Source organism: Arsenicicoccus bolidensis DSM 15745, assembly GCF_000426385.1.
In the GTDB taxonomy this organism is placed as follows: domain Bacteria; phylum Actinomycetota; class Actinomycetes; order Actinomycetales; family Dermatophilaceae; genus Arsenicicoccus; species Arsenicicoccus bolidensis.
In genome coordinates this window covers 54,874-96,164 of record NZ_AUFG01000013.1, presented here as the reverse complement: position 1 = coordinate 96,164, position 41,291 = coordinate 54,874, and the positions used below count along the sequence as shown (strand labels likewise).

Here is a 41,291-nt window from a genome sequence, read left to right as displayed (position 1 = left end):
ACCGCAACCAGGCCTCCGGGCGGCCCAACCTGAGCCCGGAGGTCACTTCCGGTTGCCTGAGCACCCCAAGGCGACCCCCAGGCGACCCAACCTGACCTGACAGGTCACTTCCGGTCGCCCAAGCCGCCCACAGGCGCCACGACCCGACCTGACAGGTCACTTCCGGTCACCCGAGCGAGCCGGGGTCAGCGCCGGCGGGTGGCCGCCACGAGTCGGCGGACCTGGCGGGTGCGGGCGTGGTCGGCATACGTGTCGTCGATCGGCTCGGGCTCGAAGGCCCGCCCGGTCGCCCTCTCCACCGCCCACCCGACCAGGGCGTCCGCAAGAGCCGGGTTGGCCGGCAGGATCGGGCCGTGCAGGTAGGTCCCGACGACGTGGCCGGTGATCGCGCCCTCGGTCCCGTCCTGCCCGTTGTTGCCCTGACCTGCGCGAACGCGCCCAAAGGGCCGCTGCTCCGGCCCGAGCACCGTGGAGCCCGAGTGGTTCTCGAAGCCCACGACCTCGCCGAACTCGGTGTCGAGGACGATGCCGCCGATCATGCGCTTGGCGTTGCCGGTCGTGGTGACGTCGAGGATGCCGAGGCCGGGCAGCCGCTGGCCCTCGACCGTGATGAAGGCGTTGCCGAAGAGCTGGTACATGCCGCAGATGGCGAGCATCGGGCAACCGTCGGCCGCCAGCTCCACGAGCCGGCCGCCGATCCGCTCCAGGTCGGACTCGACCCGCGCCTGGCCGGAGTCCTGGCCCCCGCCGCCCATGACGAGGTGGACATCGTCGCGCCAGGGGTCGCCGGGCGCGTGCCCGACCACCTCGACGTCGTAGCCGTGCCACCGCAGCCGGGAGGCGAGCGCCCGCGTGTTGCCGAGGTCGCCGTAGATGCTCATCTCGCGCGGGTAGAGGTGGACGAGGGTGACCGTGCCCTTGCTGGTGCCAGGCGTCCGGGCGCTCGCGAACTCGCTCATCAGGCCTTCGCCTCCTCGCCGAAGTCCGGCAGGTCGTAGCGCTGGGCGAGCACCCGCCGCAGCGCCATCATCGCGGTGTAGGTGCAGAAGATCCGCTTGGGCTCGTCGCGGTGCTCGGCGAGGAAAAGGTCGAGAGCGGTCTCGAGCTCGGGCTGGACCGCGGCCACGGGCACGTCGTCATACCTGAGCCGCAGCGCCATGTCGTAGGCGCGGACGCCGCTCGTGACGGCGACGCCGAGATCGCGGAGGGACTCGAAGCTCACGTCATACAGCCAGGAGACGTCCTGCCCGTCGGCGTAGTTGTCGTTGATCGCGATCATGGACGCGACCGGGGTCGTGCCGTAGGTGCCGAGCGCGACGGTGAACCCGGCGGGGTTCTTGACCAGCACCAGCTCGAGCGGCTGGCCGTCGACGTCGACGACCTCGCCCCTCCCGAACGGCGGGGTGACCGTGGCGAGGGCCTCGGACGCGGTCGTATGCCGGAACTCCGCCCCCAGCAGCAGCCGCACGAGCGAGGTCGCCGCGGTCGCGTTGATCATGGCCGCGAGGCCGCGCTGGCGCAGCGTCACCGGCCCGACGTCGTGCCCGTCGCCGAAGACCACGGTGAAGGAGTGGTCGTCGACCGGCTTGAGCAGGCCGTCGGACGGCCCGGCCGCCGGCACGTCGTCGGCCTCGCTGAACCGGACGTCGGCCTCCTGCAGCTCCGGCAGGCGGTCGGCGATGGACGGGTCGACGCCGAACCACCGCACCTCGGCACCCGGACGCACGTGCTCGTCGATGCGGGAGATGAACGAGTCGTCGCGGTTGAGCACGACACCCGTGGTCGTCTGCTCGGCCAGGCGCATGAGCAGCCGTGCGGTGTGGTCGATCTCGGCGAACCGGTCGAGCTGGTCGCGGGCGACGTTGAGCAGCAGCGCGTGGGTGGGGGTCACGACCTCGGCGAACTTCAGGGCGTGGGCCTCGTCGAGCTCCAGGACGGCGATGTCGGCGTCGACGCGGCCGGTCAGCGGCAGCTCGGCGAGCATCGAGGAGATCACACCGCGGGTGAAGTTGGACCCGGTGGGGTTGGTCAGCACCCGCAGGCCGTGGGCGCGCAGCAGGGCGACGACCATCTTGGTGGTGGTGGTCTTGCCGTTGGTGCCGCTCACCACGACGATCCCGCGCGGCAGCCCGCCGAGCGTCGACCGCAGGAACGCCGGGTCGATCCGCTCCGCCACCAGGCCCGGGAGCGCCGAGCCGCCGCTGCCACCACCCCGCAGCCGGGAAGCGGTCCGGGCGAGCTTGCCTGCCGCGATCGCGGCCGTCGTCCTCAACACCCGCGTCAGCCTACCCGCGCGGGTGCGCCGGTCAGGGCTGCGCCGGGCCCCGCGCGGCGGCGCAACCAGGTGGACACGGTGGGCGCTCGACGTCCCTGCCCCCTGGCGCTCAGCCCCCGGCCCGGCCAGGGTGGGTCCATGGACCAGACCTGGCACGACGACACGAAGTCCCGCCTGCACCGCCAGCTCGACCGGCAGCGTGACGCGCTGCTGATGAAGCTGCGCGGCCTCGGCGAGCGCGACCTGCGCCGTCCCATGACGCCGACCGGCACCAATCTGCTCGGGCTCGTGCGCCACGTGTCGGGGGTCGAGGCGGGCTACTTCGGCGAGACCTTCGGCCGGCCCCTGCCCGAGCCTCTCCCCTGGGACGAGACGTATGCCGACAACGACGACATGTGGGTCCCCCGCGACGTCCCGGCCACCGAGGTGCTGGCGTTCTACGACCGGGTGCGGGCCCACGCCGACGCCACGATCCGGGAGCTGCCGCTGGACGCGCCGGGCTCCGTGCCGTGGTGGGCCGAGGGCGGACGCGAGGTCACGCTGCTCGTGATCATGGGCCACGTCACGACCGACGTGAGCCGGCACGCGGGGCACGCCGACATCCTGCGGGAGACCATCGACGGCGAGGCCGGCTACCTCGTCGACAACGACAACCTGATGAGCACCGACCCGGCCTACTGGGCGGATCTGCACCGCCGCCTGCGGGAGATCTCCGACTCCTTCGGCGCGTGAGGCCCCTCGCACCGGCCCCCCCATCGCCGGGGAGGTTTGGTGCCGTCATAGCGACACCGAACCTCCCCGCTGCTGGGGCGTCGCGCGCGGTCGAGCGACGCCGACTGCTCACCGGCCGGTCACCGGGTGGACACGTGCCCATCCCCCACCGCGCCGTGACGCGGGGTTACCGTTCGAGCACTCCCCGGCGACGTCGTCGTCGCACCCCCATCAGCCCAGGAGCCCCCATCATGCGCATCCACCTGCGCGCCGTGAGCCGCCTCAGTGCCGTCGCCCTGCTGGCGACCACAGCTGCCGCCGTGCCCGTCGTCGCCAACGCCGTCGACACCGCCAGCCCCGTCGTGATCTCCGAGGTCTTCGGGGGCGGCGGCAACGCCGGTGCCCCCTACCGCACCGACTTCGTCGAGCTCTACAACTCCTCCGACCAGCCCGTCTCGCTCGACGGCTGGTCCGTGCAGTACGCCTCCGCCGCCGGCACCTCCTGGCAGCGGACGGCCCTGACCGGCACCATCGCCCCCAAGGCCACGTATGTCGTGGCGGAGGCCTCGGGCGCCAACACCGCCGCTCCCGCCCTGCCCCGCATCGACGCGCAGGGCACCATCGCGATGTCCGGCACCGCGGGTCGCATCGCGCTCGTCAGCTCGTCCACCGCGCTCGCCTGCGGCGCCGACTGCGACGCGGCCGCCGGCGTGGTGGACTACATCGGCTGGGGCACGGCCACGGACTTCGTCGTGGCGGCCGCACCGGCCACCACCAACGCCACCTCGATCAGCCGCGCCCTGCCCGCGCCGACGAGCGGGTGGGACAACAGCAAGGACTACACCGCGGGCGCGCCCACGCCGGCCGCGGTCACCGTCGGCACCGGCCCCAGCGACCCGACGCCCACGCCCACCCCCACCCCGACTCCCACGCCGACCCCGGGCAGCACGACCATCCAGGACATCCAGGGCCCCGGTTTCATCTCCCCGCTCAAGGGCCAGGCGGTCACCAACGTCCCCGGCATCGTCACGGGCGTGCGCGCCGCGGGCCGCGCCAAGGGCTTCTGGATCCAGCAGCCCACCAAGGACCCGGCCAAGGCCAACGCCTCCACCGGCGTCTTCGTCTACACCGCCTCGGCGCCCATCACCGTCAAGGAGGGCGACGCGGTCCTCGTCAGCGGGCAGGTCACCGACTACTACCCCCTGTCCAGCGGCGAGACGGTCGCCACCACCCCCAACCTGTCGATGACCGAGATCACCAAGCCGGTCGTCAACGTCCTCTCCAGCGGCAACGCCCTCCCCCAGGCCCTCACCCTGCCCGCGGACATGCCCGACACCTACGCCCCGAAGCCCCCGACCGGCAACGTCGAGGACCTCACCCTGGACCCCCGGCGCTCCGCCATCGAGTGGTACGAGTCCCACGAGGGGGAGCTCGTCACCGTCGGCGACGCCCGCGTCGTCGGCCCCGGTCAGCCGCAGTACGGCGAGATCTACGTCCAGACCAAGCCGGACGAGCTGCGCACCCCGCGCGGCGGCACCTACATCGCGGACTACGACCGCACCCCCACGGGCCGCATGCTCGTCATGCCGGTCGACGGCAAGGTCCCGGCGGCCAACGTGGGCGACACCCTGCAGGGCGCCACCACCGGCCCGGTCGACTGGTCCACGTATGGCGGCTACACCATCGCCGCGACCCGCCTCGGCACCCACACCGACAACGGCCTGCAGCGCACCGTCGTGGCCCCCGCCGCCGACGACCAGCTCACCGTCGCGACCTTCAACGTCGAGAACCTCAAGCCCACCGACCCCGACGCCAAGTACGCCGCGCTCGGCCAGGCCGTCGTCACCAACCTGCGGTCCCCCGACGTCATCACGGTCGAGGAGATCCAGGACGACAGCGGTGCCACCAACGACGGCACCACCTCCTCCGACACCACCGAGGCCAAGCTCATCGCGGCGATCCGGGCGGCGGGCGGTCCGGCATACAAGGCCGCGGTCATCGACCCCGAGGACGGTCGCGACGGCGGGCAGCCCGGCGGCAACATCCGCGTGGGCCTGCTCTACAACCCCGAGCGGGTGACATTCGTCGAGCGCGCGGGCGGCACCGCGACCAGCGCGACCACGGTCACCAAGGACACGACCCCCGGCCTGGAGGACACCCCCGCGCTGTCGGCGAGCCCCGGCCGAGTCGACCCCACCAACCCGGCGTGGAACGCCTCCCGCAAGCCGCTGGCCGGTGAGTTCGTCTACCGCGGCCGCAAGGTGATCGTCGTGGCCAACCACTTCAACTCCAAGGGTGGCGACGACTCGGCCGACGGGCGCTTCCAGCCGCCCAACCGCGCCTCGGAGGTGCAGCGCACGCAGCAGGCGCAGTCGTTGCGGGCCTTCGTCGAGCAGGTCAAGGCCGTGGACCCGCAGGCCAACGTCATCCTCGGCGGCGACTTCAACGACTACCAGTTCTCGGCCCCGATGAAGGTCCTGACCGCGGACGGCGCGCTGCTGCACGACACGATGTGGACGCTTCCCGAGAACGAGCGCTACTCCTACGTGTTCAACGGGATCAGCCAGACCCTGGACCACGTCCTCGTCTCGGCCAACCTCAAGGGCTCGACCTCGCTGCAGGTCGCGCACATCAACAGCGAGTTCGCGGTGCAGACCTCCGACCACGACCCCCAGGTCGTCCGGGTCCGCCCGGCGCTGCACCTCTACCAGCCCGGCACGGTCACGGTCGACGAGAGCGTCCGCAAGCCGGGCCAGAAGCTCACGCTCACCCTGGCCGGCTGGAAGCCCGGCGACGTCGTCACGGTCCGCCTGGACGGCGCCGTCGTCGGCACGGTCACGGTCGACGCCACCGGCGCCGGCACGCTGCGCTGGACCGTGCCCACCAGCACGGCGGTCGGCGCGCACACGCTGACGCTGACCGGTCGCCAGACCTACCCGGCGAGCGTGGCCCTCACGGTCCGGCCCAAGAACGGTCCGGCCCGCTGACCCGTCGACAGTGATGACGCCGTATGCCGCGCGCCCGGTCCCTCGCGAGAGGCCGGGCGCGCGGCATACGGGCGGAGTGGTCGTCCCGGCAGCAGGGCGAGCCTGCCGGCGGCGCGGGACCCTCAGCGCAGGTACTTCTCCACGGCCCGCGAGGTTGCCCCGACGAGGCCGCCCACGAGCCCGCCGATCAGCAGCAGCGAGCCGATGCCGAGGACGAGCCCGAGCGGGTTGGACAGGACGCCGACGCCCCACGACACGAGCAGCACCCCCATCACCACGACGGCCGACAGGCCGGACAGGACCAGCAGCGTCAGGCCGTAGGGAGCGTTGGAGACCCGGGGCTCACGGGTCCGCTGCCACCCGAGGCCACGGACCTGCGTGCGGAAGTCCCGCAGCATCCGTCGCTGCTGGGGACGACCGGCGACCAGCGCCGCGACCCCGACCCCGATGCCCGTCCAGAGGGCGACGAGGGCGATCGCGGCGATCACGTCGCCGGGCCGGTTCATGCGGACGACCACGACGCCGAGGGCGGCCCAGCTCGCCCACAGCGCGGCGAAGAAGGTCACCCACAGGCGGATCGTCATCGGCGTCACGAGGACGATCGCGATCGCGATCGAGCAGGACGCGACGGCGTGCCCGCTCGGCGCGGAGTTGACCGGTCCGAGGTGGTCGAGGCCGTAGTCCGGGCGGTGGATCAGGTAGGTGCGGGTGAGGTAGGCCGTGAGGTTGGCGCCCACCACCACCACGAGCGCCCCGAGCGCCAGGTCGAACCTGCGCCGCCACACCGCGAGCACCACGCAGATCGCGAACGCCGCGGCGAGGGTGCGCACCTCGACGGCGGCCAGGACGGTCCCGATGTGCTGGTAGCGGAAGGTGTCGGTGATCGCGATCGACCCGAACGCGCGGGTGTCGAGCCGCTGACCCCAGGGGGCGAAGACGTTCCAGGCGATGGTGATGACCAGCACGAGGAGTCCGGCGGCGGCCACGGCGAGCGCCCAGCGGCGCGCGTGCCCGTGGAGCTGGGTCACGGGCGGCGCGGTGGGCGCGGTCTCGGTCGACGACATACGTCCATCTTGCCCCGGGATGAAAAAACACGACGTATGTCGGGACAAACACCACCCCGCTGCATCGTCCCGGAGCGGCCCTCGTTAGGGTTGGGCTCATGCCCGACGCCAGCACCGCCCTCCCCACCGACGACGCCGAGGGCACCGCCCCCACGGGCAGCGTCCCCGCTCGTGCCCTGGTGGTGGGCGGTGGCGTCACCGGCCTCCTCGCGGCGCGGCGCCTCGCCCAGGCCGGCTCCCGGGTGACGGTGCTCGAGGCCGGCGACCGGCTCGGCGGGCAGGTCCGCTCCGTGGACTTCGCCGGCCGTCGCTGCGAGCTCGGCGCCGAGGCGGTCCACCTGGCGTCCCCCGCGGTGACCGCCCTCGTGCGCGAGCTGGGGCTCGAGGCCACGATGATCCGGTCCAACCCCGGCGCCACCTGGCTCGCCACCCGCAAGGGTCTGCGCCGCCTCCCCCAGGGTGTCGGCCCGACCGGCCCCACCCAGCTGATGCCCGTGGTCCGCTCCGGGATCGTCTCGGTGCAGGGTCTCGCGCGCGCCGCCCTCGAGCCGCTCGTGGCCCGCCGCCACCGCGTCGAGGGCGACGTCTCGGTCGGGCGCTTCGTCCGCGAGCGGTTCGGCGACGAGATCGCCGACTCCTTCGTCGACCCGATGCTCGGCGGGCTGCACTCCGGCGACATCGACCAGCTGTCGCTGCGGGCAGCCTCGCCGATGCTCGCGGCGGTCGCGCGCGACGGCCGCTCCCTCACCCTGTCGGTCCGCACGCGCAAGGCCGGGCCGAGCGTGGCGCCGTCGATGTTCGCGACCTGGCCGCAGGGCCTGTCCACCCTCACCGATCACCTCCTGGATGGCGTCGACGTCGACGTGCGCCTCTCCTCGCCCGTCGCCTCCCTGCGCCGGACCGAGCAGGGGTCGTATGCCGTGACCACCGTCTCCGGCGAGGACCACCACGCCGACGCCGTCGTGCTCGCGGTCAACGCCGCCGTCGCGTCCCGCCTCCTGGCCGGCGCCTCCCCCGACGCCGCGGCGCCCCTGGCGCAGGTCCGCTCCGCGTCGCTGGCGTCGGTCCTCGTGGCGCTGCCCGCCGCCGAGGCGCAGCGGTGCCGCCCCATCGCCGAGGGCACCGGCATCATGATCCCGAGCCGGCTCGGCCGCCGGCTCAAGGCCGCGACCTTCCTGTCCTCCAAGTGGCCCCAGCTGGCCGGGGGCGACACCACGCTCGTGCGCCTCTCCGCCGGCCGCGACGGCTCCACCATCGTCGACGACCACAGCGACGCCGAGCTGGTCGACCTGCTCCTGGCCGACCTGGGCGAGCTCACCGGGCTCGGCGCCCGGCCCGTCGAGACGCGGGTGCACCGCTGGCTCGACACCGCGCCCCAGCTCGTCGTCGGTCACCAGGAGCGGCTGACCGCGGCCCGCGCGGCCCTGCAGCGCGACCTGCCGGGCGTCGTCGTCGCCGGCGCCTCCCACGACGGGGCCGGCATCAGCGGCTGCGTCACCTCCGCCCTGCAGGCCGTCACCACCCTCACCGAAAGGCCCACGCGATGAGCCACGACCTGCGGCACCCCGGGGCGCCCGGCGCCGCGCCCGACCTCGCCAAGGCGGTCCGTCACCAGCGGCACGACGTCGCGGACAAGCCGTTCATCACCATCTGGGAGGTCACCCGGGCCTGCCAGCTCGCGTGCCTGCACTGCCGCGCCGACGCCATCACCCGGCGGGACCCCCTCGAGCTCAGCCTCGACGAGGGCAAGGCCCTGCTCGAGCAGATCGCGTCCTTCCCCAAGCCGCACCCCCTCGTCGTGCTCACCGGCGGCGACCCCTTCGAGCGCCCTGACCTGGCCGAGCTCACGGCATACGGCACCTCCCTCGGCCTGTCCATGGCCCTGTCACCCTCGGCCACCCCCAACCTGACGACCGAGCGGCTGGCCGAGCTGCGGGACGCCGGCGGCAAGGCCGTGTCCCTCTCGCTCGACGGTGCGCAGGCCCCGACGCACGACGCGTTCCGCGGCTTCGAGGGGACCTTCGAGCGCACCCTGGACTCGGCGCGGCTGGTCACCGAGGCGGGCTTCCGGCTGCAGATCAACTCGACCGTCACCCGCTCGACCGTGCTGGAGCTGCCGCGGCTGCTCACCACGGTCCTCGACCTCGGTGCCAAGCTGTGGAGCGTGTTCTTCCTCGTCCCCACGGGCCGCGGCCAGCAGCTGCAGACCCTCACGGCCGACGAGGTCGAGGACGTGCTGCACTGGCTCGTCGACGTGTCCCGCTTCATCGCGATCAAGACCACCGAGGCGCCGCACTACCGCCGGGTCGTGCTGCAGCGGCTCACGGCCGCGCACGACGGCTCGGCGGCCGAGGAGCGCGGCGAGCTCTACCGCCAGCTCACCGAGGCCACGGCCGTCCTGCTCGGCGACCGCGAGGTGCGCGAGCGGCCCGCCCGTCCGCCGATCGACGTCAACTCCGGCCGCGGCTTCGTGTTCATCGACCACCAGGGCTGGGTCTACCCCTCCGGCTTCCTCCCCCACCGGGCCGGCAACGTCCGCGAGACGCCGCTGCCCGAGATCTATCGCGAGTCGCCGATCATGCGGTCGCTGCGGACGCCGGAGCAGTTCGTCGGCAAGTGCGGGGTGTGCGAGTTCCGCGAGGTGTGCGGCGGGTCGCGCTCCCACGCGTATGCCGTCACCGGTGACCCGTTGGCCTCGGACCCCACCTGCGCCTACCTCCCGGCGTCGGTGACCGCGGAGGACGCGCTGCTCTCCGAGGCGCCCGCCGCCGCCCAGATGCGGGCGCACGCCCACTGACCCCGGACACCCCGACACGCGGGCGCAATGAGGGGACTGGTCCCGGATTCACCGACAATGAGCGGGTGCCGCACCGAATCTCCCCCCTCGTCCTGGCCCTCGGCCTCGCCGCCTCCGGGCTGAGCGGGTGCGGCGGGTCCGGCGCTGCCGCATCAGCGACCACGACCGTCACGGCCCCCGCCGTCACCCACACCGTCATCGCCCCGACCGACGACGAGCGCCCCGCGAGCGCGTCCACGACGGCCGGGTCGCCGACCACCGCCGTCTCGCCGTCGACCAGCGCGACGTCGACCACCCCGCCAGCGGCCGGCACGACGAGCTCGGCGGCCCCGACCTCGGCGCCGGCGTCCACCCCCGCACCGGCGGCCGGCGTCACCGAGGCCGGGTTCGACGCGGCCGCCGCGGCCTACCTCAAGGGCCGCAAAGGTCACGTCGGTGTGTTCGCCGTCGACCTGACCGACGGTCGGCAGGTGCAGCACAACGCCGGGCAGCGGTGCGAGACGGCCAGCATGGTCAAGCTCGACGTGCTGCTCACCCTGCTGCTGCAGCGGCAGGACGCGGGCAAGCCCCTCAGCAGCTCCGACCGGGCGCTGACGTCCTCCATGATCATCAACAGCGACAACAACGCCACCACCACGCTGTGGGGACGGATCGGGCAGCACGAGGGCGTGCGGGCGGCCAACCGCAGGTTCGGGATGACCGAGACCGAGCCGGGCACCTCCTACCGCTGGGGTCTGACCACCACCACCGCCGCCGACCAGGTGCGCCTGCTGCGCAACCTCGTCCGCGACGACGGCCCGCTGGACCAGGCGAGCCGGGACTACGCGCTGGGCCTGATGGGCCGGGTCGCCGACGGGCAGGACTGGGGTGTCTCGGCCGCCAACCCGCAGCACGAGGCCCAGGTCAAGAACGGCTGGCTCCCCCGGTCCGACGGCTGGGTGGTCACGTCGGCCGGACGCGCGCAGACCGCCGCTGGCCACGAGGTGCTCCTCGCGGCCGTGAGCTGCGAGGTCAGCAGCCAGCAGCACGGCATCGAGACCATCGAGCACCTCGCCGAGATGGCCGCGAGCGCCCTCGACCGCTGACCGGCCTCCCGCTGGGTCACTCCAGACCGGGTCACCCCAGACCGGGTCACCCCAGACCGGGTCACCCCAGACCGGGTCACCCCAGACCCGGCCAGCCCGGACCAGGCCAGCCCAGATCGGGTCACCCCAGGCGGGGCCGGGTCACTCCCACTCGATGGTGCCCGGCGGCTTGCTCGTGATGTCGAGCACCACCCGGTTGACCTCGCTCACCTCGTTGGTGATGCGGTTGCTGATGGTCGCCAGCACGTCATAGGGCACGCGCGACCAGTCGGCCGTCATCGCGTCCTCCGACGAGACCGGGCGCAGCACGATCGGGTGGCCGTAGGTGCGGCCGTCGCCCTGCACGCCCACCGAGCGCACGTCGGCGAGCAGCACGACAGGGCACTGCCAGATCTCGCGGTCGAGGCCCGCCTCGGACAGCTCCTCGCGGGCGATCGAGTCCGCGCGCCGCAGGATCTCGAGGCGCTCGGCGGTCACCTCGCCGATGATGCGGATGCCGAGGCCCGGGCCTGGGAAGGGCTGACGCCACACGATCGCCTCGGGGACGCCCAGCTCGAGGCCCACCTGGCGCACCTCGTCCTTGAAGAGGGTGCGCAGCGGCTCGACGAGCGCGAACTGCAGGTCGTCCGGCAGGCCACCGACGTTGTGGTGGGACTTGATGTTGGCCGCGCCCTCGCCGCCGCCGGACTCGACGACGTCGGGATAGAGCGTGCCCTGCACCAGCCACTTGACGGGGTGCTCCTCGTCGCCGCGGTCCTCGACCACGTCGCGGGCGGCCTGCTCGAAGGCGCGGATGAACTCACGGCCGATGATCTTGCGCTTGGTCTCGGGGTCGGTGACGCCGGCCAGCGCCGTGAGGAACTGCTCCCGCGCGTCGACGACGATCAGGTCGACCCCCGTCGCCTCGACGAACTCGCGCTCCACCTGCTCGCGCTCGCCCTCGCGCAGCAGCCCGTGGTCGACGTGCACGCAGGTCAGCTGGTCGCCGACGGCCTTCTGCACGATCGCCGCGGCCACGGCCGAGTCGACCCCGCCGGACAGGGCGCACAGCACCCGGTCCTCGCCGACCTGCTCGCGCACGGCGGTCACGAGCTCCTCCGCGACGTTGCCCGGCGTCCAGTCCGCCTCGATCCGGGCCCCCTTGGACAGGAAGTTCTCGAGCACGCGCTGCCCGAACGTCGAGTGCATGACCTCGGGGTGCCACTGCACGCCGTAGAGCCGCCGCTCGTCGTCCTCGAAGGCCGCCACGGGGGCGCCTGAGGTCGCCGCGGTGACCCGCATGCCGTCCGGGGCCTCGGTCACCGAGTCGCCGTGGCTCATCCACACCGACTGGTCGGCCGGCTGGCCGTTGAACAACGTGGAGCTGGTGTCGCTGACCTGCGCCTGGGTCGAGCCGTACTCGCCGAGGCCGGTGTGCGCGACCGTCCCACCGAGCGCCTGGACCATCGCCTGGAAGCCGTAGCACATCCCGAACACCGGGATCCCCGCCTCGAGCAGCGCCGGGTCGAGGCGCGGGGCGCCCTCGGCATACACGCTCGACGGACCGCCGGAGAGGATGATCGCCGAGGGCTCCTTGGCGAGCAGCTGCTCGGTCGACCAGGAGTGCGGCACCACCTCGGAGTAGACATCGGCCTCACGCACCCGACGGGCGATGAGCTGGGCGTACTGCGCGCCGAAGTCGACGACGAGAACCGGCTTGGCCTGGAGGGACTCACTCACGCGGCCAGCCTACCGTCGACCTCGTGGGCGACCTTGCGCTCGACCCAGAAGGACAGGAACGGCACGATCCCGGCCAGCATGACCTTGATGATCTTGGACAGGGGCCACCTGGCCGCCGTCCCCAGGTTGAAGGTCGCCACGAGATAGATCATGTAGAGGAAGCCGTGCGGCATCGCCCACCAGGCGAGGACGTCGTTCTTCCAGGGGCCGTACTTGAGCAGCATCTCGAGCACGAGCACGAGCAGCCCCACGCCGACGATGAAGGCCATGACCTTGAACGGCGTGAGCGCCTTGCGGACGGTCTCGGGGTTGTCGTAGCCGGCGGACGGCACCTGGGTCATCGGGCGGGTTCTCCTTGGTCGATCGGGTGGTCGTTGTCGTGAGGGGCTGGCCGTATGCCGGACCGGTGGTCGTCACGCACCATGCGCCACCACATGTAGACGGCGAAGGCGGCGAAGACCCACCACTGCAGCGCGTAGGCGAAGTTGCGCCAGTTGAGCTGAGACTCAGGCTGGGGCGGGGGGATGCGTTGGAGCGCGGTGCCGGCGCCGAGGTCCGGGCGCTCCGCCCCGGCGAGCACGAAGGCGTTGTAGAGGTCCTGCGGCCACCGGTTGACGAGCACCGCCAGGTCGATCGAGCCGAGCTGCCCGGCGGGCAGGACCTGGTCGGACGGGGACTCCCCCGGCGCCAGGGTCCCGGTCACCGTCACCGTCGTGGTCGGCGCGGCGGGCGCGTCCGACGGCCGTATGACGAAGCCCCGCACCACGGCGACGCGGGCCCTCGTGGCGGTCTCGTCGAGCGGCGTCACGACCCAGTAGCCGGTGCGGCCCTCGAGCAACCGTCCCGGCACCAGGAACTGACCCGACGGGTCGTAGGCGCCGGTCACCTCGACGCGACGGTTGGACATGACGCCCTCGAAGGGCGCGTGCGGCTGCACGACCTGGGACAGCGGGGCAGCGGGTCGGGCCTGAGCCTCGGCCAGGGCCTTCTTGGCGCCCTGGTCCTTGGAGACGTCCAGCTGCCACAGCCCGAGGCGGGTGAAGGCGATGACGACCAGCACCACGAGCGCGAGCAGCCCCAACCAACGGGGCTTGAGGGCGGTGCGGATCACCGTCCTACCCTAGGCGACCCGGCTGGGCGTCCCGTGCACGAGGGGTCTCAGTCGTGGGCGGGCCCGGAGGGTGTCGCCGTCGGCTGCCCGCCCTTGGGCGACGGGGCGGGCGTGCCGCCCTTGGCCTCGTCGAGCACCAGGATCGAGCCGCTGTAGCAGGACACCCACACGGCGTTGCGCGTCGGCTCGTAGGCGACGCCGATCGGGCTGGGCTCGGTGGCGACGACCTGCTGGACGGTGAGGTCGCTGGTCCGGACCTTGCTCATCGCGGCGGCGCCGTAGCTCACGACATACAGGGCTCGTCCGTCGCGGCTCATGGCCATCGACCGCGGCTGGCTCGCCAGGGAGACGGTCTGGTCGACCTTGGCCGAGGCGAGGTCGACGCGGACGAGGGTGTTGGCGTCGTTGTTGGTGACGTACAGGTGCTTGCCGTCGGCCGACACGACGAGCGCGCGGGGACCCTTGCCGGGCTTGACCAGCGGCTTCGCCGTCCGCGCGGCCAGGTCGACCTGGTAGACGGTCTCCCCGCCCATCTCGGCGACGTAGGCGGTGGTGCTGTCGGGGCTGATCGCGATGCCGCGCGGGTGGGCGCCGATCTTGACGGTGGCCACCTCCTTGGCCTGCGCCACGTCGACGATCGACAGGGTGCCCGAGCACCAGTTGGTCGCCAGCAGGGTGCGCTGGTCGGGGCTCAGCGCGACGACCTTGGGGACCGCGCCCACCTGGATGACCTGGTCGACCTTGAGGGAGGCGGAGTCCAGGCGGTAGACGTAGGACCGGTCCACCGCAGAGGTGGCGCTGCAGTCGTCGAAGCCGTTCTTGGCGAACCCGGGGCCGTACATCGAGTAGTTGGAGACATAGGCCTTGGCGCCGTCCCGGGTCCAGGTCGCCTCGACGGGCGCGCCCTTGACGGTGCCCTTGGCGTCCTTGACGCCGAACTGGGCGAGGTCCACCGCGTCGGGGACGGTCGCCTTGAGCTGACCGTCCGCGCCGTATGCCGTGACCGTGTGGCGGTACATCATGTTCTGCGCGATCACGAGACCGCTGGGGGACGCGGCCACCGACTTGGGGTTGATGTTGCCGGTGATCGTCTGCCGCTTGACGAGCTGGGTGCCCGACACGTCGTACGCGGCCTTCTGCGCCTGGAGCGCGGCAGCCGTTGCGTCGTCGCCCCGTCCTCCGACGAGGGCCTGGCAGGCGCGGACGCCGCCCAGCACGAGCAGCGCCAGCAGGAGCAGCGCGATCAGCCCGACGATGCGCCGCCGGCGCACGTAGACAGGGTCGCGACGCACGACGAGCTTCACGGACGTCCTCCAGCACCAGGTCGGCTTTGTCCCATTCCTGGCTCAACCTAGCCGGGCCGGGCGCCCATCCCGCGCAGAAACCCCGCGCAGAACCCCACGCCGGCGCAGGACGCAGAGCCGGTCAGCGCCAGCCGGTGACCCGCAGGGACCGCAGCCCGCTCGTGAGCAGGCCCGTCCACAGCGACTGGTCCACACCCGCCGGGCCCTGCACGGGGACGAGCCGCTGCACGGCGACGTTCTGCTCCTCGGTGTACTTGCGCAGGCCCTCGGCGCCATGACGTCGCCCGATGCCGGACTGCTTCATGCCGCCCATGGGCGCCCCGACGGCGGTCCAGGCGGCGGCGTAGCCGTCGTTGACCCCGACGGTGCCCGCGTCGATGCGGCGGGCCAGATCCTTGCCGCGCCGCACGTCGCGGGTCCAGACCGAGGCGTTGAGGCCGTAGTCGGTGTCGTTGCACATGGCGATGGCCGCGCGGTCGTCGCGGGCGCGATAGATGGTGACGACGGGCCCGAAGGTCTCGCCGCGGGCGCACAGCATGTCCTCGGTCACGTCGGTCAGCACGGTGGGCTCGTAGACGTAGGGGCCGAGGTCGGGACGAGCCCGGCCGCCGGTGAGGACGGTGGCGCCCTTGGCGCGCGCGTCCTCGACGTGCTCCTCCACGGTCGCCAGCTGCTGCGGGCCCGCGAGCGATCCCATGTCGGCGCCGTAGGCCAGGTCGACCGAGAGCCGCATCTGGCGCACCAGGGCCACGAACCGGCGGACGAAGTCGTCGGCGATCGCCTCGTGGCAGATGATCCGCTCGGCGGAGATGCACAGCTGGCCGGCGCTGCCGAAGCACGCGGTGACGGCCCCTCGGGCCGCGCGGTCCAGGTCGGCGTCCGCCGCGACGTAGAGCGGGTTCTTGCCGCCGAGCTCGAGGGAGCAGCCGACGAGGCGCTCCGCGCACGTGGCGGCGACCTTGCGCCCGGTGGCGGTCGACCCCGTGAAGCAGACGTAGTCGGTCAGCTCGACGACCGCCTGCCCCGCGCTGGGGCCGTCGCCCAGCACGACCAGCAGGACACCGTCGGGCAGCCCGGCCTCCTCGAGCAGCTGCACGGCGCGCAGGCAGCTGAGGGCGGCGCGGTTGTCGGGGCGCAGCACGACCGCGTTGCCCGCGAGCAGCGCGGGGATCGCGTCGGTGATCGACATGGACAGCGGGTAGTTCCACGGCGCGACGACCCCCACCACGCCCTTGGGACGCCGGGCGGCCCGAGCGGTGGACAGGAACGGCAGCCCGCCCTGGGCCGAGGTGCCCGCGAGATAGCCCGGCAGGCGACGCGCGTAGTGCCGGGCCACGATCACCGTGTCGGCGACCTCCTCGAAGCCGTGGAAGCGCGTCTTGCCGGACTCGAGCTGGACGAGGTCGAGCAGCTCGGACTGGTGCTCCAGGACCAGGTCGTGGAAGCGCAGCAGGATGCGGGACCGGTCCGCCAGACGGGTCCGCGCCCAGCGCACCTGCGCCATACGACCGGCACGGACCGCGGCCTCGACGTCGGCCCGTGAGGACTGGGCCACCGTGCCCAGGACCTCACCGGTCAGCGGCGTGGTCAGCTCGACCGCGGGGACGGTCCCGTCGCTGACGACACCCCGGCTGACCTGGTCGATCCACGCCTGGTCGACCGTATGCCGCGGCGCCCCACCCACGACGGGGTTGCCGCCGGCGGCGCGGACGGGGTCGGTCTTCGCGGACGTCGAGAGGCTCATGGGCAGACCGTACTACGCAGTCATGACAGACCCCCGTGCCCCTGTAGCGCACGTCACTCACCTGGTTGAGCGCCGGGGTTTGGCAGGCTGGGGCCCGTGAGACGAGCTGCGCGGGCCACCGCGATCCTGACGGTGACCTACCTCGGCGTGCTGTCGGTGGGCAACACCGACTCGCGGCGGTGGCTCTACCTGCTCGTGTCCCTGTCCGCGTGGATCGTCTTCGGGCTGGTGGCCCGCTGGTTCTTCCGAGCCGACCGCACATGCCGCACCGACCGACCCTTGCTCGCGATCGCCGCCCTGGCCCTCGTCGTCCAGCTCCCCGGCGTCTTCTTCGCCCCCGCCAGCTCGACCGACCTCAACCGCTACGTCTGGGACGGCCGGGTGCAGCTGGACGGCGTCGACCCCTACCGCTACGTGCCGTTCGACGACCGCCTCGCGCACCTGCGCGACCCCGTCCTGTTCCCGGGGCTGCGGCCCGACGAGCCGTCCGGCGTCACGACCGAGCCGCTGCCCGCCACCCGCGAGGGGGTTCTGGAGTACGCCCGCAACGACCCGCGCTCCCCCATCAGCCGCCCCCGCTTCCTCACGCCCTACCCACCCGTCGCCGAGGCCTACTACGCGGCCGTGTCCGCCGTGACGCCGTGGTCGTGGGGGTCCAAGGGCTTCCAGATCAGCGGGGCGCTGATCGCCGTCGCGACGTCGGTGCTGATCGCGCGCTACCTGCGCTCCCGTGGTCGTGACCCCTTCCAGGCCCTGGTCTGGGCCTGGTCGCCGATCGTCGTGCTGGAGGCCGGCAACGGCGGTCACGTCGACGTGCTCGTCGCCCTCCTGGTCGTGCTCGCCGTGATGGCCGCCGTGCACCGGCGGGCCGCGGTGGTCGTCGGCGGGCTCGTGGGGCTCGCGGCGGCGGTCAAGCTCACGCCGTTCGTCCTGCTGCCGGCGTTCACACCCTGGCGGTGCACCCGCGACGACGGGTCCCCGGCGGGCGTCTGGGGCGGCATACGACGCTCTCTGGTGGTCGGGCTCACCGCCATCGGCCTGGTCGTCCTGGTCTATCTGCCGCACTATCTCGCCGTCGGCCCGGCCATCAAGGGATCGCTCGACGGCTACCTCGCCGAGGAGGGCGGCGAGAACCGCGCGTCCCTGCTCACGCTCGTGATGCCGCTGCCCGTCGCCAACGTCCTCGCCGTCGTCGTGTGCCTGGGCGTGGCGGCCTGGGCGGTGCTCGGGCGCCGCGGGCGTGAGGACGACCCGGCGCTGCCCGCGCTCTACCTCTTCGGCGCGCTGCTGCTCACCACTACGCCCGTGCTCGCGTGGTACTCCCTGCCGCTCGTGGCGCTGGCCGTGATGGTGGGACGTCCCGAGTGGCTGGCGCTGGCCGTGGCGGGGTGCTGCGCGTACGGGGGCCACGGGGCGTACCCCGCGACCCCCGTCGCGTATGCCGCGGCGCTGCTCGTGATCTACCTCGTCACCGTGCGCCGGATGCGGCGTCGTCGTCCGGCAGCAGCGACTCCGCGGCCGCCAGCACCACGCACGACGTGAGGACCCGCAGCGCGGTGTCCAGGTCGTCGGTCGACGGCATGGTCGGGGCGATGCGGATGTTGCGGTCGTCCGGGTCCACGCCGCCGGGGAAGGTCGCGCCGGCTGGCGTCAGGGCGACGCCCGCCTCCTTGGCGAGCTCGACGACCCGACCCGCCGTGCCGGGCACGACGTCGAGGCTGATGAAGTAGCCGCCGTCAGGGTCGGTCCACTCCGCGATCCCGAGCTCGGCGAGGTCCTTCTCGAGGTGCCGCAGCACGGCGTCGAACTTGGGCTCGAGAATCTCGCGGTGCCGCTGCATGTGCGCTCGCACGCCCTCGGTGGTCTCGAAGAACCGCAGGTGGCGCAGCTGGTTGAGCTTGTCCGGCCCGATCGAGCGGAAGCCGTCACGCTTGAGGAACCACGCCACGTTGGCCGGCGAGGAGGCGAAGAACGAGACGCCGCCGCCGGCGAAGGTCACCTTGGACGTGGAGCCGAAGACGAACGCACGGTCGGGGTTGCCGGCCTGCTCGCACGCCTCGAGGATCGGGTCGAGCTGCGCCTCGGTGCTGCGCAGGTGGTGGATGGCATAGGCGTTGTCCCAGTAGACCCGGAAGTCCGGCGCCGCGGTCTGCATCGCCGCGAGCCGCTGCACGGTCTCGCTGGAGTAGGTCACGCCCGTCGGGTTGGAGTACTTCGGGACGCACCAGATGCCCTTGATCGAGGCGTCCTTGCCGGCGAGCTCCTCGACGAGGTCCATGTCGGGGCCCTCCGGCGTCATCGGCACGGTCACCAGCTCGACGCCCAGCTCCGAGCACACCGTGAAGTGCCGGTCGTAGCCGGGCACCGGCGCCAGGAACCGCACCGTCCGGCCCGCCCAGCCCGTGCCCTCGGGAGCGCCGGGCGGAGCGTGGAAGAACGACGACGCCACGCACTGGTGCATCAGCGACAGCGACGAGTTGTCCCGCACCACCAGCTGGTCCGGGCGGACGTCGAGCAGCGGGGCAAAGATCTCCCGCAGCTCGGTCAGGCCCTGCGTCGGGCTGTAGTTGCGCAGGTCACCCTCGGCCTGCGTCGTGTGCTCGCCCTCGGCCAGCACGGTCAGCAGCCGCTCGCTGAGGTCGAGCTGGGCCGAGCAGGGCTTGCCCCGCGTGATGTCGAGCTTGAGCCCCGCGGCCTTGGCCTCCTCGTGCTCCCGGCGGGCGCGGTCCCGCGCCTCTCGGAGCAGCTGCGGGTCGACGGTCGGGTGGTTCACGGTGTCCTCCGGTGCTCGAGGTGGTCGACGCACCCGACCCTACCGATCCAGGCCGTATGCCGCGCGCCCCGCTCACGCCGGCCCACCCCCACCCGCGCCGCTGCGCGAGGTTCGCGCTCCCAGCGCAGACCCCGCACACCCCAGCCCCGGCCTATCCGCACGTGGACAAACTGCAGGCCGGACGCAGTTCGTCGCGGCCGTCCGATGGCTGCGACCGTCGTCACCGCTCGTTCGTCACTGCGCTGTATCTGATCGGCGCAGCTCCTCGGACTCCGCTACGGCCGCACTATCCTCCGTCGGGCGCAACCTCCGCTACGCCCTTCGTCACTGCGCTCTATTTGATTGGCGCAGCTCCTCGGACTCCGCTACGGCCGCACCATCCTCCGTCGGGCGCAACCTCCGCTACGCCCTTCGTCACTGCGCCGTATACGGGTTGACCACGACCTCCACCCGCTGGAACTCCTTCAGGTCGCTGTAGCCCGTCGTCGCCATGGCGCGGCGCAGGGCACCGATCATGTTGGTCGTGCCGTCGGCGGTGTGGGCAGGGCCGAAGAGCAGTTCCTTCAGCGGGGCGGCGCCGCGGACGTTGACGCGGGCGCCGCGCGGCAGCTCCTCGTGACGTGCCTCCGACCCCCAGTGGTAGCCCTGGCCGGGGGCGTCGGTCGCACGCGCGAGCGCGGCACCGATCATCACCGCGTCGGCGCCGCACGCGACCGCCTTGACGATGTCGCCGGCGCGTCCCACGGAGCCGTCGGCGATGACGTGGACGTAGCGTCCGCCCGACTCGTCGAGGTAGTCGCGCCGGGCCGCCGCCACGTCGGCCACCGCGGTGGCCATCGGGGCGTGGATCCCGAGCGTCTGGCGGGTGGTGCTCGCCGCTCCCCCGCCGAAGCCGACGAGGACGCCGGCCGCACCGGTGCGCATCAGGTGCAGGGCGGCCGTGTAGGTCGCTGCCCCGCCGACGATCACGGGGACGTCCAGCTCGTAGATGAAGCGCTTGAGGTTGAGCGGCTCGGTGCGGCTCGACACGTGCTCGGCCGAGACGGTGGTGCCCCGGATGACGAAGAGGTCGCACCCCGCGTCGACGACGGTGCGCCAGTGCTCCTGGGTCCGCTGCGGCGACAGCGCGCCGGCGACGGTGACGCCCGCGTCGCGGATCTCCTTGAGGCGTGCGGTGATCAGCTCGGGCTTGATGGGCTCGGCATAGATCTCCTGCATGCGCGGCGTGACGTCCGCCCCGGACAGCGTGGCGATCTCGTCGAGGAGGGGCTGCGGGTCGGCATACCGGGTCCACAGGCCCTCGAGGTCGAGGACACCGAGACCACCCAGCCGACCGAAGGCGATCGCCGAGGCCGGCGAGACGACGGAGTCCATCGGCGCGGCCATGATCGGCAGGTCGAAGTGGTAGGCGTCGATCTGCCACGACACCGACACCTCCTCGGGGTCGCGGGTGCGCCGCGAGGGCACGATCGCGATGTCGTCGAAGGTGTAGGCCTGGCGGGCGCGCTTGCCCCGTCCGATCTCGATCTCGGTCACGTCTGGTGCCTGTCTGTGGGGTGGAGGGTGGGTGCGTGGGGCCGCGGCGCGTCAGCGACCGGAGTAGTTGGGCGCCTCGGCGATCATCTGCACGTCGTGCGGGTGGCTCTCCTTGAGCCCCGCCGACGTGATGCGCACGAACTGCCCCTTGGCCTGGAGGTCGGGCACGGTGCGGGCCCCGACGTAGAACATCGACTGGTGCAGTCCGCCCACGAGCTGGTGGGCGACGGCCTGCAGGGTGCCGCGATAGGCGACCTTGCCCTCGATCCCCTCGGGGACCAGCTGGTCGTCGCTGGTGACGTCGGCCTGGAAGTAGCGGTCCTTGGAGTAGGACTTCTTGGTGCGCGAGCTCATGGCGCCGAGCGAGCCCATGCCGCGGTAGGCCTTGAACTGCTTGCCGTTGACGAAGATCAGCTCGCCCGGGCTCTCCTCGCAGCCGGCGAGCAGCGACCCGACCATGACCGAGCTGGCGCCCGCGACCAGGGCCTTGGCGATGTCGCCGGAGTACTGCAGGCCGCCGTCCGCGATGACGGGGACATCGGCCGCCGCGGCCGCCTGCGCCGCCTCGTAGACCGCGGTGAGCTGCGGGACGCCCACGCCGGCGACGATGCGGGTCGTGCAGATGGATCCCGGTCCGACACCCACCTTGACGGCGTCGACGCCGGCCTCGACCATCGCGGCCGCGCCGGCGCGGGTGGCGACGTTGCCGCCGATGATCTGGACGTGACGGGTGGCGCTGTCGGCCTTGAGCCGCTTGATCATGTCGATGAGCAGGCGAGCGTGGCCGTGCGCGGTGTCGACGACGAGCACGTCGACCCCCGCCTCGATCAGCGTGGTCGCGCGCTCCCAGGACTCGCCGAAGTAGCCGACGGCCGCCCCGACCAGGAGCCGGCCGTGGGCGTCGTTGCTGGCCAGGGGGTACTGCTCGGACTTGACGAAGTCCTTGACGGTGATGAGACCGGCGAGCCGGCCCTGCCCGTCGACCAGGGGGAGCCGCTCGCGCTTGTGCTGGCGCAGCAGCGCCGTGGCGTCCTCGCGCGAGATGTCGACCGGCGCGGTGATGAGCGGCATGGGCGACATGACCTCGCGGACCAGCGTGGTGGCCCACTCCGCGACGGGGGTGAAGCGCAGGTCACGGTTGGTGCAGATGCCGAGCAGGGTCAGGTCCTCGCCGACGACGGGCAGGCCGGAGACGCGGTACTCCCCGCAGATCTGGTCGAGCTCCTCGAGCGTGGCGTCGGGGCCGATGGTCACGGGGTTGCTGATGCGCCCCGTCTGGGTGCGCTTGACCAGGTCGACCTGGTAGGCCTGGTCCTCGATCGACAGGTTGCGGTGCAGGATGCCGAGGCCGCCCTGACGGGCCATCGCGATGGCCATGCGGGCCTCGGTCACGGTGTCCATCGCCGCCGAGACGAGCGGGATGCGGATGGACAGCTCGCGGGTCAGGCGGGTCGTGGTGTCGACCTCGCTGGGGATGACGTCGGTCTCCCCGGGCAGGAGGAGCACGTCGTCATAGGTGAGCCCCAGGGCGGCGAACTTGTCGGGGACGGCGCGGACGTCTTCGAGGCTCATGCCGCCAGTCTATCGGCGGGGAGGCAGTGGCTCGTATGCCGACAACTCGGCGCCTCCCCGCGTCGCCGACTCAGGGCTGGTCGCCGCCGTGGCCGCCCGACCGAGCGGCCGACGGCGCAACCGTCAGGCTCGTCGACCGGTCGCGGGCCGGTGTGCGCTGCTGCGTGGTGCCGGAGGTGCGGGTGCGGCCGGAGGCCGGTGTGCGCGACTCGACGCGCGGCGTCCCCGTGCCAGTCACGGACGGCGTCGGGTTCGGCGGTCGCAGCGGGAGGCTCGTCGAGGGGGCGCTCGGAGACGTGGGCGACGTGGTGGGAGACGTGGGCCGGGTGGTCGGCGTCGTCGGCCGCGTGGTCGGTGTGGTCGGCTGCGTGGGTTGGGTCGTCGGGCGCGGCGACGACGGGCTGGGGCTCTGGCTCGGCGACGACGGGGTCGTCGTCGGCGTCGGCGTGCTCGTCGGCGAGGTGCTCGGTGACGAGGAGGGGCGCGTGGTGACGGGGCCCGCCGCGGACGACCCGGTGCCCGACCGGTCGGGCGAGCGGGTCCCGGGACGCGTGGGCGACGCGGACGCCGCAGCGGTGCGCGGCGGATCCGCCAGCACCAGGCCGTCGTCGTCGGACCCGGACCCCGTCAGGTCCTGGCGCACCGCGGCGAGCAGCGCGTGGTCGCCCTCGCCGAGGAGCGACGGGTCACGGCGGACCTGGTCCTCGACGAGGCTCAGGACGGCGGCGGCGGCGTCGCGGTCGCCGGCCTTGAGCCGCTGCGAGGCGAGGTTGAGAGCCGTGCGCACGGAGTGACCGTCCGGGCCGTGGCTCGTGGCGTCGGCGGTGGCGAGCACGGCGGCGTCCGCGGGCCGGGGGGCCGCCACGCCCTTCTCGACGCCGCGCTCGACCTTGCTGACGAAGCCGGCCAGGCCGCCCTCGCTCGCCGCGGCGGCGACGGTGACGCCCGACAGGACGACGGCGGCGACGCTGGCCGCGACACCCGCCCGCGTGACGATGACGGTGCGCCTGGAGGGGAGCGGTCGGGGCGCGCCCTCGGCCAGGTCCTCGGGCAGGTCCTGGTCGATCTCGGTGGCCCAGCCCTCGAGCATGGCCAGGACGGGGTCGTCGTGCTCGACGGTCTCGCGACGGTCGGCGATCTGCTGCACGAGCTCGTCGTCGTCGCGCACGAGGCGCAGCGAGGGCTGGGGCGTGCCGTCGGGTCGGTGGTTCATCGGGATCCTCCCCCGCCGGCCGGGCCGGCCATCATGGCGCGCAGCCGGGTGAGGGCGCGGTGCTGGGCGACGCGCACCGCTCCCGGGGTCATGTCGAGGGAGGCGGCGACCTCGTCGGCGGTCATGCCCACCGCGACGCGCAGGGTCAGGATCTCGCGCTGGGTCTCCCCCAGCCGGTCGAGCATGGCCCAGGTGTCGGAGGAGCGCTCCGCCGCGATGACCGTGTCGAGCGGGTCGGCGTCCAGGTCGATCTCGTCGGGGAGCTCGTCGGTCGGCTCGGGTCCGCGCAGGCTCGACCGCATGGCGTCGGCGACCTTGTTGGAGGCGATGCCGTAGACGAAGGCCTCGAAGGGGGCACCACGGTCCTCGTAGCGCGGCAGCGATCGGAGCACGGCGACACACACCTCCTGAGCTGCGTCATCGGCGGCCTGCACACCGGCGGGGAGACCCCCGAGGCGCGCGCGGCAGTAGCGGAAGGCGATGCGTCGGACGTCGGTCAGCAGCGCCTGCAGAGCGGCGGGCTCGCCCTGGGCGGCAGCCGACACGACGTCGGCCGAGCGCATGGCTGGACCCGTGGGTGACATCGGTGCGGCGACCCCGGACGTTACGTCCTCGGTGGGCCGGTTTGCGCCGGGTCCCCGGCCGCGGTCGGCGGGGTCGGCTCCGTAGACGTGAAGGTGCCGCTGATCACGGGCGTCGGGGACGCTCATCGGCACCTCCTCGGGGAGCGACGACCGGCCCCTCGTCGGGCGGGTCGTGGACACGGCGAAGGCCGCCTCACGGCGTGCCTGTTCCCTCAGAGTAGCCGCCTGGCCCTGCCCAGAGCCACCCAGCGCGTCAGGTCAGCTGATCAGGCCGGTGCGGTAGGCGATGGCGACCGCGTGAGCACGGTCCGAGGCGTCCAGCTTGCGAAAGAGTCGTCGGGCGTGGGTCTTGATCGTGTCCTCGGTGAGGTACAGCTCGGCGCCGATCTCGGCGTTGCTGTGCCCCTGGCTCATCCCGCGCAGCACCTCGAGCTCGCGGGCGGTGAGGGTCGCCGTCACCCCGGGGCGCCCGGCCCCGCCCGATCGCGGCATCGCCTCACCGATGAAGGGCGCGAGCGCGACGGCCAGCTCCTCGCGGGTGGAGTCCTTCATGACATAGCCCTTGGCGCCGTAGGCCAGGGCCCGCGCCACACCGTCGATGTCCTCGGCCAGCGTCATCATCATGATCTGCGCGCTGGGGCGCAGGGCGAGCAGCCGCTTGACGGCGTCCAGTCCCCCCATGCCGGGCATGCGCAGGTCCGTGAGCGTCAGCGCCGGCTGCTCCGTGGCGTACTTGGCCAGGAGCTCCTCGCCGGAGGAGGCACCGCAGACCCGGGTCACGCCGGGCAGCGAGCCGATCCGGCGCATCATCACCTCGCGGGTGAGTGGCGCGTCGTCGCACACCATCACGGTCGTCATCCCTGCCTCCGGTCGGGTCAAGTCAATTACCAAGAGTTATCTTGGCTCACAAAAGCGTCCAGGTGCAGGTAAATCACCGAACCGGTCGCAACGTCCCCCCAGAGAACCGACACTACCCATGCAGCCCAGAAGCGTGACCGCGAGCGACTGCCCGTCCCCCGCATGCGTGCCGCCGATGTCGGTGCGCACACCGGCCATCACGCTCAGCAAGGTCACCCCGACGGGGCGCAGCACTTGCCCTCGACCGCCCGCACGACGTCGGCCATGGTGGCCTCCTGCCCCGGCCAGTGCAGCCAGCCCTCGCCCCAGTAGACCTGGTCGCCCGACCGCGCGGACTGCCGCAGCCGGCCGGCCACCTGGGCGGCGACCGCACCCTCCCCGACGTAGACGACCAGCACCCCCTCGATCCCCTCACCCAGGACGCGGGCGGCCCTGCTGGCCGACCCCTCCAGCGAGAGGTCGCTCACGGCGATGGACCGCTCGGCCAGGGCGGCGCGCAGCAGGAGGCGGGCGGCGGGGTCGTCGAGGCCGGGCAGGGACACGACGTGCACCGGGCGGAGGTTGCGAGGGCTGCGTCGGAGCCGTATGTCGCCGACCGCCCCCGCCGTGGCGGAGGCCAGCATGGCGTCCGCACGCCCCTGGGCGACCGGCGCCAGCATCCAGGCCGCGTTGCGCGCGGGCAGCACCCGCTCGTCCCACGTGCGGGCGGCCCCGAGGTCGCGTTGCGCGAGGCGCAGGAGCGCCGTGCTGCCCTGCGCGTCGCCGTTGCCCAAGGTCCCCAGCAGGGTCATGACGGGAGCCGCCACCTCGCCCACCTGGGCGCCGCGGCCGAGGTAGCCGCCCCGCAGCGCGGTCGCGTCGCTGCGCCCGGAGACCAGGGACACCTCCCCCTCCCCGTGGTGTGTGGGGTTCGAGCTGGCGGCCAGCTCCTCCGTCGTGGCGTCCAGGGCGCGGCGGGCGGCGTCCCGCGAGGTCAGGCCGGACTGGGTCAGGGCGCGCATGAAGCGCAGGCGCGCCACGTCGGTCTCGGAGTAGCGACGGTGCAGACCCGACCGGTGACCGGACGGCTCGAGGCCGTAGCGCCGGGCCCAGGTGCGCAGGGTGGACGGGGCGACCCCGACCATCTCGGCCACCACGGCCACCGTCAGGCTCTCGAACGCGTTGGGACGCCGAGGTGCGCCGGTGCTAGCAGCCATGTCCATGTACCCATCCTCGTCGCCGAACGGGGCCGTCCGATCCGCCGTCACGCTGACCGACCCCTGTCGACCTGTCAACCAGGTGCAACGATCTCCAGGGTCGCCCCCGACCGCGGGCGTCCACCGGCTGGTCACCTCGACTCCACCCGACCGGCGCTAAATTGACACAGCGTTGCCACGTTTTCACATTGTGTGTCGAATATTTATCCGGTCGGGCCCACCGGATGCCCAAGGGGCGAGAAGTCGGCGTGGATTACGCCTGCCGCATCTTGCCGCAGGCGCATTCACGCAGGTACGGTCTGTCGCAGCAGCACGCCCCCGCCACTACGCGACGTCGCTGGCTAGGGCTCATGGGTCACCTCAGGTTACTCGTGAGTATGTCATACGTTTGATCATTGTGCGAAGTGCTTGCATGGTGTGACTTGCGTGACATCCTCGGTCATCGTCGCCGCATCTCTGCACAGGAGCACACCATGGCCGAGATCAGCCGCCTCCCGGGACCCGTCGCCGATCAGTGGGACTGGCAGCTGCAGGGATCATGCCGCCGGGAGAACCCCGACGTGTTCTTCCACCCCGAGGGCGAGCGTGGCCCCGCCCGGCGCAACCGGGACGGCGCGGCCAAGGCGGTCTGCATCGCCTGCCCCGTCCTGGGCCAGTGTCGCGAGCACGCCCTGCGGGTGCGCGAGCCCTACGGCGTCTGGGGCGGCATGACCGAGGACGAGCGCGAGTCGCACTACGCCGCCAGCACCGCGATCGCGATCGCCTGACCCCCCCCTCACCACGCGCGAAGGCCGCCCACCCCGATCGGGGCGGGCGGCCTTCGCGGCATACGGCCTGGCGTGAGGTCAGGTCGCGTCGGGTCAGGTCAGGTCAGTGACCGTGCCCGTGGCCGTGACCACCGGCGGGAGCGGCAGGCTCATCCTCGGGCTTCTCGACCACGAGGGTGTCGGTCGTCAGGACCATCGAGGCGATGGACGCGGCGTTGCGCAGGGCGGAACGCGTGACCTTGACCGGGTCGATGACGCCGGCCTTGACCAGGTCGACGTACTCCCCCGTCGCGGCGTCGAGCCCGTTGCCCGGCTCCAGCTCGGCGACCTTGGAGACGGCGACGTAGCCCTCGAGCCCGGCGTTCTCGGCGATCCAGCGCAGCGGCTCGGCCGCGGCCTTGCGCACGATGTTGGCGCCGGTCAGCTCGTCGCCCTCCAGGTGGAGGTCGTCGAGAGCGCGGACCGCGTGGACGAGGGCGGAGCCGCCACCGGCGACGATGCCCTCCTCGATCGCGGCGCGCGTCGCGGAGATCGCGTCCTCGATGCGGTGCTTCTTCTCCTTGAGCTCGACCTCGGTGTGGGCACCCACCTTGATGACGCAGACGCCACCGGCGAGCTTGGCGAGACGCTCCTGGAGCTTCTCGCGGTCCCAGTCGGAGTCGGTGCGCTCGATCTCGGCCTTGATCTCGGAGACGCGGCCGTCGACCGCGCCGGCGTCGCCGGAGCCGTCGATGATCGTGGTGTCGTCCTTGGAGACGACCACGCGGCGGGCCTGGCCGAGGACCTCGAGGCCGACCTGGTCGAGCTTGAGGCCGACCTCCTCGGCGACGACCTGGCCACCGGTGAGGACGGCGATGTCGGCGAGCATGGCCTTGCGGCGGTCGCCGAAGCCCGGCGCCTTGACCGCGACGACGTTGAAGGTGCCGCGGATCTTGTTGACCACCAGGGTGGACAGCGCCTCGCCGTCGACGTCCTCGGCGATGATCAGCAGCGGCTTGCCGGCCTGCACGACCTTCTCGAGGAGCGGCAGGACGTCGGCGATGGCCGAGATCTTGCCCTGGTTGACGAGCACGTAGGCGTCCTCGAGGACGGCCTCCATGCGCTCCGGGTCGGAGACGAAGTAGGGGGAGATGTAGCCCTTGTCGAACTGCATGCCCTCGGTGAACTCCAGCTCGGTGCTAGCGGTGGAGGACTCCTCGACGGTGATGACGCCGTCCTTGCCGACCTTGTCGAAGGCCTCGGCGATCTGCGTGCCGACCTCCTCGTTCTGCGCGGAGAGCGAGGCGACCGCGGCGATCTCGGACTTGCCGGAGACCTCGCGGGCGTTGGCGAGCAGGCGCTCGGACACGGCGTCGACGGCCTGGTCCATGCCGCGCTTGACACCGGCCGGGGCGGCCCCGGCGGCGACGTTGCGCAGGCCCTCCTTGACCATGGCCTGCGCGAGGACGGTCGCGGTGGTGGTGCCGTCACCGGCGATGTCGTTGGTCTTGGTGGCGACCTCCTTGGCGAGCTGCGCGCCGAGGTTCTCGTAGGGGTCGTCCAGCTCGACCTCACGGGCGATGGTCACGCCGTCGTTGGTGATGGTGGGGGCGCCCCACTTCTTGTCGATCACGACGTTGCGGCCCTTGGGGCCGAGCGTGACCTTCACCGCGTTGGCGAGGGCGTCGACACCGCGCTCCAGGGACTTGCGCGCGTCGTCGTTGAACTCAAGCGTCTTGGCCATGAGCTTCCTTGTCTGTCTAGAGGTATGACGAGAGCCCCGCCCCCAGCCGCGAAGGCTCGGGCCGGGGCTCCCAGAGAAGTCGATGCTGCGTCAGCCGACGATCGCGAGGACGTCGCGGGCGCTCAGGATCAGGAGCTCCTCGCCGCCGTACTTGACCTCGGTGCCGCCGTACTTGGAGTAGATGACCTTGTCGCCGACGGCGACGTCGACGGGGACGCGGTTGCCCTTGTCGTCGATGCGACCGGGACCCACGGCGAGGACCTCGCCCTCCTGGGGCTTCTCCTTGGCCGTGTCCGGGATGACGAGACCGGACGCCGTGGTCTGCTCGGCCTCGACGGCCTTGACGACGATGCGGTCCTCGAGCGGCTTGATGGAAACCGACACTGTGGTGACCTCCCCTTCGGGAATGTCGAGAGTGGACAGATGATGGACTCCGGCGCGTGGTGGTGCGTCCGGGTCGCCGTCGCGGGGGTCGACCCTTAGCACTTGCCTGCCGAGAGTGCTAACCCACAATCTAGGAAGCCGCTGGCACTCGGTCAAGTCGAGTGCCAGCGCGGCGCGGACCTACCCCCGGCGGTCACGTCGACCGGCCGTCGTTCCCCAGGCGGGTGTGACCGAGGCCGGTCGATCTGGCGGTGGGAGAGGATGGCGCCATGGATCTCGCCACCACCCGTGCGCTCACCTCCCCCGAGGGGCTCGCCCTCCTCCGGGGACTGCCGGTGTATGACGAGGCCCGCTCGCTCGCCACGTCCTCCGCCCTGCGCCGCGAGGGGCACTCCCCCGAGCTCGTCGCGGCGGTGCTCACCCAGAGCCGGCTGCGCCAGCGCGGCCGCGCCAAGCTGGGAGACGCCGTCGACCGGCTCCTGCTCACCCCCGACGGCCTGGAGCAGGCGACCCGCCCCGTCGTGGCACGGCAGCACGCCGAGCGCCTGGCGGCGGCCGGGGTCCGCACCGTCCACGACCTGGGGTGCGGCCTCGGCCTGGACGCCGCCGCCCTGGCGCACGCCGGGCTCGAGGTCCTCGCCGTGGACGCCGACCCCGTCACCGCCGAGCTCGCCGCCCACAACCTCGCCGGCGTCGTCAGGCCCCCGGGCACCCCTGACCCCCAGGTGCGGTGCGCCCGCGCGGAGGAGGTGGCCGACGAGCTGGTCGGCGCGGACCGGCATACCGCCGTCTGGCTCGACCCGGCCCGGCGCACCCCCGGGGTCGCCGACGCGACCGGGCGCACCCGCAGGACCTTCCGTCTGGACGACCTGGCCCCGTCGTGGGAGCTCGTGCAGGACCTCGCCGGCCGGGTCGAGGCAGCCGGGGCCAAGCTGTCGCCCGCGTTCCCGCACGCGGCGCGCCCCGACGGGACCGGGGCGCAGTGGGTCTCGTGGCGCGGCGAGGTGGTGGAGTGCGTCCTGTGGTGGGGCGCAGCGGTCCGGTCCGCCGGACGCTCCGCGCTGGTCCTCGACGGCGATGCGCAGACGCTGCGGTCCGCGCACGTGGTCACCGAGGCCGACGTGCCCACGGACCGCCCCGCGCCGGGGAGCGACCGGGGCGACCTGCTGCACGAGCCCGACCGGGCCGTGATCCGCGCCGGGCTGGTGGGCGCCCTCGAGGGCCTCACGGGTGGGGCCGAGCTGGACGACGGCGTGGGCTACGTGCGGTCGGCCGACCGGGGACCGGTGGCGGTGCCGTGGGCCCGGGCCTACCGCATCCTCGACGAGATCCCGTTGCAGGACAAGGCGATCCGCGCGTGGTGCCGCGAGCGCTCGATCGGCGACCTGACGCTCAAGAAGCGCGGGGTGGACCTCGACCCGGATCGCCTGCGGCGCTCCCTCAAGCTCAAGGGCACCGGTCGCGCCATCCTGGTCCTCACCCGCCAGGAGGGCCGGCAGGTGGCCCTGCACGTCGCCCCCGTCGACGCCGGCTGAGGCTGCACGGAGGTCCGGCCCTGGGCTGTGCTGGGCGGCCCTGGCCTGTGCTAGGCGGTGCTGGGCGGTGCTGGGAGGGGCCGCTCAGAGCAGCGCGTCGCGCTGGGCCCCCCGGTGCCGCACCGCGTCGGCGCCCGCCCGCAGCGCGCCGGCCACCGCCTCCTCGTGCGTCGCCCCCAGCGCCAGGTGCGCGGCCAGCGCCCCGCAGAACGCGTCCCCCGCGCCCGTCGTGTCCACGACGTCCTCCGGCGGGACCGGTGTCGCGGGGTGCTCGACGCCCATCCAGGAGGCTCCGGCCGCGCCGAAGGTCACGAGCAGCGACGCCGGGAAGGCGCCGTCGTCGGCCAGCTCCAGCGCCTCGTGCTCGTTGACGACCAGCGGGTCCGCCACCTCCACGACGTCCACCGGCAGGTGGTGGTAGGGCGCGGCGTTGACCACGACCCGGATGTCCCTGGTCGACACGCGCTGCACCGCGGCCGCGACCGTCTCGATCGGGACCTCCAGGCTGACCAGCAGCACGTCACCCGCCGCCATCGTGTCCAGCACCCCCATGTGGTGCGGCAGCAGCTCGGCGTTGGCGCCGGGGCTGACGACGATGACGTTCTCCCCCTCGAGGTCCACGGTGATGAACGCGTGACCGGTCGGCTCGCCCTCCACGACGCGGACGTGCGAGACGTCGATCATCCTGTCCTGCAGCCGATCACGGTATGCCGCGCCCGCCTCGTCCCCGCCGATGGCCGCGACCATGACGACCTCCGCACCCGTCGCCGCCGCCGCGATCGCCTGGTTGCCGCCCTTGCCACCCGCCGTGCGCCGCGTCGACCCGCCGACGATCGTCTCGCCGGGGCGGGGCAGGCGGTGCACGGTGGTGGTGAGGTCGACGTTGAGGGACCCGAGGACGTAGACGCGGCTCATGCGCCCCATCCTGCCGCCACTCGAGCACGCCGCGCGTGCCAGCCCCTCCCCGGGTACCGTCGGACCTGATGCCCCCGCACGTCACCCGCGCCCCCGCCCTCCTCCTGGCCGCTGCCCTCACCGTCACGGCCGGCTGCGCCACCCCACCCACCGCGCAGGGTCCGACCGGCGCGTCCACGGACGGCGCCGGAGCCGGTCCCGGGCGATCCAGCACCCCGACCGCCACCGGCTCGACCCGCGGGGGTGACGTTCCTTCGTTCGACGTCACCGGCCTGCCGCGTCGCGCGGCCTCCTCGTCGGGCTCCGCGACCACCGCACCTGGCGCCCCGGCAGCACCGGCGCCGGCCCCGACCGCGGGCGGTTCCCGGCATACGGCCCAGGCCTCCTGCGCCGCCGGCATCGTCGACGGGCTCACCCCGGAGCAGCGGGTGGGGCAGCTCGTCATGGTCGGGGTCACCCGGGGGCGCGAGGACGACGCCCGCCGCGTGATCGCGGGGCAGGCGATCGGCAACGCCTTCTTCATCGGCGGGTGGCGGGACCGTGGGCAGGTCGCCGAGGTGAGCCGTCGCCTCCAGGCGGCGGCGGACCGGGCCGGCCACGAGCTCGACCTGCTCGTCGCCGCCGACCAGGAGGGTGGTCAGATCCAGCAGCTCAAGGGCTCCGGCTTCCGACGCCTGCCGTCCGCGGTGGAGCAGGCCGCGCTGCCGCCGGACGACCTGCGCGCTCTGGCCACCGACGCCGGGCGCGAGCTGCGCGCCGCCGGCGTCAACCTCAACCTGGCCCCCGTCGCGGACACCGTCTCGCCGGAGCTCGGCCGCGCCAACGCGCCCATCGGCGGCCTGTCGAGGCAGTACGCCACCGAGCCCGGGGCCGTGTCGCCCCCGGTGGCGGCCGTGATCGCGGGACTGCACGCCGCCGGCGTCGGCGCCACGCTCAAGCACTTCCCGGGGCTCGGGCGGGTCCGCGCCAACACCGACCACTCGGCCACCGGAATCGACGACACCCAGACGACGGCGGACGACGGCTACCTGCAGCCGTTCGCCGACGGGATCGCCGCCGGGGCGGACGTGGTGATGATGTCGACCGCGCGCTACCGCAGGATCGACCCGACCACCCAGGCGGCCTTCTCCCGCCCCGTGGTGACCGGGGTGCTGCGCGAGCGGCTGGGCTACGACGGGGTGGTGGCGACCGACGACCTCGGTGGCGCGGAGGCCATCCAGCACATCCCGACCGGCGAGCGGGCGGTGCGCTTCGTCCGCGCGGGCGGCGACGTCGCGGTCACCGGGATCGCCCTGGACGGGCGCGTCATGTCGCGCGCGCTGCTGGCGGAGAGTCGGCGGGACCCGGCCTTCGCGGCGCTCGTGCACCGTGCGGCCGAGCGGGTCGTGGAGCTCAAGGTGCAGCGCGGCCTCGCCCGCTGCGAGTAGGTGCCGAGGACGCCGTCGACGCCGACCCGGTCAGGCTGAGACGACCGTCACCGGCATCGACGAGTCGGCCGGCAGGCCCAGCTCGGACGGCTCCCGACCGCGCATCACCATCTGCGCGCCGAGGGCCGCGACCATGGCGCCGTTGTCCGTGCACAGCCCCGGCCTCGGCACGCGCAGCGTCACCCCGGCGGCGTCGCACCGTTCCTGGGCGAGGGCCCGCAGCCGCGAGTTGGCCGCCACGCCGCCGCCCACGACGAGGTCGTCGACGCCGTTCTCGCGGCACGCGAGCAGCGCCTTGCGGGTCAGCACGTCGACCACGGCCTCCTGGAAGCTCGCGGCCACGTCCGCGACGGGCACGTGCTCCCCCGCGTCCTGCTTGGCCCGCACCCAGCGGGAGACGGCGGTCTTGAGCCCCGAGAAGGAGTAGTCGAAGCGGTGCCGCTCCATGTCCTTGCCCGCGGTCAGGCCGCGCGGGAAGTCGATGACCACCTGGCCCTCGCGGGCGGCACGGTCGATGTGCGGCCCGCCCGGGAAGCCGAGCCCGAGCACGCGCGCGACCTTGTCGAAGGCCTCGCCCGCCGCGTCGTCGATGGTCTGCCCCAGGTGACGGACGTCGTGGGTGATGTCGGGGACGAGCAGCAGGTTGGAGTGCCCGCCGGACACGAGCAGCGCCAGGGTCGGCTCGGGCAGGGGACCGTGCTGCAGGGTGTCGACGGCCACGTGCGACGCGAGGTGGTTGACGCCGTAGAGCGGCTTCCCGAGCGCCACGGCGAGCGACTTGGCCGCGGCCACGCCCACCAGCAGCGCACCGGCCAGGCCCGGTCCGGACGTCACGGCGATGGCGTCGAGGTCGGCCAGGCGCACCCCGGCCTCGCGGCAGGCGCGCTCGATGGTGGGGACCATGGCCTCGAGGTGGGCCCGGGACGCGACCTCGGGCACCACGCCGCCGAAGCGGGCGTGCTCGTCGACGCTGCTCGCGATCGCGTCGACGAGCAGCGTGCCGCCGCGCACGATCCCGACGCCGGTCTCGTCGCACGAGGTCTCGATGCCGAGGACGAGTGGCTCGTCGGTGCGGGTCATGCGGGCTCTCCCTGGGTGGCGGGGTGATCAGGTCGTGTGCCGGGAAGGTGCCGCCGCATCACGAGGGCGTCCACCCCTCCGGGCTGGTAGTAGCGCCGCCGCACGCTGATGGTCTCGAACCCGTTGCGGTCGTAGAGCGCTCGTGCCGCGGTGTTGTCGGCGCGGACCTCCAGCAGGAGCGCCTCAGCGCCTCGTGCGTGGGCCCGGTCGACGAGCTCGTCCAGCATCCGCCGGCCCAGGCCGAGGCCGCGGGCGTCGGGCGCCACGGCGATCGTCATGACGTCCGCCACGTCACCGGCGGCGTCGATCCCGGCATACGCGAGGACACCCCCACGAGAGGGGTCGTCCCAGACGACGTAGTCGCGCCGGGGGCGCTCGGCGAGCTCGGCCCACCAGGTCTGCTCGGTCCACGCGTCGTCGGCGAAGGCCTCGCGCTCCAGCGCGGCGAGGCGGGGGATGTCGGTCCAGCGCAGCTCGCGCAGCATCAGACCACCGTGACGGGGGCGACGGAGGGGACGGCGTCGGGGCGCCGGAGATAGAGCGGGGTGGTGTCGGCGAGGGACTCGCCTCGGGCGAGCCGCTGCACGGCCAGGTCGGCGAGCCACCCGGCGGAGACGTCGAGGGGCGCGCCGTCGGCCGCGGGCCCCAGCAGGTCGGGATAGAGGGCCGGACCTCGTCCGACGACGGGCCGGCCGTCGAGCAGCGGGGCGAGGTCGGCGGGACGGCGCACGTCCGGGGCGGTCTCGGCCACGGGCAGACCCTCCTCGATGCGGTAGCCGGCCCAGTAGACCTCCTTGCGGCGGGCGTCGGTGGCCACGACGAACCGCTCCGCGCTGGCGAGCGCCCCGCGCCCCGCCTCGTGGGCCAGGGCGTCCAGGGAGCACAGGCCGTGGACCGGGACGGCCCGGGCGAGGGCGAAGGTCCGCGCGGTCACGATCCCGACGCGCAGCCCGGTGAAGGGGCCGGGTCCGGTGCCGGTCACGACCGCGTCGACGTCGGCTGCGGCGATGCCGGCCTGCCGCAGGACCTCCACGATGCCGGGGGCCACGAGCTCCCCGTGCGCCCGCGCGTCGAGGACGCTGCTCTCGGCGACCACGCGGGTGCCGTCGTGCAGCGCCACGGTGATGGCGGTGGTGGAGGTGTCGATGGCGAGCAGCACGCCCGCCAGTCTATCGCCGCGCCGGCGCGGTCAGCCGGCGTCGTTGGTGACCCGGGCCGCGGCCACGGGCAGGGCGCGACCGAGGACCGGGGCGAGGGCCACCCCGGCCAGCGCGACCACCGTGAGCGCCACCCACACCGGCAGCGGCCCCCGGGCGAGGAGCCAGGAGAAACCCACCGGCCCGATGATGGACGCGACGTTCCAGGACAGCTGGTAGGCGGCGAGGTAGCGCCCCCGCAGGTGCACGGGGCGGCTGTCGACCGCGACGGTCGTGAGGACCGGGCCGCCGAGCAGCTCCCCGACGGTGTAGACGGCGGCCGCGACGAGCACCCCCGTCACCGCGACGGCGACCGGCAGCATCCCGGCCGCGGCCATCAGCACGAATCCCGCTGCGAACGCGAGGTTCCCGGCGGCGACGACCCGGTGCCGACGGTGCCCGGTCATGGACCGCACGGCCAGCCCCTGCCCGAACCCGACCATGACGGTGTTGAGCGTGAAGATCGCGCCGGTCACCCAGCCGGGCAGGTCGAGGATCTCGACGGCGTAGACGGGCATGGCGTAGTTGAGCGCCAGGCACGCGAGCGCGTGGCCGGTGTTGGCGACGATGAGGGCGTGGAAGGGCTTGTCGCGCAGCACGATCGACAGCCCGGCCAGGGCGCCCGACCGCTCGCCCGCCGCGTGCGCATCGGCGTCCTCGGCCGGCTGCGCACCGCCCGGACCCCGGTCGTGGGCCGGGACGGCGAGGAGCAGGACGAGCGCGAGCAGGTATGACGCCGCGTCGGCCGCCACCATCGCGCGGAACGCGGCCGGGGTGCCGACGGAGATCGCGACGCCCGCCACCAGGCCCCCGATCGCGAAGCCGACGTTGCGCAACGCGCCGAGGAAGCCGTACCACAGCTCCCGCTCCCCGGGACGGGTGATGGCGGCGACCATCGGGGAGTAGGACGCCCAGAAGGCCGCCTGCCCCGTGGCGACGAGCGTGGTCACCAGCTGCACCCCGAGGTAGCCGTCGACGGTCAGGTAGGCGAGATAGCCCACCGCCTGGATGGCGTTGGCGGCCAGCAGGATCCGCTTGGCGCCGAAGCGGTCCACCAGGTGCCCGACGAGCAGGACCACGGGCAGCGCGAATGCGGCGGCGACCGACAGCGCGAGCCCGACCTGCTCGAGCGGGACGTCCGTGGTGCGCAGGAAGTAGAGGACGGTGATGGGCATGAATACGCCGCTGCCGATCGCGTCCACGCCGATGGCGACGACGAACCGACGGTGGTCGCCGACCGGGGGAAAGCCGAGGCGGCTGAGCATGGTGTCAGCCTGCTACATCAAGCACGCTTGACCTCAACGGATCTCGATGACGAGCCGAGCCGGGTTGCCGCGCCTGATGATTCGCTCGACGAGCATGAAGACCTTGAACTCCAGGCCGTACTTCGCCGTCATGGTGCTCATGACGCGCTGGACGGTCCAGGGGTCGTCGTGGACGGTCGCGCGGGCCTCGACGGTGGGGGCGTCCGGGGCCACCCGACCACGCCGGTCGCACGGACGCAGGGTCACCCGGTCGTCGCGGCGCAGGCGGCGCAGCTTGCCGGTGCCCTCCGGGGTGATGACCACGAGGGCGTCGCCGTCGCGGGCCACCCACACGGGGGTCGCCACGCCCTCCCCGTTGCGGCGAAAGGTCGTGAGGGACACGAAGCGCTCGTGGCCGAGGGCGGTGAGGGTCGTCATACGGCTCAGGCTAGGTCCCGGACCGCCCCGAGGGCGTCCGGACCGGTCCACCGACGGCCGTGGCCGGTGAGCCGGGCGGTGCGGGTGGTCTCGCCGGTGAGCTCCAGCTCGAGGTAGTCCTCGGACAGCAGCTCCGCGACCCCGTGGCCCCACTCGACGACCGTGACCGACTCGTCCACGGTGGCGTCCAGGTCGAGGTCGTCGAAGTCCAGCGCCCCTAAGAGGCGGTAGGCGTCGACGTGCACCAGCCGCGGCCCCCCGACGAGGGAGGGGTGCACGCGCGCGATGACGAAGGTCGGGGAGGTGATCGGCCCCCGCACCCCGAGCCCCTCGGCCAGCCCCTGCGTGAGGGTGGTCTTGCCCGCGCCCAGGTCGCCGGTCAGCAGGAGCAGGTCGCCGGCGTGCAGGACCGTGGCGAGCCTGCGGCCGAGGTCCTGCGTGGCCTCGGCGGTGGGCAGCGAGATCGCGTGCGGCACGGCGTCGTCAGGACTCACGGCGGTCCTTCCCGGAGCGGGCGGAGGTGATGGGGGTGGTGACGGACCGGACCTTGCGCGCCTGGCGCCCGACCTCCTCGGTCGCGCGGGCCACCTGCTCGCGGCGCCGGGCCTGCTGCTCACGACGTCGGACCTGCTGCTCGCGCCGGAGCGTGGCGCGGCTGTGCCCGAGGTCGGTGACCTCGCGCCGCCGGCCCCGTGGCGTCCCGTCGGCATGGCGTTCGGCGCGGTCCAGCATCTCGAGGATCTGGTCGGTGACGAGCTCGGGGTACTCCAGCATGATCAGGTGCCCCGCGTCGGTCAGCACGACGTGCTCGGCGCCCGGCAGCAGCCGCACGATCTCCTCGCTGTGGCGCGGCGGGGTCATCAGGTCGTCCGCACCGTTGATGACCAGGGCCTCGATGCCCGCGAAGGTCGCCAGCGCCTGGCGCTCGTCGTGCTCGGACAGGGTGCGCAGGAAGCCGTGCATCACCTCGATCGGCGTCGACATGATGATGTCGGCGGCGTAGCGCAGCAGGCTCGGCGGCACGGGCGAGTGGAAGGAGTAGCGGTAGGTGAAGAAGTCCTCGGCCTGGCGCGCGAGGCGGCGGGCCTGCTCGACGGCCTCCTGGCGGCCGGTCAGCGGGGCGAGGGCGAACGGACCGACGCGCTGGGCCGCGCGACCGAGCAGGTCGCCGAGCTGCACCCGCAGCTCCCCCTCGCCGCCGGAGCTGGTGGCGACGAACGCCACCGCGACGCACCGCTCGCGGACCAGGGTCGGATAGAGCCGGGCCAGCCCCATCTGCGTCATGCCGCCCATCGAGTGCCCGACGAGCGCGAACGTCCCCTCGGGGCAGGTGGCGTCGATGACGGACTTGAGGTCCCGGCCGAGCGTCTCGATGCGGTAGGAGTCGCGGGCTCCCTGGCCGGAGCGCCCGTGGCCGCGCTGGTCCCACAGCACGACGCGATAGCCGGCGGCGACCAGCCGGCGCCGCACGAAGATCCAGGCCTTGGTCGACAGGGTGTAGCCGTGCGAGATGACGATGCTGGGCCGCCCGATCGCCGTCTGGTCTGCCGGCACGTCCGGCTCGTCCACCTCGACGTGCAGCACGGTGCCGTCCTCGGCGACGACGACGGTCTCGTGCGTCGGGACGTGCTCGTAGGTCTCGTCCGTCTCGGGGGCGGTCGCGTGCGCCCGCGAGAGCACGCCCGCGAGGGCTCCGGCGGCGACGGCGCCGAGGCCGAGGCCCAGCCCGGTCAGCCGCCCCATGGGGGTCACGCCAGGTGCCACGCGGGTTCACCTCCGACATACCGGCGCGGCACGCGGTCGCCGACGCGGGTGATGAGCTCGTAGGAGATCGTGCCGGTCGCCTCGGCCCAGTCCTGGGCGGTGGGCTCGCCCTCGGACCCCGGGCCGAAGAGGACGCACGGGTCACCCTCGCGGGCGCCCGAGCCGGGACCGAGGTCGACGACCAGCTGGTCCATGCAGACCCGGCCGGCGACCGTGTGCCGGGAGCCGGCCACCCACAGCGGACCGACGCCGCTGCCCGCCCGGGGCACGCCGTCGGCGTAGCCCACGGGCACGATCCCGACCCGCGTGGCCCGCTCGGTGCGATAGGTGTGGCCGTAGGAGACGCCCTGCCCCGCAGGAACGTCCTTGACCTGCGCCAGCGGTGCGGACCAGGTCATGGCGGGCGTCAGGCCGTAGTGCTCGTGGTCACCCAGCGACGGCACCGGCGACAGGCCGTAGACGGCGAGCCCGGGGCGCACGAGGTCGTAGGCGAGGGACGGGTTGGTCAGCGTGGCAGCGGAGTTGGCGAGGTGGCGCACCTCGAGCGCGGAGCCGGCGGCCTCCGCCTCGGCCACCGCCGCGTCGAACCGCGCGACCTGGGCCCGGACCTCGGGGTGGTCGGGCGCGTCGGCATACGCGAAGTGCTGCATCATCCCGACGACCCGCACGCTGCCCTCGGCCTCGAGGGCCCGGGCGCGATCGAGCAGGGAGGTCAGGGCGGGGCCGTGCAGCACCCCGTTGCGCCCCAGGCCGGTGTCGACCTTGATGTGGACGCGGGCGGTGCGGCCCACGGCGCGGGCCGCCTCGGCGACGGCCTCGAGCCCCCAGGGCGCGGACACGGCGAGGTCGACGTCCTGGCCCACAGCTGCGGCGAAGTCGGCCCCGGGCGCGTGCAGCCAGGACAGGACGGGGCAGGTCAGCCCGGCCGCGCGCAGCTCGAGCGCCTCGGACAGCTGGGCGACCCCCAGCCAGGTGGCGCCGCCGCGCAGGGCGGCGAGGGCGGACGGCACGAGACCGTGGCCGTAGCCACCGGCCTTGACCACCGCCATGACCCCGGCGGACCCGGCGAGCTCGTCGAGCCGGCGGACGTTGTCGCTGATGGCCGCCAGGTCGATCCGCAGCTCACCGGCGAAGCTCTGCCCGGTCACCGCTCACCCCACCTCCGAGGCGCGGGCGAGGAGCCGCGCGACGGTGGCAGGCACCTGCTGGGCGATCTCGAGCGCGCGGACCGGGCCGCCTGGGTTGGCGTCGTGGGCGGCGACCCCGTGCACGAGCGCGGCGAGGGACCCGGCGTCGACGGGGTCCAGCCCGGACGCGAGCAGGGTGCCGGCGAGCCCCGCGAGGACGTCGCCCGACCCCGCCGTGCCCGCCCACGCGGGGGCGTCGGCCTGCGCCCGGACGGCGAGGCCGGAGGCGGGGGGCGCGACGACATACGTGGTGGATCCCTTGAGCAGCACCGTCGCTCGCAGCAGCTCGGCGGCGCGGCGGGCCCAGCGCAGCGGCTCGGCGACGACCCCGGCCCGGTCGAGCTCGGACGCGTCGGGGTCGAGACGGGCGAGCAGGCGGGCCAGCTCGCCGGCGTGGGGCGTCAGCAGGGTGCGGGCGCCGGCCTGGGTGCGGGGGCCGTCGAGCAGGTCCAGCCCGCCGGCGTCGACGAGGCAGGGCAGCTCGCTGTCGAGGGCTCGGCGGGCGGCCTCCACCTGCGCGAGGCCCAGCTGGTCCCAGGAGTGCGGGTGCGCGTCGAGACCGGGCCCGACGACCCAGGCCTGCACGCGGCCGGGCCCGTGCACGGCCTCGGGGACCTCGGCGCGGACGAGCTGCGTGGGACCGGGGGCACCGACGTAGCGCACCATCCCCGCCCCCGCGCAGACCGCGGCCGTGACGCTGAGCAGCGGTGCGCCGGTGTAGACCTCGCCGCCGGCCACGACGCCGACCACCCCGCGGGAGTACTTGTCGTCCTCGGGACCCGGCGTGGGCCACAGCGCGGCGACGTCGTCGTGGTCGAGCCGCTCCGCCGCGGGGAGCGTGTCGAGGTCGAGGCCGATGTCGACCACCGTGAGCATGCCGCAACGGCCGGCCGTGCCGAGCACGTGGACGGGCTTGGCGCACCCGAAGGTCACCGTCTCGTCGGCGAACACCCCTGTGCCGCCGATCAGCTCGCCCATGGGGTCGGTGCCGGAGGGCACGTCCACCGCGATGACGTGGGCGTCGTCGCCGACGGCGTCGAGGAGCTCGGTGACCAGGTCGGGCAGCCCGGGCCGCCCGCCTATGCCGAGGACGCCATCGAGG

General features: G+C 73.3%; 36 protein-coding genes (1 of these 36 running past the window's edge). 9 read left to right on the top strand and 27 right to left on the bottom strand.

What is annotated here, in order from left to right:
* Positions 1-185 precede the first annotated feature (185 nt).
* Together K313_RS0109385 and K313_RS0109380 are read right to left on the bottom strand one after the other, a co-directional pair.
* Positions 186-959, bottom strand: coding sequence for a type 1 glutamine amidotransferase (locus K313_RS0109385; RefSeq protein WP_029211398.1), 774 nt, complete (start codon positions 957-959; stop codon positions 186-188).
* Positions 959-2,275: a Mur ligase family protein gene (locus tag K313_RS0109380; protein ID WP_034252528.1), complete on the bottom strand. Its 1,317-nt coding sequence runs from the start codon at positions 2,273-2,275 to the stop codon at positions 959-961. The genes K313_RS0109385 and K313_RS0109380 overlap by 1 nt, the downstream gene beginning before the upstream one ends.
* A gap of 138 nt (positions 2,276-2,413) precedes the next feature.
* On the opposite strand from K313_RS0109380, the gene K313_RS0109375 reads away from it, so the two are divergent.
* Positions 2,414-3,007, top strand: a complete 594-nt coding sequence (locus tag K313_RS0109375; RefSeq protein ID WP_029211396.1) for a DinB family protein — start codon at positions 2,414-2,416, stop codon at positions 3,005-3,007.
* A 230-nt stretch (positions 3,008-3,237) separates the two neighbouring features.
* Positions 3,238-5,973 (top strand): lamin tail domain-containing protein, encoded by a 2,736-nt coding sequence (locus tag K313_RS0109370; protein ID WP_029211395.1) that lies wholly within the window; start codon positions 3,238-3,240, stop codon positions 5,971-5,973.
* 122 nt (positions 5,974-6,095) lie between these two features.
* Here K313_RS0109370 and K313_RS0109365 read toward each other — a convergent pair whose 3' ends face one another.
* Entirely contained in the window at positions 6,096-7,037 is a 942-nt protein-coding gene (locus K313_RS0109365; RefSeq protein WP_019285547.1) for a hypothetical protein, read from the bottom strand.
* Between the two features lie 98 nt (positions 7,038-7,135).
* On the opposite strand from K313_RS0109365, the gene hemG reads away from it, so the two are divergent.
* The 3 genes from hemG to K313_RS22335 all read left to right on the top strand — a co-directional run bounded on the left by hemG (position 7,136) and on the right by K313_RS22335 (position 10,919).
* The gene (gene hemG, locus K313_RS0109360; protein ID WP_084412647.1) at positions 7,136-8,584 is read left to right on the top strand and encodes a protoporphyrinogen oxidase; all 1,449 of its coding nucleotides are present in this window, start codon (positions 7,136-7,138) and stop codon (positions 8,582-8,584) included.
* Entirely contained in the window at positions 8,581-9,834 is a 1,254-nt protein-coding gene (locus K313_RS0109355) for a TIGR04053 family radical SAM/SPASM domain-containing protein (RefSeq protein ID WP_029211393.1), read from the top strand. Before hemG ends, K313_RS0109355 begins: the two co-directional genes overlap by 4 nt.
* A gap of 65 nt (positions 9,835-9,899) precedes the next feature.
* Positions 9,900-10,919 (top strand): serine hydrolase, encoded by a 1,020-nt coding sequence (locus K313_RS22335; RefSeq protein WP_029211392.1) that lies wholly within the window; start codon positions 9,900-9,902, stop codon positions 10,917-10,919.
* A 141-nt stretch (positions 10,920-11,060) separates the two neighbouring features.
* Here K313_RS22335 and guaA read toward each other — a convergent pair whose 3' ends face one another.
* The 5 genes from guaA to K313_RS0109325 form a co-directional block, all read right to left on the bottom strand.
* Positions 11,061-12,638: a glutamine-hydrolyzing GMP synthase gene (guaA, locus tag K313_RS0109345; protein WP_029211391.1), complete on the bottom strand. Its 1,578-nt coding sequence runs from the start codon at positions 12,636-12,638 to the stop codon at positions 11,061-11,063.
* On the bottom strand, positions 12,635-12,979 hold the full coding sequence (locus tag K313_RS20660) for a DUF3817 domain-containing protein (RefSeq protein ID WP_019285542.1): 345 nt from the start codon (positions 12,977-12,979) through the stop codon (positions 12,635-12,637). The genes guaA and K313_RS20660 overlap by 4 nt, the downstream gene beginning before the upstream one ends.
* On the bottom strand, positions 12,976-13,749 hold the full coding sequence (locus tag K313_RS0109335) for an SURF1 family protein (RefSeq protein ID WP_029211390.1): 774 nt from the start codon (positions 13,747-13,749) through the stop codon (positions 12,976-12,978). The genes K313_RS20660 and K313_RS0109335 overlap by 4 nt, the downstream gene beginning before the upstream one ends.
* 47 nt (positions 13,750-13,796) lie before the next feature.
* Positions 13,797-15,053, bottom strand: coding sequence for a YncE family protein (locus tag K313_RS20655; protein WP_029211389.1), 1,257 nt, complete (start codon positions 15,051-15,053; stop codon positions 13,797-13,799).
* 121 nt (positions 15,054-15,174) lie between these two features.
* Complete coding sequence (locus tag K313_RS0109325; RefSeq protein ID WP_029211388.1) at positions 15,175-16,797, bottom strand: succinic semialdehyde dehydrogenase; 1,623 nt, start codon at positions 16,795-16,797, stop codon at positions 15,175-15,177.
* A gap of 96 nt (positions 16,798-16,893) precedes the next feature.
* Here K313_RS0109325 and K313_RS20650 point away from each other — a divergent pair, with 96 nt between their 5' ends.
* On the top strand, positions 16,894-18,339 hold the full coding sequence (locus K313_RS20650; protein ID WP_156911271.1) for a glycosyltransferase 87 family protein: 1,446 nt from the start codon (positions 16,894-16,896) through the stop codon (positions 18,337-18,339).
* On the opposite strand, the gene K313_RS0109315 is transcribed toward K313_RS20650, so the two are convergent.
* The 7 genes from K313_RS0109315 to K313_RS24195 form a co-directional block, all read right to left on the bottom strand.
* Positions 18,266-19,570, bottom strand: a complete 1,305-nt coding sequence (locus tag K313_RS0109315; RefSeq protein WP_029211386.1) for an aspartate aminotransferase type Ic — start codon at positions 19,568-19,570, stop codon at positions 18,266-18,268. The genes K313_RS20650 and K313_RS0109315 overlap by 74 nt on opposite strands.
* 414 nt (positions 19,571-19,984) lie before the next feature.
* Positions 19,985-21,106 carry a GuaB3 family IMP dehydrogenase-related protein gene (locus K313_RS0109310; protein ID WP_019285534.1) on the bottom strand — a complete coding sequence of 374 codons (1,122 nt, stop codon included), beginning with the start codon at positions 21,104-21,106 and terminating at the stop codon, positions 19,985-19,987.
* Between the two features lie 51 nt (positions 21,107-21,157).
* Complete coding sequence (gene guaB, locus K313_RS0109305) at positions 21,158-22,678, bottom strand: IMP dehydrogenase (RefSeq protein ID WP_029211385.1); 1,521 nt, start codon at positions 22,676-22,678, stop codon at positions 21,158-21,160.
* Between the two features lie 70 nt (positions 22,679-22,748).
* Complete coding sequence (locus tag K313_RS0109300) at positions 22,749-23,891, bottom strand: hypothetical protein (protein ID WP_029211384.1); 1,143 nt, start codon at positions 23,889-23,891, stop codon at positions 22,749-22,751.
* Positions 23,888-24,601, bottom strand: coding sequence for an RNA polymerase sigma factor ShbA (shbA, locus tag K313_RS20645; protein ID WP_029211383.1), 714 nt, complete (start codon positions 24,599-24,601; stop codon positions 23,888-23,890). The genes K313_RS0109300 and shbA overlap by 4 nt, the downstream gene beginning before the upstream one ends.
* 132 nt (positions 24,602-24,733) lie before the next feature.
* Positions 24,734-25,333 carry a response regulator transcription factor gene (locus K313_RS0109290; protein ID WP_019285530.1) on the bottom strand — a complete coding sequence of 200 codons (600 nt, stop codon included), beginning with the start codon at positions 25,331-25,333 and terminating at the stop codon, positions 24,734-24,736.
* 212 nt (positions 25,334-25,545) lie between these two features.
* Positions 25,546-26,529, bottom strand: a complete 984-nt coding sequence (locus tag K313_RS24195) for a MerR family transcriptional regulator (protein WP_239265373.1) — start codon at positions 26,527-26,529, stop codon at positions 25,546-25,548.
* A gap of 473 nt (positions 26,530-27,002) precedes the next feature.
* Between K313_RS24195 and K313_RS0109280 the strand changes: the two genes are divergently transcribed.
* Positions 27,003-27,296: a WhiB family transcriptional regulator gene (locus tag K313_RS0109280; protein ID WP_019285528.1), complete on the top strand. Its 294-nt coding sequence runs from the start codon at positions 27,003-27,005 to the stop codon at positions 27,294-27,296.
* Positions 27,297-27,399: 103 nt separating this feature from the next.
* Here K313_RS0109280 and groL read toward each other — a convergent pair whose 3' ends face one another.
* Together groL and groES are read right to left on the bottom strand one after the other, a co-directional pair.
* Positions 27,400-29,019 (bottom strand): chaperonin GroEL, encoded by a 1,620-nt coding sequence (gene groL / locus K313_RS0109275; RefSeq protein ID WP_029211381.1) that lies wholly within the window; start codon positions 29,017-29,019, stop codon positions 27,400-27,402.
* 90 nt (positions 29,020-29,109) lie between these two features.
* Complete coding sequence (groES, locus tag K313_RS0109270; protein ID WP_019285526.1) at positions 29,110-29,403, bottom strand: co-chaperone GroES; 294 nt, start codon at positions 29,401-29,403, stop codon at positions 29,110-29,112.
* 269 nt (positions 29,404-29,672) lie between these two features.
* On the opposite strand from groES, the gene K313_RS0109265 reads away from it, so the two are divergent.
* Positions 29,673-30,938, top strand: a complete 1,266-nt coding sequence (locus K313_RS0109265) for a class I SAM-dependent methyltransferase (RefSeq protein ID WP_029211380.1) — start codon at positions 29,673-29,675, stop codon at positions 30,936-30,938.
* Positions 30,939-31,022: 84 nt separating this feature from the next.
* Here the strand turns inward: K313_RS0109265 and K313_RS0109260 are convergent, their stop codons facing one another.
* Complete coding sequence (locus tag K313_RS0109260) at positions 31,023-31,853, bottom strand: ribokinase (protein ID WP_029211379.1); 831 nt, start codon at positions 31,851-31,853, stop codon at positions 31,023-31,025.
* Between the two features lie 68 nt (positions 31,854-31,921).
* Here K313_RS0109260 and K313_RS0109255 point away from each other — a divergent pair, with 68 nt between their 5' ends.
* Positions 31,922-33,280 carry a glycoside hydrolase family 3 N-terminal domain-containing protein gene (locus K313_RS0109255; RefSeq protein ID WP_029211378.1) on the top strand — a complete coding sequence of 453 codons (1,359 nt, stop codon included), beginning with the start codon at positions 31,922-31,924 and terminating at the stop codon, positions 33,278-33,280.
* Between the two features lie 30 nt (positions 33,281-33,310).
* On the opposite strand, the gene tsaD is transcribed toward K313_RS0109255, so the two are convergent.
* The 9 genes in view from tsaD to K313_RS0109210 are tightly spaced (at most 33 nt apart) and all read right to left on the bottom strand, a layout consistent with a single transcriptional unit that may run on beyond the window.
* The gene (tsaD, locus tag K313_RS0109250; RefSeq protein ID WP_029211377.1) at positions 33,311-34,360 is read right to left on the bottom strand and encodes a tRNA (adenosine(37)-N6)-threonylcarbamoyltransferase complex transferase subunit TsaD; all 1,050 of its coding nucleotides are present in this window, start codon (positions 34,358-34,360) and stop codon (positions 33,311-33,313) included.
* The gene (rimI, locus tag K313_RS0109245; protein ID WP_029211376.1) at positions 34,357-34,845 is read right to left on the bottom strand and encodes a ribosomal protein S18-alanine N-acetyltransferase; all 489 of its coding nucleotides are present in this window, start codon (positions 34,843-34,845) and stop codon (positions 34,357-34,359) included. Before rimI ends, tsaD begins: the two co-directional genes overlap by 4 nt.
* A complete protein-coding gene (tsaB, locus tag K313_RS0109240; RefSeq protein WP_029211375.1) occupies positions 34,845-35,519 on the bottom strand; it encodes a tRNA (adenosine(37)-N6)-threonylcarbamoyltransferase complex dimerization subunit type 1 TsaB in 675 nt (224 codons plus the stop codon). Before tsaB ends, rimI begins: the two co-directional genes overlap by 1 nt.
* Positions 35,520-35,549: 30 nt before the next feature.
* Positions 35,550-36,821, bottom strand: a complete 1,272-nt coding sequence (locus K313_RS0109235; RefSeq protein ID WP_029211374.1) for an MFS transporter — start codon at positions 36,819-36,821, stop codon at positions 35,550-35,552.
* 33 nt (positions 36,822-36,854) lie between these two features.
* Positions 36,855-37,238, bottom strand: a complete 384-nt coding sequence (locus K313_RS0109230; RefSeq protein WP_019285516.1) for a PPOX class F420-dependent oxidoreductase — start codon at positions 37,236-37,238, stop codon at positions 36,855-36,857.
* Positions 37,239-37,243: 5 nt separating this feature from the next.
* Positions 37,244-37,732, bottom strand: coding sequence for a tRNA (adenosine(37)-N6)-threonylcarbamoyltransferase complex ATPase subunit type 1 TsaE (gene tsaE / locus K313_RS0109225; RefSeq protein ID WP_019285515.1), 489 nt, complete (start codon positions 37,730-37,732; stop codon positions 37,244-37,246).
* Entirely contained in the window at positions 37,722-39,002 is a 1,281-nt protein-coding gene (locus K313_RS24475; RefSeq protein WP_156911269.1) for an alpha/beta fold hydrolase, read from the bottom strand. Before K313_RS24475 ends, tsaE begins: the two co-directional genes overlap by 11 nt.
* Positions 38,987-40,150, bottom strand: a complete 1,164-nt coding sequence (gene alr, locus K313_RS0109215) for an alanine racemase (RefSeq protein ID WP_029211372.1) — start codon at positions 40,148-40,150, stop codon at positions 38,987-38,989. The genes K313_RS24475 and alr overlap by 16 nt, the downstream gene beginning before the upstream one ends.
* Positions 40,151-40,153: 3 nt before the next feature.
* Positions 40,154-41,291, bottom strand: the 3' portion of a protein-coding gene (locus K313_RS0109210; protein WP_029211371.1) for a bifunctional ADP-dependent NAD(P)H-hydrate dehydratase/NAD(P)H-hydrate epimerase. 413 nt of this gene lie beyond the right edge of the window; the window shows 1,138 of its 1,551 coding nt (coding positions 414-1,551); its start codon lies off the right edge, out of view; its stop codon occupies positions 40,154-40,156.

Bases quoted from the DNA above. Each gene is read 5' to 3' on its own strand.
- K313_RS0109385 (WP_029211398.1), bottom strand. From the start codon at position 959: ATGAGCGAGTTCGCGAGCGCCCGGACGCCTGGCACCAGCAAGGGCACG.
- K313_RS0109375 (WP_029211396.1), top strand. From the start codon at position 2,414: ATGGACCAGACCTGGCACGACGACACGAAGTCCCGCCTGCACCGCCAG.
- K313_RS0109370 (WP_029211395.1), top strand. From the start codon at position 3,238: ATGCGCATCCACCTGCGCGCCGTGAGCCGCCTCAGTGCCGTCGCCCTG.
- K313_RS0109365 (WP_019285547.1), bottom strand. From the start codon at position 7,037: ATGTCGTCGACCGAGACCGCGCCCACCGCGCCGCCCGTGACCCAGCTC.
- hemG (WP_084412647.1), top strand. From the start codon at position 7,136: ATGCCCGACGCCAGCACCGCCCTCCCCACCGACGACGCCGAGGGCACC.
- K313_RS0109355 (WP_029211393.1), top strand. From the start codon at position 8,581: ATGAGCCACGACCTGCGGCACCCCGGGGCGCCCGGCGCCGCGCCCGAC.
- K313_RS20660 (WP_019285542.1), bottom strand. From the start codon at position 12,979: ATGACCCAGGTGCCGTCCGCCGGCTACGACAACCCCGAGACCGTCCGC.
- K313_RS0109325 (WP_029211388.1), bottom strand. From the start codon at position 16,797: ATGAGCCTCTCGACGTCCGCGAAGACCGACCCCGTCCGCGCCGCCGGC.
- guaB (WP_029211385.1), bottom strand. From the start codon at position 22,678: ATGAGCCTCGAAGACGTCCGCGCCGTCCCCGACAAGTTCGCCGCCCTG.
- K313_RS0109300 (WP_029211384.1), bottom strand. From the start codon at position 23,891: ATGAACCACCGACCCGACGGCACGCCCCAGCCCTCGCTGCGCCTCGTG.
- shbA (WP_029211383.1), bottom strand. From the start codon at position 24,601: ATGAGCGTCCCCGACGCCCGTGATCAGCGGCACCTTCACGTCTACGGA.
- K313_RS0109290 (WP_019285530.1), bottom strand. From the start codon at position 25,333: ATGACGACCGTGATGGTGTGCGACGACGCGCCACTCACCCGCGAGGTG.
- K313_RS24195 (WP_239265373.1), bottom strand. From the start codon at position 26,529: ATGGCTGCTAGCACCGGCGCACCTCGGCGTCCCAACGCGTTCGAGAGC.
- K313_RS0109280 (WP_019285528.1), top strand. From the start codon at position 27,003: ATGGCCGAGATCAGCCGCCTCCCGGGACCCGTCGCCGATCAGTGGGAC.
- groL (WP_029211381.1), bottom strand. From the start codon at position 29,019: ATGGCCAAGACGCTTGAGTTCAACGACGACGCGCGCAAGTCCCTGGAG.
- K313_RS0109265 (WP_029211380.1), top strand. From the start codon at position 29,673: ATGGATCTCGCCACCACCCGTGCGCTCACCTCCCCCGAGGGGCTCGCC.
- K313_RS0109260 (WP_029211379.1), bottom strand. From the start codon at position 31,853: ATGAGCCGCGTCTACGTCCTCGGGTCCCTCAACGTCGACCTCACCACC.
- K313_RS0109255 (WP_029211378.1), top strand. From the start codon at position 31,922: ATGCCCCCGCACGTCACCCGCGCCCCCGCCCTCCTCCTGGCCGCTGCC.
- tsaD (WP_029211377.1), bottom strand. From the start codon at position 34,360: ATGACCCGCACCGACGAGCCACTCGTCCTCGGCATCGAGACCTCGTGC.
- rimI (WP_029211376.1), bottom strand. From the start codon at position 34,845: ATGCTGCGCGAGCTGCGCTGGACCGACATCCCCCGCCTCGCCGCGCTG.
- K313_RS0109235 (WP_029211374.1), bottom strand. From the start codon at position 36,821: ATGCTCAGCCGCCTCGGCTTTCCCCCGGTCGGCGACCACCGTCGGTTC.
- K313_RS0109230 (WP_019285516.1), bottom strand. From the start codon at position 37,238: ATGACGACCCTCACCGCCCTCGGCCACGAGCGCTTCGTGTCCCTCACG.